At 52.1% G+C, this 42,840-nt stretch carries 42 protein-coding genes, 1 tRNA gene and 2 pseudogenes; 25 read left to right on the top strand and 20 right to left on the bottom strand.

Annotation, left to right across the window (positions count from 1 at the left end):
* Nucleotides 1-588 precede the first annotated feature (588 nt).
* Complete coding sequence (locus tag GEI7105_RS32930) at nt 589-1,305, top strand: DUF1997 domain-containing protein (RefSeq protein WP_051044250.1); 717 nt, start codon at nt 589-591, stop codon at nt 1,303-1,305.
* Between the two features lie 240 nt (nt 1,306-1,545).
* On the opposite strand, the gene GEI7105_RS0128120 is transcribed toward GEI7105_RS32930, so the two are convergent.
* Both GEI7105_RS0128120 and yidD read right to left on the bottom strand, forming a co-directional pair.
* On the bottom strand, nt 1,546-2,016 hold the full coding sequence (locus GEI7105_RS0128120) for a DUF4079 domain-containing protein (protein ID WP_017663687.1): 471 nt from the start codon (nt 2,014-2,016) through the stop codon (nt 1,546-1,548).
* 164 nt (nt 2,017-2,180) lie between these two features.
* Nucleotides 2,181-2,435, bottom strand: coding sequence for a membrane protein insertion efficiency factor YidD (yidD, locus tag GEI7105_RS0128115; RefSeq protein WP_017663686.1), 255 nt, complete (start codon nt 2,433-2,435; stop codon nt 2,181-2,183).
* 80 nt (nt 2,436-2,515) lie between these two features.
* Between yidD and GEI7105_RS0128110 the strand changes: the two genes are divergently transcribed.
* The 3 genes from GEI7105_RS0128110 (at nt 2,516) to GEI7105_RS32925 (ending at nt 4,659) form a co-directional block, all read left to right on the top strand.
* Complete coding sequence (locus GEI7105_RS0128110) at nt 2,516-3,214, top strand: diacylglycerol/polyprenol kinase family protein (RefSeq protein ID WP_017663685.1); 699 nt, start codon at nt 2,516-2,518, stop codon at nt 3,212-3,214.
* A gap of 128 nt (nt 3,215-3,342) precedes the next feature.
* Nucleotides 3,343-3,951 (top strand): esterase/lipase family protein, encoded by a 609-nt coding sequence (locus tag GEI7105_RS0128105; RefSeq protein WP_017663684.1) that lies wholly within the window; start codon nt 3,343-3,345, stop codon nt 3,949-3,951.
* A 93-nt stretch (nt 3,952-4,044) separates the two neighbouring features.
* The gene (locus GEI7105_RS32925; protein ID WP_017663683.1) at nt 4,045-4,659 is read left to right on the top strand and encodes a pyroglutamyl-peptidase I family protein; all 615 of its coding nucleotides are present in this window, start codon (nt 4,045-4,047) and stop codon (nt 4,657-4,659) included.
* Here GEI7105_RS32925 and GEI7105_RS0128095 read toward each other — a convergent pair.
* On the bottom strand, nt 4,597-5,478 hold the full coding sequence (locus tag GEI7105_RS0128095; RefSeq protein WP_026098029.1) for an ABC transporter permease: 882 nt from the start codon (nt 5,476-5,478) through the stop codon (nt 4,597-4,599). The two genes, GEI7105_RS32925 and GEI7105_RS0128095, sit on opposite strands and share 63 nt — an antisense overlap.
* Nucleotides 5,479-5,750: 272 nt before the next feature.
* The gene (locus tag GEI7105_RS32920) at nt 5,751-6,281 is read right to left on the bottom strand and encodes a Fur family transcriptional regulator (RefSeq protein ID WP_342662876.1); all 531 of its coding nucleotides are present in this window, start codon (nt 6,279-6,281) and stop codon (nt 5,751-5,753) included.
* A gap of 306 nt (nt 6,282-6,587) precedes the next feature.
* Here GEI7105_RS32920 and GEI7105_RS0128085 point away from each other — a divergent pair, with 306 nt between their 5' ends.
* Both GEI7105_RS0128085 and GEI7105_RS0128080 read left to right on the top strand, forming a co-directional pair.
* Nucleotides 6,588-7,070 carry a CRR6 family NdhI maturation factor gene (locus tag GEI7105_RS0128085; protein WP_017663680.1) on the top strand — a complete coding sequence of 161 codons (483 nt, stop codon included), beginning with the start codon at nt 6,588-6,590 and terminating at the stop codon, nt 7,068-7,070.
* Between the two features lie 159 nt (nt 7,071-7,229).
* Nucleotides 7,230-7,303: transfer RNA gene (locus GEI7105_RS0128080), tRNA-Arg, on the top strand.
* Nucleotides 7,304-7,360: 57 nt separating this feature from the next.
* On the opposite strand, the gene mnmE is transcribed toward GEI7105_RS0128080, so the two are convergent.
* Nucleotides 7,361-8,737, bottom strand: a complete 1,377-nt coding sequence (gene mnmE, locus GEI7105_RS0128075; RefSeq protein WP_017663679.1) for a tRNA uridine-5-carboxymethylaminomethyl(34) synthesis GTPase MnmE — start codon at nt 8,735-8,737, stop codon at nt 7,361-7,363.
* Between the two features lie 297 nt (nt 8,738-9,034).
* Between mnmE and GEI7105_RS0128070 the strand changes: the two genes are divergently transcribed.
* The 4 genes from GEI7105_RS0128070 to GEI7105_RS0128055 all read left to right on the top strand — a co-directional run bounded on the left by GEI7105_RS0128070 (nt 9,035) and on the right by GEI7105_RS0128055 (nt 16,046).
* Entirely contained in the window at nt 9,035-9,640 is a 606-nt protein-coding gene (locus GEI7105_RS0128070; protein WP_017663678.1) for a DUF2062 domain-containing protein, read from the top strand.
* A gap of 194 nt (nt 9,641-9,834) precedes the next feature.
* Entirely contained in the window at nt 9,835-12,054 is a 2,220-nt protein-coding gene (locus tag GEI7105_RS0128065) for a serine/threonine-protein kinase (protein ID WP_017663677.1), read from the top strand.
* A gap of 191 nt (nt 12,055-12,245) precedes the next feature.
* Nucleotides 12,246-14,873: a cyanophycin synthetase gene (gene cphA, locus GEI7105_RS0128060; protein ID WP_017663676.1), complete on the top strand. Its 2,628-nt coding sequence runs from the start codon at nt 12,246-12,248 to the stop codon at nt 14,871-14,873.
* Between the two features lie 417 nt (nt 14,874-15,290).
* Nucleotides 15,291-16,046: a class I SAM-dependent methyltransferase gene (locus GEI7105_RS0128055; RefSeq protein ID WP_017663675.1), complete on the top strand. Its 756-nt coding sequence runs from the start codon at nt 15,291-15,293 to the stop codon at nt 16,044-16,046.
* On the opposite strand, the pseudogene GEI7105_RS38050 reads toward GEI7105_RS0128055, so the two are convergent.
* A pseudogene (locus GEI7105_RS38050) lies at nt 16,033-16,179 on the bottom strand (IS701 family transposase); the annotation flags it as partial. The gene GEI7105_RS0128055 and the pseudogene GEI7105_RS38050 sit on opposite strands and share 14 nt — an antisense overlap.
* Nucleotides 16,180-16,713: 534 nt before the next feature.
* Here GEI7105_RS38050 and GEI7105_RS0128045 point away from each other — a divergent pair.
* Nucleotides 16,714-16,929 (top strand): DUF751 family protein, encoded by a 216-nt coding sequence (locus GEI7105_RS0128045; RefSeq protein ID WP_017663673.1) that lies wholly within the window; start codon nt 16,714-16,716, stop codon nt 16,927-16,929.
* Between the two features lie 52 nt (nt 16,930-16,981).
* Nucleotides 16,982-17,383: a 30S ribosome-binding factor RbfA gene (rbfA, locus tag GEI7105_RS0128040; protein WP_026098028.1), complete on the top strand. Its 402-nt coding sequence runs from the start codon at nt 16,982-16,984 to the stop codon at nt 17,381-17,383.
* A 79-nt stretch (nt 17,384-17,462) separates the two neighbouring features.
* On the opposite strand, the gene GEI7105_RS0128035 is transcribed toward rbfA, so the two are convergent.
* From GEI7105_RS0128035 to GEI7105_RS0128025, 3 genes are all read right to left on the bottom strand, one after another.
* Nucleotides 17,463-18,374 carry a glycine-rich domain-containing protein gene (locus tag GEI7105_RS0128035; protein ID WP_026098027.1) on the bottom strand — a complete coding sequence of 304 codons (912 nt, stop codon included), beginning with the start codon at nt 18,372-18,374 and terminating at the stop codon, nt 17,463-17,465.
* An 865-nt stretch (nt 18,375-19,239) separates the two neighbouring features.
* Nucleotides 19,240-19,854 carry a Crp/Fnr family transcriptional regulator gene (locus GEI7105_RS0128030; RefSeq protein WP_017663671.1) on the bottom strand — a complete coding sequence of 205 codons (615 nt, stop codon included), beginning with the start codon at nt 19,852-19,854 and terminating at the stop codon, nt 19,240-19,242.
* Between the two features lie 235 nt (nt 19,855-20,089).
* A complete protein-coding gene (locus GEI7105_RS0128025; RefSeq protein WP_017663670.1) occupies nt 20,090-20,365 on the bottom strand; it encodes a DUF6464 family protein in 276 nt (91 codons plus the stop codon).
* A gap of 133 nt (nt 20,366-20,498) precedes the next feature.
* Between GEI7105_RS0128025 and GEI7105_RS0128020 the strand changes: the two genes are divergently transcribed.
* The gene (locus GEI7105_RS0128020) at nt 20,499-22,298 is read left to right on the top strand and encodes a protein kinase domain-containing protein (RefSeq protein WP_017663669.1); all 1,800 of its coding nucleotides are present in this window, start codon (nt 20,499-20,501) and stop codon (nt 22,296-22,298) included.
* On the opposite strand, the gene GEI7105_RS0128015 is transcribed toward GEI7105_RS0128020, so the two are convergent.
* Both GEI7105_RS0128015 and GEI7105_RS32915 read right to left on the bottom strand, forming a co-directional pair.
* On the bottom strand, nt 22,295-25,447 hold the full coding sequence (locus tag GEI7105_RS0128015) for an efflux RND transporter permease subunit (protein ID WP_017663668.1): 3,153 nt from the start codon (nt 25,445-25,447) through the stop codon (nt 22,295-22,297). The genes GEI7105_RS0128020 and GEI7105_RS0128015 overlap by 4 nt on opposite strands.
* A gap of 83 nt (nt 25,448-25,530) precedes the next feature.
* On the bottom strand, nt 25,531-27,432 hold the full coding sequence (locus GEI7105_RS32915) for an efflux RND transporter periplasmic adaptor subunit (RefSeq protein WP_017663667.1): 1,902 nt from the start codon (nt 27,430-27,432) through the stop codon (nt 25,531-25,533).
* Between the two features lie 455 nt (nt 27,433-27,887).
* Between GEI7105_RS32915 and GEI7105_RS32910 the strand changes: the two genes are divergently transcribed.
* The 3 genes from GEI7105_RS32910 to rppB are packed head-to-tail and all read left to right on the top strand — an operon-like array spanning nt 27,888 to nt 30,445.
* Nucleotides 27,888-28,370: a hypothetical protein gene (locus GEI7105_RS32910; protein ID WP_017663666.1), complete on the top strand. Its 483-nt coding sequence runs from the start codon at nt 27,888-27,890 to the stop codon at nt 28,368-28,370.
* Between the two features lie 4 nt (nt 28,371-28,374).
* Nucleotides 28,375-29,061 (top strand): two-component system response regulator RppA, encoded by a 687-nt coding sequence (rppA, locus tag GEI7105_RS0128000; RefSeq protein WP_017663665.1) that lies wholly within the window; start codon nt 28,375-28,377, stop codon nt 29,059-29,061.
* Nucleotides 29,054-30,445 (top strand): two-component system sensor histidine kinase RppB, encoded by a 1,392-nt coding sequence (rppB, locus tag GEI7105_RS0127995; RefSeq protein WP_017663664.1) that lies wholly within the window; start codon nt 29,054-29,056, stop codon nt 30,443-30,445. Before rppA ends, rppB begins: the two co-directional genes overlap by 8 nt.
* On the opposite strand, the gene GEI7105_RS34115 is transcribed toward rppB, so the two are convergent.
* On the bottom strand, nt 30,434-31,189 hold the full coding sequence (locus tag GEI7105_RS34115) for a type IV pilin-like G/H family protein (protein WP_144054088.1): 756 nt from the start codon (nt 31,187-31,189) through the stop codon (nt 30,434-30,436). The two genes, rppB and GEI7105_RS34115, sit on opposite strands and share 12 nt — an antisense overlap.
* 11 nt (nt 31,190-31,200) lie before the next feature.
* Here GEI7105_RS34115 and GEI7105_RS0127985 point away from each other — a divergent pair, with 11 nt between their 5' ends.
* Complete coding sequence (locus GEI7105_RS0127985) at nt 31,201-32,205, top strand: Gfo/Idh/MocA family protein (RefSeq protein ID WP_017663662.1); 1,005 nt, start codon at nt 31,201-31,203, stop codon at nt 32,203-32,205.
* On the opposite strand, the gene GEI7105_RS0127980 is transcribed toward GEI7105_RS0127985, so the two are convergent.
* On the bottom strand, nt 32,191-32,721 hold the full coding sequence (locus GEI7105_RS0127980; RefSeq protein ID WP_017663661.1) for a hypothetical protein: 531 nt from the start codon (nt 32,719-32,721) through the stop codon (nt 32,191-32,193). The two genes, GEI7105_RS0127985 and GEI7105_RS0127980, sit on opposite strands and share 15 nt — an antisense overlap.
* 221 nt (nt 32,722-32,942) lie before the next feature.
* Between GEI7105_RS0127980 and GEI7105_RS0127970 the strand changes: the two genes are divergently transcribed.
* The 3 genes from GEI7105_RS0127970 (at nt 32,943) to GEI7105_RS0127960 (ending at nt 34,775) form a co-directional block, all read left to right on the top strand.
* A complete protein-coding gene (locus GEI7105_RS0127970) occupies nt 32,943-33,566 on the top strand; it encodes a TenA family protein (protein WP_017663659.1) in 624 nt (207 codons plus the stop codon).
* A gap of 139 nt (nt 33,567-33,705) precedes the next feature.
* Nucleotides 33,706-34,332: a MotA/TolQ/ExbB proton channel family protein gene (locus tag GEI7105_RS0127965; protein ID WP_017663658.1), complete on the top strand. Its 627-nt coding sequence runs from the start codon at nt 33,706-33,708 to the stop codon at nt 34,330-34,332.
* 29 nt (nt 34,333-34,361) lie between these two features.
* Nucleotides 34,362-34,775 carry an ExbD/TolR family protein gene (locus tag GEI7105_RS0127960; RefSeq protein ID WP_017663657.1) on the top strand — a complete coding sequence of 138 codons (414 nt, stop codon included), beginning with the start codon at nt 34,362-34,364 and terminating at the stop codon, nt 34,773-34,775.
* A 129-nt stretch (nt 34,776-34,904) separates the two neighbouring features.
* Here the strand turns inward: GEI7105_RS0127960 and GEI7105_RS0127955 are convergent, their stop codons facing one another.
* Both GEI7105_RS0127955 and GEI7105_RS0127950 read right to left on the bottom strand, forming a co-directional pair.
* Nucleotides 34,905-35,528, bottom strand: a complete 624-nt coding sequence (locus GEI7105_RS0127955) for a DedA family protein (RefSeq protein ID WP_017663656.1) — start codon at nt 35,526-35,528, stop codon at nt 34,905-34,907.
* 206 nt (nt 35,529-35,734) lie between these two features.
* Nucleotides 35,735-36,286 (bottom strand): Npun_F5560 family protein, encoded by a 552-nt coding sequence (locus GEI7105_RS0127950; RefSeq protein WP_017663655.1) that lies wholly within the window; start codon nt 36,284-36,286, stop codon nt 35,735-35,737.
* 130 nt (nt 36,287-36,416) lie between these two features.
* Between GEI7105_RS0127950 and tmk the strand changes: the two genes are divergently transcribed.
* Together tmk and GEI7105_RS40695 are read left to right on the top strand one after the other, a co-directional pair.
* Nucleotides 36,417-37,103, top strand: coding sequence for a dTMP kinase (tmk, locus tag GEI7105_RS0127945; protein ID WP_017663654.1), 687 nt, complete (start codon nt 36,417-36,419; stop codon nt 37,101-37,103).
* Nucleotides 37,096-37,710, top strand: coding sequence for a pentapeptide repeat-containing protein (locus GEI7105_RS40695; RefSeq protein ID WP_017663653.1), 615 nt, complete (start codon nt 37,096-37,098; stop codon nt 37,708-37,710). The genes tmk and GEI7105_RS40695 overlap by 8 nt, the downstream gene beginning before the upstream one ends.
* Nucleotides 37,711-38,075: 365 nt before the next feature.
* On the opposite strand, the gene GEI7105_RS0127935 is transcribed toward GEI7105_RS40695, so the two are convergent.
* From GEI7105_RS0127935 to purN, 5 genes are all read right to left on the bottom strand, one after another.
* On the bottom strand, nt 38,076-38,423 hold the full coding sequence (locus GEI7105_RS0127935) for a type II toxin-antitoxin system HicB family antitoxin (protein ID WP_017663652.1): 348 nt from the start codon (nt 38,421-38,423) through the stop codon (nt 38,076-38,078).
* A gap of 98 nt (nt 38,424-38,521) precedes the next feature.
* Entirely contained in the window at nt 38,522-38,803 is a 282-nt protein-coding gene (locus GEI7105_RS35685) for a type II toxin-antitoxin system HicA family toxin (RefSeq protein ID WP_071592158.1), read from the bottom strand.
* A 322-nt stretch (nt 38,804-39,125) separates the two neighbouring features.
* Nucleotides 39,126-39,254, bottom strand: coding sequence for a hypothetical protein (locus GEI7105_RS40690; RefSeq protein ID WP_281167048.1), 129 nt, complete (start codon nt 39,252-39,254; stop codon nt 39,126-39,128).
* Nucleotides 39,255-39,340: 86 nt separating this feature from the next.
* Complete coding sequence (gene pyrE, locus GEI7105_RS0127925; RefSeq protein WP_017663650.1) at nt 39,341-39,943, bottom strand: orotate phosphoribosyltransferase; 603 nt, start codon at nt 39,941-39,943, stop codon at nt 39,341-39,343.
* A 223-nt stretch (nt 39,944-40,166) separates the two neighbouring features.
* Nucleotides 40,167-40,805 (bottom strand): phosphoribosylglycinamide formyltransferase, encoded by a 639-nt coding sequence (gene purN / locus GEI7105_RS0127920; protein WP_017663649.1) that lies wholly within the window; start codon nt 40,803-40,805, stop codon nt 40,167-40,169.
* 57 nt (nt 40,806-40,862) lie between these two features.
* On the opposite strand from purN, the gene GEI7105_RS0127915 reads away from it, so the two are divergent.
* The 3 genes and pseudogenes from GEI7105_RS0127915 to GEI7105_RS40205 all read left to right on the top strand — a co-directional run.
* The gene (locus tag GEI7105_RS0127915) at nt 40,863-41,690 is read left to right on the top strand and encodes a PHP domain-containing protein (RefSeq protein ID WP_017663648.1); all 828 of its coding nucleotides are present in this window, start codon (nt 40,863-40,865) and stop codon (nt 41,688-41,690) included.
* Nucleotides 41,691-42,205: 515 nt separating this feature from the next.
* Nucleotides 42,206-42,655, top strand: coding sequence for a hypothetical protein (locus GEI7105_RS38935; RefSeq protein ID WP_158413284.1), 450 nt, complete (start codon nt 42,206-42,208; stop codon nt 42,653-42,655).
* A 69-nt stretch (nt 42,656-42,724) separates the two neighbouring features.
* A pseudogene (locus tag GEI7105_RS40205) lies at nt 42,725-42,840 on the top strand (IS630 family transposase); the annotation flags it as partial.

Raw genomic sequence — 42,840 nt, 5'->3', positions numbered from 1 at the left:
AGCCATGTCTTTTCGTTTTGTGGCATGGCTGAACGAGAATCGAGACCTGTTTGCCGCTCACAAAGCGCGTTTTGGCTTGGTTTGGGCTTGAAATTTGTTTAAGTACCGCTAAAAGGCTCTTCCGACCCTGGTATGTAGGGTAAATGCCTGTAGTCGACCTCTGGAAAGGGATTTCGCAATTTCAGCTCTCTTTTTATAAGTTTAAGCGAAAAGCTAGACTCTGTAAGGGGTTCAGCGATTTCTTGCATAGTAAGTTCGGAAGAGCCGGCTAAAATTGCAGAACCGGCGAGTTGAAGTTCTTCATCGAGTCTTTAAAAAACTCGAGATTGCTGTAGTTTTCTTTACAGAAATTCGCGCGATCTTGCGGTTGACAACTTGACGGTTTTATTGTGGATTTACGAGTTCGATAAACGGCTGTGAAACCAGTATCGCGAGTGCGGTGCAGGTACGGAGGCTCGGCAACTCCATTTGCTAAAATTTCCGAGAATACACTCATTGCATCGCTCGATCGAGCGAGTAACCTAGAAATAGGAGGGACTTATTCTAAAGTCTAGGTACGCCAACTCAGCACGCAAGGAAGCATCGACTATGCAGTCGTCTATTAACGAGCAGCAATTTGGCAGTCTTACTGCTACCGCCCTCGATGTCGGGGATGCAGCTACAGTTTCACTCGAGAGCGATCGCCTGTTCTGGTTCCGCAGCCAGTTTACTGGGGTCATGGAAATGTACGCCGACGCCGACACCGTCGCCAATTATTTAGACGCTCACCAGGGTTGGTTTCGTCGCTGTGCTGCACCGATGCAAGTCAACGCGCTCGGACGCAACGGTTACGCGCTCACCATCGGACGCTTTGGTGCATTAGGCTATCACGTCGAACCGAAGATCGGCTTGGAACTCGTTCCCCAACACGATCGCATTTACGACATCGAAACCATCCCCATTCCCGATTACACGGCGCCCGGTTACGAAGTCGAATTTAAAGCTCGTCAAATTCTCTCGAGCGTTCCCCGCGATCCCCAAAACCCCCACGATCGCGAGATTACCCGTGTTGAGTGGCAACTCGACCTCGCTGTAGGGGTTGGCTTTCCGAAATTTATCTTGGCGTTGTCTCCAGCTTTAATCCAAAAAACCGGCGATCGCTTAATCGCTGAAATCGTCAAACAAGTATCCCGTCGTCTGACCCATAAAGTTCAAGAGGACTTTCACGCTACACTCGGTCAAGACGCCCTCAAAACCTATCGAAAACTCCGCAAAGTTCGCACGAGCTTTTACTGTACGCCTGTTGTAGAAGCCGCCGCCAGTTAGCTCGATCGGAATTGAGTTTGATTTGGGTTGACCGTAAAAAGCCCGACTTTTCTAACAAAGTCGGGCTTTCTTGTTTCGTTCCAAATTGCGATCGTAACGGTTCGATCTGACGACTTACAATCGTTCTCAACTTATCCCAATTGTCAGTTCTAATCCTAATTTACAGTAAAGTATCGCTGGGGCTGTTTCGTCCCGATCGATCTCTTTACCCTTATTAGATGTTGCGTTCGACTTCGTGCGCTAAAAGTTGTCGAGAATACGTTTGACAATGTCCATTCCCGTTAAAGCTTGCCATGCAAACAAGCCAACCAGGAGAGTATTCGCGGCAATGTGCGTATATCGCGCCCAGTCTTTGCCTTTTTGCATGACGGGTGCGAGAGAAGCAGAAACAGCAATTAATCCAGTCATTCCTAACCCGACGATCAGGTGAGGGCCGACGAACAATTTGCCGTTGTTAATGTATGTCACTGACATACCACCGATGGTTCCGAGTACCATCCCAGCTAACAGAAACGAGCCGATTTGAAAGTGTTTGGTGCGAAATTGCCCTTGTACCAATTCTTTCTTTTCTTCACCCGTTGCCGACCGGGTTTTACGAACTTTCATCCCCGTGTAGCCCGCATAAAGTGCTAGACCGAGCAGTACCCACATCAATAGCGGATGCCCGAAATTTAACCAGGGCTTAATCGACTCGGGAATTAGCGAATCCATAGACGTTCTCCTCTGTGCGGTTCGTCATAAAACTTAGCACAGTTACAAGTTGTAACGGAACGTCTCACGTTGACAAACCTGACAAGGAAACGTTTTTTCCGAGATGGGTTCGGTTCTGGGAGAGAGAGAGGGAGAGAAGAGCGGAGGCTGAAACCCAGACTCGCTTAATGCTGACAGGATTCGTCGCCGTCGAGGGGGGGGACGGGATCGTAGCCGCCGGGGTGGAAGGGATGACAGCGTAACACGCGACGCACTGCCAGCCAACCACCACGCCACGCCCCAAACCGTTCGATCGCCTCGATCGCGTATTGAGAACAGGTGGGGCGAAACCGACACGACGGCATCGTCCACGGGGAGATTAACAGGCGATAGGCTCGAATTAGAGCCAGAAACAACGCTTTGAAGACTTGATTAATCATTGAGATCGAGTTGGGGGGCGACTCGCGATCGTCTACATTAACAATATTGACACGGCGCGATCGCAAAATTGATAGCAGTAATGGCAGCAGATATCGGCTTTTCCGAACTCAGCATTCCCCTTTGGCTCTCAGGAGGACTCGTTTTAGGCTGGTTGGGGCTAGTTCTCACCGTCGCCGAAAGCCTCTACCAGTTCAAACACACCACCTCGGAAGTCACCCGAAAAATCGTTCATATCGGGACGGGAAACGTGATTTTACTGGCCTGGATTTTCGGAATTCCCGCGTGGGTGGGGGTTGGAGCTGCCATCGTTGCCGGAGCGATCGCCCTACTCTCTTACTGGCTGCCGATTTTTCCGGGGATTAACAGCGTCGGACGCCACAGCTTGGGTACCTTTTTCTACGCCGTCAGTATCGGCGTTCTCATCGGCTGGTTTTGGGAAATCCAACAACCCTATTACGCGGCGTTGGGCATTCTCGTCATGGCGTGGGGAGACGGACTCGCTGCCCTCGTCGGTCAAAATTTCGGCAAGCATCCCTATCGCATCTTCGGGATGAAGAAAAGCATCGAAGGAACGCTAACGATGTTCGGCGTAAGCTATCTCGTCAGTACGCTCGTGTTGTCCGCCTCCGATGGTGCGATCGGACATATTTTATGGATATCGGTGATTGTGGCTGCGATCGCCACAGGATTAGAATCCTTCTCAAACTGGGGTTTCGATAACTTCAGTGTCCCCGTCGGCACCGCCGCCGCCGCATTTTTTCTACTGCAAGCCGTCTGATACTTCATCCTTTTCCGATAAGCTGGGTTTTAAAAAGTCTTCACCACATCCCCCCTTAGCCCCCTATCCCCCCTTCTCCCCCTCTCCCCCTCTCCCCCTCTCCCCTGCTCTTTCTCGCCAAAACATCAATGAAACGAGTGGTTTTAGTTCACGGTATTTTTAGACAGTCGCGGGTTTTCCGCAAACTGGCGTCTCGGTTGAAAAACCTGGGATATCACGTTACAGCTCCCGATTTGTACCATCAGTTTGGGGCGTTGAGTTTAACGGAAGTCGCCGAACAACTTCAAACCCACATCGAAACCCACTTTGACGACGGCGAACCCTTCGATTTGGTGGGGTTGAGTATGGGAGGGATCGTCAGTCGGTACTACTTGCAACGATTGGGAGGACTCGATCGCCTGCGGCGGTTCGTCACGATCGCCTCGCCTCATTTCGGCACTTGGACGGCTTACGGCTTTCCGAGAACCACAGCCTTAGATATGCGTCCGGGGAGTCCGTTGTTAGAAGATTTGAATCGAGATGTGGAATTGCTCGATCGCGCCACAACCGTCTCGATATGGACGCCTTGGGATTTCATCATCGTTCCGGCGAGAAGTTGCTGTTTGCCGGTGGGGAAAACGGTACGCGTCAACGTCTTCCCTCATGGGATGATGGCGTGGCACGATCGCAGTGTAGAGGCGATCGTCGGGGTGCTGTCAGAAGGCGAAGTCGAACCGGCAAAATTCACCGAATCCTAACATTTTTGCAGCCTCGATCGCGGAAGTAAATTGAAAAATCGGTGAAAATACTAAGGATCGACGATCGTTTTGCCAGTGGTGCGAACGTTGGCTATGGATTATGATTTTGCCTTCACCTCCTTCGATACTTGGTTGCCTCAGCAGACCACCAACTCCAGCGACGAACTGTTGGCGGCGTTACATCAGCTCGATCGCCTGCCGCCATCGTCCTTGTTAGTACGGCGTTTGCGCGTCGATACCCAAATTGCCTCGGCGATCGTCCTCGATCGCTTGCATCGGTTTCGCCCTCGTTGGATAGTCTGTTGTGGCATGGCGGAATCGCGATCGACCCTGACGGTAGAAGTGCAAGCCAAACAGGAGTCGTCGATTTGTCAAACTGCGGTAGACGTACCGTCGTTGGTGTCGGGACTCTCGATAACGGAAGTGAGTTACGATGCCGGAGATTTCGTCTGTAACGACCTCTACTATCGCCTTTTATCGGAAATTCGATCGCACCACCTCCCGACGGTGGGACTGTTCGTCCACGTTCCCCCCTTAACTGCGGAAAATCACCATCTCATCGAAACGGAGTTTCTCGAAATTTGCCACCGACTCAAACAACTCAAACCCAGTTTCGCTAAGATTGCGAACCCCGACACCGCTCGACTAACGGTTTTGTCGAAGCTTGGGGTTGACGAATTCGTTGAGACCTTCCCCCAACATCGATAAACCCACCACCATCAGCGTCATCGTCATACCGGGGAAAAACGCCGTCCACCAAATCCCCGTCGGTAAAGCTTCGAGAGCTTGTCGCAAATCGTTTCCCCATTCAGGCGTAGTTTCGGGAAGTCCCAACCCCAAAAATCCCAAACTTCCCAAAATTAAAATAGCGTCGGCGGCGTTGAGGGTAAACAACACGGGAACGCTTTGGATGGCGTTGGCGAAGAGATAGCGAGATAAAACGTGCCAAGTCGAGGCTCCCATCGCTTGAGCGGCTTCAACGTAGAGTTCGGTTTTGATGCTGACGGTGTGGTTGCGGACGATGCGGTAATACTGGGGAATGTAGGCGATACTGAGAGCGATCGCCGCGTTGACGAGACCGCGTCCGACGACAAACGCCAGGGTAATCGACAGCAGCAGCCCCGGAAGCGTATAAATGGCGTCCATTAAAAATAACAGCAGGCGATCGAGGGTTCCGCCTAAATAGCCGCTTGCTAACCCCAGGGGAACGCCGATGAGGAGACTCATCAACGTGGCGAGAACCACCACTTTCAACGCCGCCTGACTGCCGAACAGGGTACGGGAAAAGACATCGTAGCCTTGTCGCGTCGTTCCGAACCAATGTTCGGCGGAAGGGGGATGATGGATGGGATTGCTTAACAGTTCAGTCGGACTTTGAATCCATCCCCACGCCTGAAACAGTGGAGCCAAACCAGCGATGAGGATAAAAACGGCGGTAATGCCGACCCCCACCCACATCAGACGGATCGAGAGATTGGCAGGGGAGTGGTTGAGCAATTTCGGCGATCGCAGTTTGTTTGAAGCCATGGCGAAGGAATTGATAATTGATAATGGTAGGGTGCTGTGACGCGGGCAGAAAATGGTGTCGAAGTCAGGTCAATGGGATGTTACCGCGTCACGCACCGCCCCCAACCGGGATAGGGGTAGCAAGGGAGTGGGGGAGAAGGTAAGAAATTATCAATTATCAATTCTTCTATTGCGTCACGCACCGCCCACACACATCCACCTACAAAAATTCCCGGTTTTGGGGAAAACCGGGGTGTATTTTATCCGAATTTTGTGGGAAATTGACGTTTGCCTTAAGACGCGATCGCCTCTTCGGATAAGTCTTCAGAGAGAGAAACGCGATCGCTCTGGCTGCGATCGGATGTCGTTTCAGGTTGAGTTTCGGTTTTCTCGGTTTCCGATACCCGATCCTGAGATTTATATCCGTAAAAATCGATACGGTAGTCGGTAATTTGGATTCCCGTTTCCGATTCGATTTTGGCAAGCAATTCTGGCGGAAGTTCGACGAATACGTCCACAATTTGTTGCGTATCGAGACAGTTGACGTGGCTGTGAGAGTCGCTGATATTGCCGTACAAGCGACCGTCAGACCGTTCGATACATTCAATAATGCCTTGACTCGATAGCGCCTCTAAATTTTGGTAAACGGAGGTGTAACCGATTTCTTTCCCAGAGCGACTCAGTCGGTCGTAGATGTCCCGCGCGCAGAGGTGATCGGGAACCTCCCACAGTAGTTCTAAGATCGATCGACGCTGGCGGCTCAGTCTCATGCCTAATGCCTGGCATCGTTCGAGCGCGTCTTGTAAGGATCGAATGGGTTTCACAGCGACCGCCTCATGTTTCATCAGTCTGAATGGTTGGCTCTCAACAGTAAAGTTCGTGTGCTTTTATCGTAAGCTGTCAGTCTTCCTTTTCGGTTCGACTTAATTTTAAAGAAGTTTTGACCGAGTTGGAAAATTGTTTTATACAGGGAACGTTCGCATCGCTCTGTTTTCTTTTATTCTATCGTAGAGGTTTGGCAGGCGTCTGCGATCGCGCTGACTGGGTAGCGAAACAGAACTGCGATCGAGTAGGGTATTTAAAAACCCTATCAAAGACCGTTTTCGGAAATTTTCGACCTTCGTGCTGCTATGACCACTGAAATTCACCTCGACGCGACGGCGATCGCAAAATTGGACTTATCTGCGGCGATCGCCGCCATCGAACCGATTGCCAACCGAGAGGCGATCGAACAAGCCGAGCAGTCGTTACGCTTTGCGATCGACTTTCCTCGCGATCCCAGCGATCCCCGCGAACTGTCAGAAATTCCTGAAATTCGCCTGTGGTTCGTACGGCTCGACGCTCGCTATCCCTGGTTGCCAATTTTCCTCGACTGGAAACACGGCGAACTGGCTCGCTACGCCGCGATGCTCGTCCCTCACGAGTTCCACCGCACGGAGGGCATTCAGTATAACCCGGAAGCTCTAGAAATCTTTTTAATGAACAAAATCTTTACGATCGCCAATTGGCTCTCGCAGCAAGGTCTTCCCAATCGCGCTCGGGTGCAGTCGATGGCGCAAATGCTCGGTTACGAACTCGACGATGGCTTGTTCGATTTGTTGTTGGGATCTTGAGGGGAAGACGAGGAGGCTTCAGCAAGACACGGGGGAAACAGTTGAGGGTTCCTCCTGTCCGTCTCACTCTCGGGCAGTTTCACGTTTTCCTCTTGCTCGGAGAACAGAAAGCATGGTATCATAAATCTGGATTGTGTGAATTTTTAACCCCATTTGGTTGGGTGCGTAACTCAGGTGGATAGAGTAGCTGCCTTCTAAGCAGCGAGTCGTAGGTTCGAGTCCTACCGCACCCGTTGTTTCTCGACCGTCGGTCTTCCGACAGCCCCAACGGAAGCGGTCAACCCTTCAGCTTACTTACCAATACAGAAACGGCTGAAAATGCGATCGAGAACCGATTCAGTAATTTCTTCTCCGGTAATTTCTCCCAACGCTCGAATCGCCCCTCGTAAGTCGATCGTCCAGAAGTCTAGCGGCAGTGACTCGTCGATGGTTTGTCGCACTTGCTGCAACGCCACTTTCGCTCGCGTTAGCGCCGCCGCCTGACGTTGGTTAATACTGAAATCGAGATTCGCCGCCTGTAAGCGGTTCGCGTTGACTCGCTCTAAAATGGCGGCTTCTAGAGCTTCGATCCCCTGGTTTTGCGACGCTGCTGTTGCGATCGCCGGTTCGGAAATCGGCAGTTGGGGCAGAGTTTCGACCAAATCCATTTTGTTGGCGATCGCCACCACCGGACGGTGACAGACTTGTTGGTAAATGCGATCGTCGTCTGGAGTCCACCCCGTTGTCGCATCGACGACGAACAACACCAAATCCGCCTGTTGCGCCGCCGTCCGAGATCGCTCGACTCCAATCCGTTCGACGCGATCGACCGTCTCGCGAATTCCCGCCGTATCCAACACCTGTACGGGAATTCCGCCGACTACCAGTTGCGATTCCACCACGTCTCGCGTCGTCCCCGGTAAATCCGTTACGATGGCGCGATCGCTGCGACTCCAAGCATTGAGCAAACTCGATTTTCCCACGTTGGGACGGCCGACGATCGCCACCTTCAACCCCGTTCTCAACAGTTCCCCCTGACTCGCCGTCGCCTCGATGCGATCGATCTCGACCAAAACGCGATCGATCTCTGTCGCGATCGCCCCTTCATCCAACGGCGGTAAATCCTCCTCGAAATCCACCCTCGCTTCAATTTCCGCCAAACTATCCAAACACCGATCTCGCAACTGGCGAATCGGCGCCGCCAACCGTCCTTGCAACCCCGCCAACGCCGACTGCGCCGCCGCCTCAGACTTCGCCCCCACCAAATCCGCCACGCTTTCAGCTTGCGTCAGATCGATACGTCCGTTGAGAAACGCTCGCAACGTAAACTCTCCCGGTTGCGCCAATCTCGCCCCGTTTTCCAAACACAACTGCAACACCCGTTGCACCGCCATAATCCCACCGTGACAGTGAAATTCCACCACGTCCTCGCGCGTAAACGACCGAGGCGCTAACATAAGGAGCAACAGGGCCTCATCTACCAGCGTCTGAGTCTGGGGATGGCGTACCGTTCCGTACAAAATGCGGTGACTTTCCCAAACTTGTCGCCCCGGAGCGCGAAACAGTTGCTTGGCTAACGATAGCGCCTCCGTCCCAGACACGCGCACGATGCCGACGCTCCCCTGTTGGGGAACCACAGCCGTCGCGATGGCGGCGATCGTGTCGCCTCGTGCAAATAGTTCGGACATCAACGTCGATAATTAAAAATTGATAACACCAACCTTTTACAGTGAGCAGTGAACAGTGAACAGTGAACAGTGTTTCAGTCACCAGTCACCAGTCACCAGTCACCAGTGAAGATAGGGAACAGGCAACAGGGAACAGGCAACAGGGAATAGGCAACAGGGAATAGGCAACAGGCAACAGTTAATCGTTTCTCCCCCTCTCCCCTTCTCCCCTTCTCCCCTTCTCCCCCTCTCCCCTTCTCCCCCTCTCCCCCTCTCCCCGGCTCCCTTGCCCTGATAACGAACCTTTAACTTCGCCCAATGATACGACCGAACGCACTCCTATCTCAACTCTTCAAGTGGTTCGCTCGCCTCGGACAGCGCAGTTGGCGAATGCTGCGTTATTATTACTGGCGCTTAGTTCGCTTGCAAGATCCGCCGGAATATCTCGCTCGCGGTGTGGCAGCGGGGGTCTTCGCCGGATGTTTTCCCCTGTTTGGCGTACAAACCCTCGTTGGCGTTCTGTTGGCGGTGTTGGTTCGCGGACACAAACTCTGTGCGGCGGCCGGAACTTGGATTAGCAATCCCCTGACATACCTGCCGATTTATTGGATTAACTTTCAGATCGGACGGTTTCTGTTGGGATCGAGTCGTGACGCCACTCTGACACAGTGGGATTCGCTCGACGGACTGCTTTCAGAAACCGGAGAAGTCGTGGCAGATTTGTTTGTCGGCAGTATTGTGGTGGGAGCGGTCGCCAGTGTCGCCAGTTATACCTTGACGCTGCGGGTGGTTCGCCTGTGGCGAAAGCGGCGACGAGAGCGACAATTGCGGAAAGCTGCTGCGTACGACCTATCTAACGGGTCGAAAATCGTGCAATATAATCGGGAAAGAAACGGGGGGTTGGAGTCGCGATCGACGAGTTGACGATCGCCGATCGCAGGCGAGTTCGCACAGTCGCTCGAGGGATCTCGAACGATTAGATCGATCGTCAGAAAAAGGTCGGACGCCACCAAAGTACTCCGAATTCAAAGGAGGTGCGATCGCGCTGCGTGTTGGCGTGCCGCACGCTCGCCACTTCAGGGATTGCATTTTGTGGTTATATCGTCCCAAGGGAAGTCATGCGCTCGATCGGTCAACTTCTAGACAGACGCTATCGCATTATTAAAGTTTTGGGGTCGGGAGCCTTCGGACAGACGTTTTTGTCCGCCGATATCCGCCGGCCGGGATTGCCGAAATGCGTGGTCAAACAACTGTCCCCTATTAAAGGTGGCGTCGAATCGGTACAAACGGCGAAGCGACTGTTCGAGCAGGAAGCCGAAACTCTCGAAAGTTTGGGCAGTCACGATCGCATCCCCCGACTCTTGGCCTATTTCGAGGAAGACGATCGCCTGTACTTGGTCAAAGAATACATCGACGGCCATCCGCTGACTGAAGAGATTTTACCGGGTCAGCCCGTCTCGGAAGAGGCCGTCGTGAAAATTCTGCGCGATGTGTTGTTAATTCTTCAGTTCGTTCACCAAAGCGAAGTCATTCACCGCGATATCAAACCCGACAATTTGATCCGTCGCAGCCGCGATAACGAGCTAATTTTAATCGATTTCGGTTCGGTGAAAGCTCTCAGCCAACAACTGGCTCAAGACGATAACCTCCGAACGATCGCGGCGGGAACTCCGGTGTATATGCCAATCGAGCAGTTTCAGGGCAACCCGCAGTACAACAGCGACATTTATGCTTTGGGAACGATCGCCATTCAAGCGTTGACGGGAATTTCGGCGAACAACTTGCCCAAGTTACAAGACGATTCGGGACAGATGAACTGGCGCAAGCGAACTCAGGTATCGGAGGATCTGGCCGCCGTCATCGACAAAATGGTGGAGTATTCCTCAGCCAAACGCTATCAGTCCGTCGATGAAGTGTTAGAAGACTTAGAGCCGATCGTAGACCGTTTCGAGCGCGAAGAGGGGGAAACGGAGAAAGCCGACGCGTCCGACGAACGCGACTCGAAAAGCAGTCAGAGAACCCAAGGTGAGGGGGGTGCGATCGCTTGGTTGAGGCGACCCTGGGGATGGCGAGGTAAGCTGGTAGCTCTCTATTTGGTGGTGATGGCGATCGCGGGGGGAGCCATGTGGCTGTGGCTGCGGCCGAGTCAGAGTCTCTCTCGGGAGTTTTACCGTCGCGGCCTCGCCAAAATTGAAAGCGGCGATCGCGTGGGAGCGTTAGCCGAATTCGATCGCGCGATTGCTAAAAATCCTGCCAATGCCGATGCGTACTACAAGCGGGGCAACCTCCGTTACGATCTCGGCGAGTACGATGCCGCGATCGCCGACTACACACAAGCGATCCAGCACGATGCCGACAACGTAGACGCGTACTACAATCGCGGTTTGGCATATATGGACTCGGGACAGCTCGACGCCGCGATCGAAGACTTTTCGAGCGTGTTACAACAGTCGCCCAACGATGCCGATGCGTACTACAATCGCGGTTTGGTTTCCTACAAATTGGGGGATTATCAATCGGCAATTCAGGACTACACTCAGGCAATTTTAAACAATCCTAACTCCCCTTATCCCTATCTCAATCGAGGCTTAGCCTATTCTGCGGCGGGGAACAAACAGGCAGCTATGGCAGACTTTACCCAAGCGATTCGCGTCGATCCCGAAAACGCCGAGGCGTACTACAGCCGAGGACGGGCGCGATTTGCCTTGGGGGATTACGAAGGGGCGATGCAAGATTACAATCAGGTTCTCGCCCTCGAACCCGATAACGTTGAAGCTTTAATCAATCGCTGTAGCGTTCAGTTGAATTTATTTCAGTACGAAGCGGCGGTGGCTGACTGTACCCGAGCGATCGAGTTCGATCCCGACGATTGGGCGGCGTACAACAACCGCTGCGTGGCGAATTTCAACCTGAAACAGTATCAAAACGCCATCGATGACTGTACGCGCACCCTCGAACTCAATGCCAACAACGCCAAAGCCTACAGTAATCGGGGGTTATCGAAAGCCGCGATCGGCGATCGCGCGGGGGCGGTCGAAGATTACACGCAGGCGATCGCCCTGAGTCCCGACAACCCAGTCGCCTACAGCAATCGCGGTTCGGTGTACGCGCAAATGGAAGAATACGGCAAGGCGATCGAAGACCACACCCAAGCCATTCGCCTCAATGCCAATTTTGCCAGCGCCTACTTCAACCGCGCCAGCGTTCGCGAGCAACTCAACGACGTAAAAGGAGCAGTAGCCGACTATCAACGGGCAGCACAATCCTGCCTCGATCGCGGCTTAGTCGATTGCTATAATGCCGCCCAGAACGAAATTCAGCGTTTGTCGGGAGAATAGAGCAGGGGAGAAACGGTCGACTATCAACTGTCGATCGTTCGTTCTCTACCTGATAAAGTCCCATCTCCACATCAATTCTCTCGAAAGACTGTTCGCCACGAACAGTTTGCAGGCGATCGAGAGATCGAAACTAAACTATATTATTCACGTATAGCTTCCGTCGGCTCCGGCTAGATTCTCTGGTTATCCCTATGAAGATCCTGAAAATCCTCACCTTACGCGGCCCGAATTACTGGAGTATTCGCCGTAATAAGTTAATTGTCGTGCGACTCGACCTCGAGGATTTGGCAGAGCGAACGACCGATACGATTTCTGGATTTTACGAGGCGCTCGTCGAAACGCTACCGAGCATCGAAGAACATTTCTGTTCTCCCGGCCATCACGGAGGCTTTCTCAAACGAGTCAAAGACGGAACGCTCCTCAGCCACGTAGTCGAACACGTCGCCTTAGAACTGCAAACTTTAGCCGGAATGGAAGTCGGCTTCGGTCGGGCGCGATCGACGGCGACGCCAGGAGTGTACAACGTGGTGTTCGCCTACAAAGACGAACGGGCCGGACGCTACGCAGCTCGGGCAGCCGTGCGCCTCTGTAGCAGTATCGCCGATACAGGACGCTATCCTCAAGCGGAACTGGAGCAAGATTTAAGCGATTTACGAGAAATTTGCGAAGATGCCGCCCTCGGTCCGAGTACGGAAGCCCTCGTCAAAGAAGCCGAAACTCGCCGCATTCCTTGGACGCAGTTGAGCGCCCGCGCAATGATTCGCTTTGGAACGGGCATCCATCAACAACGGGTTCAAGCGACGCTCACCGATGGAAGCGGCATTTTGGGGGTAGAACTGGCCTGCGATAAGGAGGGGACGAAAACCATTCTCGCCGATGCGGGCATTCCCGTCCCCCGAGGAACGGTGATTCACTATCTCGACGAACTTGGGGACGCCATCGAAGATGTCGGCGGCTATCCGGTGGTCATCAAACCGCTCGACGGCAACCACGGCCGGGGAATTACGATTAACGTGCGATCGTGGACTGAAGCCGAAGACGCCTACGACGCCGCCAGTGCCGAATCGAAAACGCGATCGGTCATCGTCGAACGGTATTACGAAGGACGCGACCATCGAGTGTTAGTCGTCGACGGAAAAGTCGTCGCCGTAGCCGAACGAGTTCCAGCCCACGTCGTCGGCGACGGAAAATCCACCATCGCCGAGTTAGTGGAGGAAACCAACCGCGACCCGAGACGGGGAGACGGTCACGATAACGTGTTGACCCGGTTGAAGCTCGATCGCATTAGCTTGCAGTGGTTGGACAAACAAGGATACGACGCCGATAGCATTCCCGAGAAAGGAGAAACCTGCTATTTGCGGGCGACGGCGAACTTGAGTACGGGAGGAATCGCCATCGATCGCACCGACGAAATTCACCCAGAAAACCGCTGGTTAGCCCAGCGCGTCTCTAAAATCGTCGGCTTGGACATCATCGGCTTGGATATCGTCACCCGCGATATCTCGAAACCCTTACGAGACACAGACGGCGTCATCGTAGAAGTCAATGCCGCACCGGGATTCCGAATGCACGTCAGTCCCAGTGAAGGGAAGCCCCGCAACGTGGCCGCCCCCGTGTTGGAAATGTTATTTCCCCCCGGAACGCCCCACAGCGTCCCCATTATTGCGGTGACGGGAACCAACGGGAAAACCACCACGACGCGCCTCATCGCCCATATTTGCAAGCAAACTGGAAAAAACATCGGGTATACCACCACCGACGGCACTTATATCGGCAACTATTTAGCTGAAGCTGGGGACAACACGGGGCCGCAAAGTGCCAATTTGATTCTCGGCGACCCGACGGTAGAAATGGCGGTGCTGGAAACAGCCCGAGGTGGGATTCTACGAGCGGGTTTGGCGTTTGAAGAGTCCGACGTGGGGGTGGTGTTGAACGTGGCCGCCGACCACTTGGGAATTGGCGATATCGACACCATCGAACAGATGGCCAGTTTGAAAGCGGTAGTGGCCGAGGCGGTAAAACCCGACGGTTACGCAGTTCTCAACGCCGACGATTTCCGGGTGGCGGAGATGGCGAAAAACATCAAATCCAACATCATGTATTTTTCGATGAACCCGGACAGCGAAATCGTCGCCGAACACACGCAAAAGGGCGGAAAAGCGGCAGTCTATCAAGACGGGTTTTTGACGGTGTGGGACGGAAGCGAAAAAATTCGCGTGGCCAAAGCCGAAGAGGTTCCGCTGACGCTGAAGGGAATGGCACCGTTTGCGATCGCCAACGCCTTGGCGGCCTGTGCGGCGACTTACGCCCAAGGAGTGGAGTTAGAGGCGATTCGCGCCGGACTGGCCACGTTTAAGCCTTCGGTGGGTCAAACGCCGGGACGGATGAATTTGTTCGACATGGGCGACTATCACGCCTTAGTCGATTACGCCCACAACGCGGCGAGTTACGAAGCCTTGGGCGGTTTCGTCCGCAACTGGCCGGGGAAACGCATCGGCGTCGTCGGCGGACCGGGAGACCGTCGGGACGAGGATTTTCGAGAGTTGGGTCGGCTGTCGGCGAAAATTTTCGATTCGATTATCGTCAAGGAAGACGACGATACGCGGGGACGGCCTCGAGGGGAAGCGGCGGATTTAATTTGTCGCGGAATCGAGGAAATCGACCCGGATTGTCGGTACGAGTCGATTCTCAGCGAGGAGAAAGCGATTAACGTGGCGTTGGACGAAGCCCCCCGAGACAGTTTGGTGGTGATTTTACCCGAAAGCGTGAAACGGGCGATTCGGGCGATCGAAGCGCGAAATCCCGTCAAAGACAGTTAGGTGAAGGAATGAGGCTCAGTGGTGCAGAAAACTTTTCGAGATCGGGAATTGACAAAAAACATAAAACCGGCAGCCATTTACCGATCTGGGATTTTGCGGCCAACCCTTTAATACGGCGATATCTTTTCTAACAAGGGTTTCAGGACTTTTCTGCACCATTAGGGGGATGAGGAAAAACTGTGACTGGTTCTCACTCTTCTCTCTTCACGGCCAAAGCTCCCCTGCTTCTCTCGCGAGAGCATATAGCAGTCCCAAATGAGTCGTCAAAAATTAAAACACCCGAAAAAATCCGATTCCCAGATCCGCTGTTCCCGATTCCTTTTTTGTCCCGATTGTGTTACACAACCGATTTAGGGTTTCTATACATACTTCAACACTCGTACAGAAAAATGTCCAAATGTTTGGAGCATAAGAGTTATGAGCAAGAATTCTTGGCAGTCATCTCTTAAAGATTACGAAAAATTTGTTGTCGATCGAAAGTACGACTCTGAATATTTAAGAAGAGTTGGATTACACAGTAATTTATTAGATATTATCAACCGATATCCAAAAGGTCGTCTTCTAGATGTTGGGTGCGGTGATGGATGGATGTTTAGGCATATTAAAGGTTTTGAATATCACTCGTGCGATGTAACAGAACCCGCCGATCGCAAATTTATAGAAGAAGGAAGATTCAGCCTTCAAGATATCAGAAAATTAAGTTATGAATCCGACAGTTTTGATATTGTCGTTGCTAGTTTAGTTCTGATATGGTTTTCTGAAATCGAACTTGCAGTTGAAGAGTTATGTAGAGTGACCGATCGCTCGAACGGTTCGATAATTGTGGCTTTAGTAAATCCATACTTTTACAGAACTGGTGATGTAGATACAGACGGTAATTTCAAGATTACGGCAGACTTATCAAAGGACTTCATCATTAAAGACCATAAAATTTCCGGTCTTGTAGGGCCGTTTAGCTACTATTACAGACCTCCATACAAATACATAAATTTATTTCTGAAAAATGGCGTACATCTTAAAAATATCTTTGATTGGTTTATAGATATCGATGACTATAATTCAGAAGTGTCAAATCGAGAAAATTCAAAAATCCGAAGGACTGGCAAGGTTCCCTTATTCACATTTATGGAATTTAGTTATAGCGGGACTCAAACAAATTTTAAGCCCAAATAAAGCCCAAACGTGCTTTGTGAGCGGCAAAGAGGTCTCGATTAAAGCTCAGCCACTCCACAAAACGAAAAGACATCGCGGTACGAAAAGCCTCTAAGGCATCTGCAAAAGTCTCCAAAGGTCGGTTCGCCCACTTCAACCTTTGTGACTGGGGTGCATCTTACTTTTGTAAAAATATGAGTCTGGGGTAGGTTGGACTTCGGCAACGCTGCCGTCCAGGGGTGGAGCGATAGCGAAACCCAATAACAGCTCAATTCACCGCAGAGACTCCAATTTGATAAATTTACAGTTTTGAGATGCACCCCAACCTTTGTTGTTATCGAAAATTTTGGGTCTAAAACCCGCTGCCATGCCAGCGCTAACGCTAACTTCGTCATATCCGCATTCGTCCCCTGCACCGGACGATCGAGCGATTCGTTTAACCTCGGCTTCTGCTCCTTCCCCCACGATCGCCGCTTTCTTCCCAGAGTGCGACTGTCCCGCCTGCCCCCACACTCCACTCCCGACACACGCGCTCCTGATACGCCTTAATCCCCCCATAAGACTTGAAAAACCGCTTGCGAGATGATGTGAGGAGGGGATGAGGAGACAATTCATCGCTCCTCGAAAGCGCGATCGCCAATTCTCAATTAAAATGCAAGATCGGTGAGCTAATTTACTTCCGCCAACCATGACCCGCAGTAACGATAACTTCTGGGAAAACGTTTCCCGCTATCCCCGCTATCTGATTACCTTTATCCTGGGAACGTTTTACGCGATCTATACGTGGCTGAAACCCCTGGCGAAAAAACCCGTGATGCTCGTCGCGATCGCTGGGTTCCTCCTCTCGGGGCTGTTGTTTACCATTTTGACCCTCAGAGCCATGTTGGGATTGTCTGCGGTTTAGACTGGTAGTGGCGAGACAGCTCGCCCGTAGCATCTTTCATAGGGCGATTATCATGGCTACTAACCGTCGTGTGTCCCGCGTCGCTTCGCTAATCAAACGCGAAGTCAGTCAAATGCTAATGCACGGAATTAAAGACGATCGTGTTGGCGCGGGAATGGTCAGTATCACAGACGTAGATGTCTCTGGCGACCTGCAACACGCTAAAATTTTCGTCAGCATTTACGGTACGGAGGACGCCCGCGCCGAAACGATGGCTGGTTTGGAATCAGCTACGAATTACGTGCGCCGAGAATTGGGATCTCGCGTGCGTCTGCGTCGGACTCCCGAAGTTCAATTTCTCGAGGATCGCTCTCTCGAACGCGGCGATCGCACCATCGATCTCATTAACCGCTTGAGTCGCGAACGAGAAGATCCCGAGTTGGATTTCGATTCGACTTCCGAGGAAACCGTTTGATTCGCGGTTGATTGATTTTTGAGTTAAACCCTCTGAACCCCGCTATCTTCGAGATATCGGGGTTCTCGCGTTAAGGGAACTATCCACCGCAACCGCCGCCACAACCGCCGCCACAACCGCCGCCACAACCGCCACCACAACCGCCGCCACAGCCTCCACCGCCGCAACCGCCACCATCACTTCCCGAAGAATCCCCTCCTCCACTATTCCATCCACCACCGCAACCGCCACAACCGACTCCTCCGCCTCCATAACCCGGACCAAAACGGGGAGCGTTGGGATGTTGGAGATAGTCGATGAGTCCGATGATGACGCTGCTGATTCCCACTGAGGCTAAGACGAGAACCAGGGCGAGTGGAATTCCTTCGCTGAGAGTTAGATTTTCGATCGCACCCTGTCCGTAATACTTTCCGACAATGGTGAGACAAATAGCAAAAATTAGAAATATTGAGAGTTTAAAAATGAAAGCTTTGGACAAAATCCAGTTTTGTTGAAGGTTCACCCACTGACACTGAGTATCTCGTCCGAAGCGAATCTCGGCGGACGGCCAAATGTCTTTTGGAGGACTTTCTGCGAAAAACTGTTTGTAGCTGTCTAAGGTTTTTTGATACCCGTCGCCGAACTTCTCGCTTTCGGTTTTTCCGCCACGGGTAGGTTCGTGGTGTAGCGGCATTTCCAAGACGCGATCGCAGAAGTCTTCCCAATACGATCGCGTATACGTTAGATGCAAGTGCCAGGCGCGATCGACTTGTTCTGATGGCGTTACGGTATGACCGGCGACTACGGCTAAAAAGGCAAACTTTTTGTATTCTTCAATCACGCGCTGGGTGTATTTTGACGACCAACCGTTTTCTTTTGCCAATCGATGGCTAAATTGTAATGTGTCGTTAGGGTTGTCTAACGAAAATTCTCGCACGCGATCGTAAAGCTGACTTTGCCGAGCATCCATCGAGCGATCGCTTTGACTCGTTGCAAATTCAGAGTGTGTCACAGCTATGATTGAGTGATAGGAGGAATATTCTGAGTGTAGCTTGTATTTTATAAATTGACTGCAAAAAAAATTATCGGCTCTTCCGAACTTACTATGCAAGAAATCGCTGAAACCCTTACAGTATAAGAGTTTTTGCTAAACTGTATAAAAAGGCAGCTCAAATCGAGAAATCCCTTGCCAGATACAGGCTACAAGCATTTACCCTACACACCAAGGTCGGAAGAGCCAAATTATCTTGCTAAAAAACCATTTTTTTAAATAACAAAAAAATCAGTTTTTATAGATTCTATGTTATTGATTTAAAAGGTTTTTAAAAAGAATTTTTATTAATTCAAAAAACATAGCACTCCTAAATGATTCGCGGCACAATCCCATTTCAGTAAAGGGTGGCATAAGATCCCCGGCATTTGGAGATGCCGGGGATCTCGATAGATCGTCTAATACGGAATCCGAATCTCAACGCTGAGCGGAGTCGAAGCGTTGAGTCCGAGCGGAGTCGAGGACTCAAACACTGGTTTTACTCAGTCAGACAAGCCCCTCTATTCCCCCAACCATCCCCCCAACCCCCCTTTGAAGGGGGGGCGAAGGGGGGATAGAGGGCTAAGGGGGGATGTGGTGAAGACTTCTTGAAATCTAGCTTATCTGAAAAGGATGGAGTATAACCCATGAAACAGAGTTTCAATAAGTTATTTGTTATAAATTATTCAAGATTGCTTTTTTAAAAAAAGCAATAACAAAACATTTAAAAACATTCAATTAAATACGTATTTTTTGTTTCGATAATTTCAATAAAAAACCGATCTAGTTAAGCGATCGGATTTTATTATTGAAATTGTGAGATCGACACGTTATCTGCCACCTGCAATTACGCTCGCATATAAGATAGAGCGCTATTTTGCTCGAAAGACTCTGGTTTTTTGACAATCCAGTGTTTGTGTCCGTCGAGGACGACGATACCTTGACGTTTGAGTTCTCCTAACATTCGCGTGACCGTAACACGGTTAGTACCGATCGCGCTGGCAATTTCTTGATGGGTCAGTCGCGCTTCCAAACGTACCCCTTCAGCAGTCAATTGTCCCATTTCAAAGATTAACAAGCGAAACAGATTAGAAAGGCGATCGAGGGCGCGTCGCTGAGAGGCGATCGCGAGTAATTCTTCCAACTGACAGAGTCGTCGTGCCTTTTGTTGAAGTAGCTTCAAACCGAGTTCGGGAGTATGTTCGATTTCCGGTTGAGCGTACCAAACGACCATGACATCAGAGAGAGCGCGAGCTTGATGGTGAGCGCGAGTCGTCAAGCCAGAACCGAACCACATCGAAGGGCCGACCCAACCGAGAACCCGTTCTTCGCCCATGGCGACCCACGTACTCAGTTGTACCCAGCCTTGGCACACTTGCCACACCCCTGCTCCAGAGAGGGGAATTGCACCACCGCGTTCGACAAAACGACAGGGGCGGTGAAGGGCGATCGTAGATTGCATGGTTGTCGTTAGAGTGTGAGGTTCGCGAGTTCGAGCCGTTCCGCCATGCAAGACATATCATGACGGGACAGCTTGCACCTCAACCGTAACGACTCAACGTTAAGCCACGGTTAGGAGGTCAAGACAGTCACCAGTCACCAGTCACCAGTCACCAGTGAAAACAGTTAACAGTTAACAGTTTCTCCACTGCTCCCCCATTCCCTCTTCCCCGTTCCCCGTTCCCCATTCCCTCTTCTCACTGTTTCTCGTAATGACGGCATCCTTGACAGGGCCCTTCGGGATTGACGGCGCAACGGATATAGGGCGATCGCGCGTTGTAGCGACAGGATCGATCGCCGAGAATTTCGAGACGAACGGGTTCGACGGGAGAAACGACTCGACGGGAACGAACAGTTTCTCGAACGGACGTCGAGCGATCGTGAAACTCGCGCTGGGCTTTGCGAGCGTACCACAGTGACAAAACCGGCGGCGTTAAGCCCAAACCGAGAACTACGAGAACTTCTAGCCACATCGTCAGGAAGTGCCGAACGACTCGACTTCATTGTAGCGAGATCGCAAAAAAGCGACTGTCCTGTGGCGATCGCGCCGAGGGTCGGCAGTTTCGTACAATTGAAGCCGGACGGTCGTTTTCCTCCCCTAATACCATGACCCTCGTAAACCAGCGATACCGCATTCTCCACTCGATCGGACGGGGTGGTTTTGGCGAAACGTTTCTCGTTGAAGACACCCATATGCCTTCAAGTCGTCGTTGCGTTCTCAAGCAACTCAAACCCAGGACGACGGACGCCAAAACCACCCAACTGGTACGAGAACGGTTTGCGCGGGAAGCCGCCACGTTGGAATCTCTCGGAGAAGCGCACCCACAAATCCCCACGCTGTACGCTTACTTTACCGAAGGCGACCAATTTTATTTGGTTCAGGAGTGGATCGAAGGGCAAACGCTCACCGAACGGGTGCGATCGCGCGGTAAACTCTCCGATACGGAAGTGCGTCGATTGTTGAGCGACTTGTTACCCGTTCTCGACTTCGTTCACAGTCGAGGCATCGTCCACCGCGATATCAAACCCGATAACATTATCGTGCGAGATCGCGACGGACTCCCGGTTCCTATCGATTTCGGGGCGGTGCGGGAAACCATGGGAACGGTGGTGAGTTCCTCGGGACACCCCACCAGCAGCATTGTTATCGGAACGCCAGGATTTATGTCCGGGGAGCAGGCGGTGGGACGACCGATGTATTCGAGCGACCTCTACAGTCTGGGATTGACGGCGATTTTCGCCCTCACGGGAAAATACCCGCAAGAAATTCCCAGCGATCCGCGCACGGGGAAACTGCTGTGGTTCGAGGACGTAAGGGTCGAGGACGGGTTGAAACGGGTTCTCGACAAGGCCATCGAACCCCACCCGCGCGATCGCTTTGCGACAGTACGAGAAATGTCGGCCGCGTTGCAATCTCCCGAAACAGTCTTACAAACGCCTCCGCCGCCGTCTACAGAAGCCACGGTCGCGGTAGTCCCCAGAGGGGAGCGATCGACCTCTCGGTCAACGGTTGCGGCGACGACCGCCGTTCCCGATCCTCCGGCGAAATCCTCCAACGCGACGAAATTACTCTTCGGTGCGATCGTCGGGGGAATTGTCGGCGGATCGGTTATCGCAACGTTGGCGGTACGACAGTCGCAGCGATCGGACGTTACGGTCGTTCCCACACCGACGCCGACGGTCGAGGCGACACCGACACCAACCGTCGTGGCGACGCCGATTCCCGAGGAACGCGGGTTTTATTTTCTGGCCGATTCGGCCTACGCCGATCGCGATAATGCAGACAAACGCCTGAGTGCTTTACGCGACACAGGCTACAACGCCGCCGGGTCGTTTTGGCTTCCCGATTATCCCAATTTATCCAACAAACCTTACCAACAGGTTTACGTCGATCGCTTCGAGACTCGCGACGCCTGTGTCGAACAGTTGCAAGCGTACGGACGCGACTACCCAGATTCCTATTGCGCCTTCGCCAGTACGAATCCGAACACTGCTGACGAACGCATCGCCGCTAGTGAGGTGGTGGTAGTCGAAACGCCCCAAGAAACGCCTCAAGTTCCGAGCGATCGCCCGTCTCCCATCGATGCGGCGAGGGATTATTACGCTGCAATTAACGACAACGATTCGATCGTGGCGTGGAACACCTTATCGCGAGAGTTGCAACAGAACGAGGAGTTACATCCCAAAGGATTTCGCGACTATCAACGTTGGTGGGATACGGTGAACGCCGTGCGCGTCGAAGAGTTGCGATTGGTCGAAGTGGGGGAAGAAACGGCGCGAGTTGACGTGCGGTTGAAATATTTTATGAAGTCTGGCGAGACGAGTACGGACGCCTTGCGAATTACTTGGATTTGGGATCGCTATAACGATCGCTGGGTTTACGACGACGCGATTTACCTCAACTAAGACACGCGAGACTCCACCGATGGACGAGACGTTAAGTTCCCCGTTCCGTTGGCTCCCGATTTGGCGTCGAACTGCGGAACCAGCCAACGACCAAATCGAATATAAAGGGCAGGTAAAACTAATAGCGTCAATGCAGTTGAGGTAAACAATCCCCCAAATACGACCACTGCGAGAGGTTGTAAAATTTCTTGTCCCGAACCGGAACTGAGAACGAGCGGTAACATTCCCAAGGCTGAAGTTAACGCCGTCATTAAAATAGCGGTAGAGCGCTCGATCGACCCTTCAAAAATTGCGCGATCGAGCGGAAATCCTTCGCGAATTTTTTGATGGTAATTTTCGACCAAAAGTAACCCGTTTCGAGTTGCCACCCCAAACAACGTAATAAATCCTACCATCGACGCTACGGAGAGAACGCCACCACCGATCGCCACTGAAAAAATTCCTCCCGTCAACGCCAACGGTAAATTGAGGGCGATCGCGATCGTTGCGGGAATCGATTTCACCGCGAAATACATCAACACGATAATGACAGCTAAAGACACACTTCCAAAAACTAGCAAGTTTTGCGACGCTCGCTGTTCGGATTCAAACTGTCCGCCGTATTCGATAAAGTACCCGTCGGGTAACTCGACCTCTTGAGAAATCGCCGATTTAAGTTCTCGGACGACACTTCCCAAATCGCGATCGCTGACGTTCGCCGAAACAATTAAACGGCGAGAGACGCTTTCTCGGTTAATCGCATTGGGCCCTTCGCCAAATTTGACCTCTGCAACCTGCGATAACGGAATTTTGCGATCGTCGGGGGTATCGATAAGCAGATTTTGAATGGTTGTCATATTGCTGCGATCGCGTTCGGGAAGCCATACTAGCAAATCGAACAATTGCTGTCCTTCCAAAACTTGAGAAACCACTTGTCCGTTAAACGCCACTTCGACGGTGTTCGCCAGTTCGTCGATGGTAAGTCCGTAGCGAGAGATCGCATCGCGATCGAATTCAATTTGAATTTGTTTGACCGACACTTGCGGTTCGATTTGTAAATCGACAATTCCCGAAACCTCGCTCGTGACATCTCGGACTTGCGTTCCAATGTCTCGAAGTACGTCGAGATCCGAACCGAAGATTTTAATCGCGATCGCGCTGCGAACTCCCGATAAAATTTCATCGATGCGGTGAGAAATAAATCCACCAATTCCCGCCACGACGCCGGGTAACTTAGAAAACTCGTCTCGCAAGCGAGCGATCGCTTTTTCTCGATGTTTCATTCCCAAATCGGACAGTTTCACGTCAACGTGGCCCCCGCTCACGCCAATGGCTTCTAAATCTCCCGAAGCTCGTCCCGATCGCAGTTGTATCGATTCAAAATACGGATCGTCTTTTAACATATCTTGAATCGCCGAACCCGCGCGATTCGTCGTTTCTAAAGACACGGTAGGATAGAGCGTTATTGTATTGACCAAATAGCGCTCTTGAAACTCCGGCAAAAACACGCGACCCAACATAAAAAATATTAAAATTGAAGCAAAAAATGCTGAAATAGTTCCTAGCAGAACGTGATTCGGACGCCATAGCGAAACTTGCAAAATTTGACGATATTTATTACGAGATTGACGTGCGATCCAAGTATCATCTTTCGGGAGTTTGTGACGAGATAATAGAATCGCCGACAATGCTGGCGAGAGGGTCAATGCCACGAAGGTCGAAGCAAAAATCGATAGTAAATACGCCATTCCCATCGGAGCAAAAATCCGCCCTTCTACACCCGTCAGTGAAAAAATAGGTGCGAAGATCGTCGCAATAATAAACGTCGAAAAAAGGACGCTCACGCGCACTTCTTTAGACGCTTTATACACTACTTTTAGCGGTGAAACTGGCGTTCCCGCCAATTGATTTTCACGCAAGCGTCGATAAGAATTTTCCATATCCACGATCGCATCGTCTACCACCGATCCGATCGCAACCGCCAATCCGCCTAACGTCATAGTATTAATTCCTTGACCGAACGCCTGCAAAATGGTCAAGCCAATCAGTAACGACAGTGGAATCGCACTGAGCGCCATAATCGCCGTGCGCCAGTTCATCAAAAAGAGAAGTAAAACAATCGAGACGATAATAATTCCATCGCGCAACGCACCGGTTACACTTTCAATCGATTCTTCAATAAAATCCGCTTGGCGAAATGTGACGCGAACCTCTACATCTTCAGGAAGTCCCGCTCGAACGTCCGCCATCGCCGCTTCGACGGCTTCGGTGACAGTTGGCGTATCGGCGAGGGGTTGCTTGTTAATTAAAACGACGATCGCCTCGTCGCCATCAACACTCGCATCGCCCCGTTTGAGTTCTGCGCCGATAGTAATTTCAGCGACATCTTTTAACAGAACTGGAACGCCATCCCGTGCGGTAACGACCGTTTTTTCTAAGTCCTCCAGGGTTTCGATCCGTCCGATCCCTCGAATTAAATATTCGCGATCGGGTTGAATTAAAAAACCACCGCCAGCGTTGACGTTCGATTCTCGAGCCGCGCGAACCACCTCTGACAGTGTAATGTCAAAGGCTTTGAGTTTCGCCGGACTGACTAAGACTTGATACTGACGGCGATCGCCCCCGAAAGACACAATTTTTGTGACGCCGGGAACGGCGAGCAAGCGGTTTTGGATGTCGAGATCGACCCAAGCTCGAACGTCCATTAAAGTGGTCGTTCCGCCCTCTTTAATCGTAAACGCATAGGATAAAATCGTGCCGATGGGAGAAGAAAGCGGTGCCATTTGTGGCGTTTGGACGCCTTCGGGAAGTTCGTTCGCCACCTGTTGCAATCGCTCGGAAATCGATTGACGCGCGTTGTAGACATCGGTTCCCCATTTAAAGAGAACGCTAATCGAAGAAATTCCCACGCCGGACTTCGATCTCACCACATCGACGCCGGGGGTTCCGTTAATCGCACTTTCGATGGGAAAGCTGACGAGAGATTCGACTTCTTCGGGGGCGAGTCCGGGGGCTTCGGTTTGAATATCGACTTGAGGCGGGGCGAAGTTGGGAAAGACATCGAGGGGCATTCTCGAGACGGTGAAGAAGCCCCAAATCGTAACGAGAATGGCAGCGATGACGACGATCCAACGTTGAGCGATCGACCATTTTAAAATGCTATCTATCATGGTAATTTATCGAGGTAGCTTGAGTTGAGAAACGAAACTCAATCTAAGTTTTTTCAGTCGAGACGATCGAAGAGGGCGATTCGTCAATCTGAATCGATCGAAGAACGCTTCGCCGAACTGTCTCGTTCTGGGGTGGATTCTTCAACCGTGGTTGAGAATGAAGTCACCCGCGATCGCACGGATTTTAAAAGTTCGGGAAACGGGAGGTTTCTCCGTCGCCGCAAAAACCAAAATCCCCCCCCAGCCACACCGCCAAGAACCGGAACGATCGCCCAACTCAATGCAGTTCTCGATCGTGCGTTAGAGTGTTCGTCTTCACTGTGTTCGTGTTCTTCCTCGCCGTGTTCGTCTTCGCCGTGTTCGTCACCGCCACCCCGCAAAGACTCTGCATACAGCAACACCCCGCCTTGAGTGACGATGCGATCGCCCTCAGCTAAGCCGCGTTCGACTTCCACCATTTCCCCGAACGCACGTCCTAACTCCACCTCAACCGGTTTGAAGCCGCGATCCTCTCGGACGTAAACGATCGAACGCTCGTCGACCTCGACGATCGCCGTGGTGGGAATCGCAAGAACCGGTTGCGCCGTGCGATCGGTGACGATTTCGACCTCTGCAAACATTCCCGGTTTCAGCACGTCCCCAGTCCTGTCGATCTCCGCACGTACCGGAACGCGCTGTTCTCCTTCCACCACGGGATCGATTTGCGCCACGCGACCTCGAAACAGTCGATCTCCGACATCGCGAACCCGGACTAAAACGGTGCGATCGCGTTGAATTTGAGGTAAATCTCGCACGTAGACATCAGCTCGCACCCAAACGCGATCGCTGTTGACGATTTGCATTAAAGGCGCTCCCGCCGCATCGACAGACTGTCCCAACGTGGCCGTCCGCACACTGACAGTTCCCGCAATCGGAGCGGCGATCGTCACCGTTCCGTCGGGATTGGCCGTCGCACCGAGTTGTCGCAACCGCGCCGCATAAGTATCGTCGCTCAAGTCCAAACGAGCGCGAGCGACCTCTAAAGCTGCTTCAGCGCGATCGATTTCCGCTTGTGCTTCTCCGAGTTCCCGACGCTGTTCGGCTTGGGTTAACCGCGATCGCGCCTGCGCCAGCAAGTCTTCAGACTCCCGCAAATCCCGCACCGGTAAATCGACTTCGGCTTGTCGGACGTTCGACTGAGCGGTGAGAACCTCTCGACGGCTCACCGCAGCGGACAGATCGGCTTCGGCGGCGGCCAGACGCGCGCGAGACTCGAGCATTTGTCGTCGGGGAATCGCACCGGCTTCGACGAGTTCCACATCTTTCTCATACTGTTCCCGCGCCACGGCGACTTCGGTTTCGGCGCGTGCGATCTCGGCTTCGGCGATGTCTTGCTGGCGTTTGTAATTTTCCTGCGCCACGCTCAGAACGCCGCCACTTTCGACGAGTTGGCGATCGCGATCGTAGCGAGACTGTGCGGTTTCGAGTTGCGATCGCGCGCTGGCGATGTCGGCTTCTGTAATTTGCAACTGACGTTGGTAGTTATCTCGCGCCAGTTGTAAGTTGGCTTGCGCTTCGAGGACGTTCGCCTCGGCTTCGGCTTGCTGGCGTTGTGCGTCGACGGCGAGTCCGGCCAGTTCGGGACTCGACAACACCGCTAGGGGTTCCCCTCGCACCACCGTTTCCCCTGGCTCGACCAAAAGCTGAACCAGCGTCCCCGCCACGGGAGAAGTCACTTCGACCCGTGCGTCTGGGGTGGCTTCGATTTCCCCGGTGACGGTGATTCCCACGTCCATCAGTCGTGAGGTGAGGGTTTCGACGCGAATTCCCAAGCGATCGATCGCGTCGGGTTCGACTTCGACCTCTCGTAACTCGTTCGATTCGCTCGAGCCAAATTCGTTTCCGTGGCCGTGTCCCGGGCCAGCTTTCGCTGGAACCTCCAGCCACAGCACCAACGCGATCGCGATTTTCAGCCAAAGGATGGGTTTGAGTGCGTTTCCTACCATGGTCAGGTCGCCCCTGTGGAGTACCGATCTCAGGCTCCCACGCAAAAATCAAAAAAAAGTGAAAATTTTCGCAGACAAAGTCCCGTAGGGTGCGTGACTTGAAAAATCGGGTGTCGATCGTGAGACCGATCGCTCTGTCACGCACCGCCCATGTACACCGCCCACAAACAAGGGTGAGTCCCGTAGGGTGTGTGACTTGAAAAATCGGGTGTCGATCGTGAGACCGATCGCTCTGTCACGCACCGCCCATGTACACCGCCCACAAACAAGGGTGAGTCCCGTAGGGTGCGTGACTTGAAAAATCGGGTGTCGATCGTGAGACCGATCGCTCTGTCACGCACCTTTTACTGCGGCAAATTGCGCCGAGAACCCCCGAGTTTTACAAATTTCATCAAAATTTTAATTTTGGCTGTCATCCTTGAAATATTGACGATTTCAAGCGGGAAGCAACCGATATGAAAAACGCTTTATTCCCTGTAAAGTCCCTCGCGATCGCCGCGACACTATTCTTCTTACAGAGTCCTACGATCGCTCGAGCTGACGGATACACGTCCCATTTATATAACGCCACGGCGCTTCGCAACACCAGTCAGTTAATGAACGCCGGTTTGACGACGAATATTTTGACCCTTCACGTTCACGGTTCTAGCATTTCGCAAGTGGCGATCGAGCTTCCCCGACGCGTTTCGATCGAGCGAGGCGTTTCTGTCGTCGATGAAAATGGCAATTCTGTTGACGCCAGCGTAACAATGTCCGATCGCCGCGTGACCGTCGCCTTTTCCGAACCCGTTACCCCCAACGCCGCCCTCGATATTCATCTTCGCGGTGTTAAAACGCGATTGCGACAAGGACGGGTTTGGCTTTATCCTGTGTCTGTTCGCACCGCAGACTCCAATCGGGATATTTCCATCGGAAACGCTCGAATTCATACCTACTAAAGCCATGCGAATTTTACTGGTTGAGGACGAGCCAGACCTTGGATTATCGATAAAACAAGCGCTCTCACAAGAAGCGTATATCGTCGATTGGGTCGAAGACGGAACGACGGCGTGGGACTATTTAGACGATCGCATCACGCAGTACATCTTGGCAATTTTAGATTGGAATTTGCCGGGACTCTCGGGACTCGAACTCTGTCGAAAACTCCGCCAGTCTGGTCGTTCTCTACCCGTAATCATGTTGACGGTTAAAGACACGGATGCTGATAAAGTCGCGGGATTAGATGCGGGAGCAGACGATTATTTAGTGAAGCCATTTAGTTTGTCGGAACTGTTGGCACGATTGCGTGCGTTGCAACGGCGATCGCCTCAGTTTTCCCCTCGACCTCTGCAAGTAGACAGTTGGGTTTTGGATTACCGAAATTACACGATCGCCAATACAAAACAGCCCGAAATTTTCAGTGTTGCGCTAACGAGAAAAGAATTTCAGCTTCTCGAATATTTTATGCGCCACCCCAATCTTTTGATATCTCGAGAACAGTTGATGGAACAGGTTTGGGAGCGAGAAGCCGAGCCGGGAAGTAACGTCGTCGCCGCACAAATGCGGTTGTTAAGACGCAAACTCGAAGGACATCGACTCGAACTTCCTATCGAGACGATTTACGGGTTGGGGTATCGCTTTAATGTTTAAACGGCGATCGAATCGAGTTTTCGACAAGACGAGGTTTCGCTTGACGCTGCTGTCAATTCTCATTGTCGAAACGATTCTTCTCGCTTGTGGAATTGCCGTTTACGAGTATATTGTTTATTCTCGAAATCGCGGGTTCGATCGCGAAATTAATTCAGTTTTAACCAGTTTACACGATAGCTTTGAAGTCATTCTCAAACAACCCAGTACCTTAGAGCCAGAACTGGCCGAACTGGTTCCCAATCTTTGCTCGATCGGACAGTCTTGTTACTTTCAAATCGATCGCGCTCAGTTTCATGCACTCGGGCCTGTTTGGCAAGATAATTATTCAATTTTCTTGCTCGACTTATCGGGAAACCCCATTGCTACCGCCGGTTTTCTGACTTCGTCCGATCTCAAAGCGCGATCGCTCGATCTCAAAAACTTTATTGACTCTCGTAAAACCTTATACAACGAAAGCGGAATTCGTTACGAGTACCGCTCGGTTTTACTCCACACTCAAACTTCCGAAGATTGGGGATATTTAATCGTTGGAAAAAGTTGGCGAGAGACCGATCTCGAATTACGAACGATTCGATGGAGTTTAATCGTTTTTTTCGTCACCGCCTCTGTTGCATTAGGTGCGGCGAGTTGGTGGTTAGCGTCTTTCGCGTTACAGCCTGTCTATCGCTCCTATCAAAAAATGCAGCAGTTTACCGAAGATGCCGCCCACGAATTGAGAACGCCGCTGGCCGTGGTTCACACGCAAGTCGAAACGTTGTTGCGACAACAAAACACTGAAAAATCGGAGTTTAAAACCTCGCTCCGCACAATTTTAAGACAGAACGATCGCTTAGCTAAACTGGTCACCGATTTACTCTACCTGGCACGTCTCGATCGCAAACAGGATACGACCAAACTTCAGCGTTTTTACTTAAACGATATATTAGAAGACCTCGCACAAGAATTAGTTCCCTTAGCCTCAAAAGCAAACGTCAATTTAGAGATAAAATCGACCGCCGTACCCAAACTCGAGGTGGCCGGTCGCGAAGCACAACTTTATCGAGCGATTTATAATATTGCCAGTAACGCCGTGCGCTATACCCCGTCGGGCGGCTGCGTCACCGTCGACCTCGACTCGACTTCGAGCGAGGCGATCGTGCAGATTCGAGACACGGGAATTGGCATTTCTGCCGAAGACCAACAGCATATTTTCGATCGCTTCTACCGCGTCGATCGCCATCAATCTCGAAAAACAAGCGGCTCGGGGTTGGGATTGTCCATCGCCCGAGCCATCGTCGAAACCCACGGTGGTAAAATCGACCTACACAGCCAACGCGATCGCGGTAGTACGTTTGCCGTTCGCCTACCCAAACATCGCGATCGCCGAACATCCTTACTGGGGTGACGAACCCGAAGCACAAGTCGCTCCCGAATCGCTCATTTCCGGTCGTTCTGGAGCCGTTTTCGACGCGTCGTCCGTACCGCACAGCAACATTTGCGTGCCACCGTCCTCGACGTACACCAACGACGAAAAACTCTTCAAATCGTCCTGTTTCGCCGTCGCCGTCATGTACGCCGCGTCGTTTTCTACCGAAGCGATCGCGTACTGATAATTTTCCGTTTCCGACTGCAATCCGAGTTGCAACTCTTCGAGCGACTCGGCAAAGCGTTCGTTTTCTAAATAATACGCCTGTTGCGCCCTCGCCAACGCCCCGACATAAGTTTGACCTTCACTTTCGCGGGCAGCTTCCATCGACTGAGCCATCGCTTCCTCGAGCGTCACCACGCGGGCGTTTTCGGGAAGTGCCGACTCGTCCGACACGCGAGCGATCGGCAGTTCGAGATATTCCGGCGTATCTGTAGAAGCTAACGGAGAGTTGACGTAAGCTTTGCCGTCTTCCGTCAAAACGATGGTCACGCTATCCTGAGTTTGGGGATCTTGAATTTCCCAAGTTCCCGCCCAGTCCGAGCCTCCTTGCGTTCCCGAGCATCCCGCAGCGAAGAGGAGAGTTGCCGTCGAAGCCAGCCAAAATTTCGGTTTCGCCAAGTTTGGAGACATGGTGCTGTTGTTTGAATGATGTTGAAATCGCGATCGCCGAGGACGCTCGACGAGACGACATCCAGTATACGCAATTTCTTTGGCTTTCACGTTTCAATTCCATGTCAACTCACGACCCGACTTCCCCTCTCGCCATCGGACTCATCGGAACGGGTTTCGTCGCCACCTTACGGGCTGAAGCCCTGCAACGCGATCGCCGAGCGCAACTGAAAGCTGTCGTCGGGTACGATCCCCAACAAAGCCGCGAGTTCGCCCGTCGCTACGATGCCGACTGTCTCGACACCTGGCACGCGTTAATCGATCGCGACGATATCGACGTCGTATTTCTCAGCAGCATCAACCGCGATCGCGGAACCCTCGCTCGGGCGGCCCTCGATCGCGGAAAGCACGTCGTCGCCGAATATCCCCTCTCTCTCGATCCCACCGAAGCCGAAACCCTACTCGAACGCTCCCGTCAAACCGGAAAACTCCTCCACGTCGAACATATCGAACTCTTGGGAGGGCTTCACCAAGCGTTTGTCGAACACCTTCCCCGAGTCGAACCCGTCTCCTACGTCCGTTATGCCACCATCAAGGCCAAACGCCCGGCTTCGCCACACTGGACGTACCATCACGAGCTGTTTGGATTTCCGCTCGTCGGTGCGTTATCTCGCTTGCACCGTTTGACCTCTTGTTTCGGCCGAGTCTACTCTGTTAGCGGCCGGGCGCGGTTTTGGGATGGCGACGAACCAGGTTATTACACGGCTTGTCTGTGCAACGCTCGACTCGAATTTACCAGCGGTGTCTTCGCCGATGTCCTGTACGCCAAAGGCGATCGCTTTTCCCACACGACCCGCGTATGGGAAGCGTGCGGCGAGGGCGGTACGCTGGTGTTGGAAAACGGACGCGGTCAACTGACGTGCGGGGACGAGATCGCGCCCATCGAAATCGCGTCGCAACGGGGCGCTTTCGCCCGAGACACGCAAATGGTACTCGATCGCCTCATCGACAACAAACCCCTGTACGTCGCCCCCGAAGACAGCGTCTATACCTTAAAAATCGCCGATGCAGTGCGGCGAGCCGCCGAAACGGGAGGGGCGATCGCCCTCGACTCAAACGGTCGATAGCGCCCGTTCCAATTCCGTTGGAAGCTGACATTTCCAGGGTTCGTCTGGGGAAATGGGAGATGGTTTGTCTTGCCAGACTTGTCCTTGTTCGTAAGCTCGAACCAGATATTTTCGCAACTCGAGGGGAGGTTGAGAGGAGAGAACGGGGTAACGCGATCGCAGTTCGTCCGTGTAGAAGCTGCTGTCGCGGCCGATACTGGCGATAAAGTTAAAGATTTCGGGGATGCTCTCGATGCCGAACTCCTCGAGAAAGGCTTTACAGGTATCGATCGCCGCGTTTCCGTAGGCGTAGCCGAGAGGGGCTGGGATTTTTTGGCTGCACGTCACCAAACAGCGATCGCTACGATAGTCGAGTTCGGGCAACTCTTCCCCCCAAATCTGCACGGCCCACGGAAAGTCTTGTGAAATTTTACGGCGATCGGTTACCGCCATCAGAATGTCGTTCACCGTGACGATGAAACGGGGTTCGTCTGCCTCGACCAATTTCCGAACGTCGATCGCTTTACAAGTAATCACGCTATTGACCTCAATGTCGTCGCTCGATTCGATCGCTACCCTGCACTCGAATTGTCGTTTTTCTGGGAAAGCCCTGTCAACGGGTTTGGCGAAGTTCCACCGACAACACCATTGAGAAAGGGTTTTAAAGGAATGCTACATTAAGTATTCTGCCGAACCTCACGCCATCAGGAACCGATTGGGGTTCGCCTCGTTTGTGACGCTGCGATCGCCTCTCAACCATGACCTTATCCGATCTGCTTTGGAATGCCAATCTCGACCTCGCCCGAGCCTGTCTCGATTCTCCTTTCGTTCGCGGTTTAGCCACCGGAACGCTCCCCCCAGACAAGTTCGCCACCTACACCGGACAAGATGCCTTTTTCCTCAAAGCCTTCGCCCGCGCCTACAGCGTCGCCGCTGCGAGATCTCCCGATTGGGAAGGGTTTCAAACGTTTCACCATCTCGTGGAGGGCGTGTTAGACGAGATGGCGTTGCATCGAGAGTACGCGAAAGAGTGGGGCGTCGATTTAGAGGCGATCGAACCGAGTCTCGCGACGCGCCGTTATATCGATTTCCTCAGCGCGACGGCTTGGAGTGCTGACGTCGGCACTACCGCCGCAGCCATGTCTCCCTGTATGCGACTGTACTTCTTTTTGGGGCGGGAACTGGCACGAGACGGCATACCCGACCATCGATATTCTGAATGGATTCGCACCTACAGCAGCGACGAGTTCGAGCCGTTGGCGAAGCAGTTAGAAGCCTTAGTCGAGCGCTACGCCACCGATACCCCAGCCCTGCACCAAACCTATCGCTACGCCATGCAGTGCGAGTTAGAATTTTTCGAGTCGGCGTGGCGATCTCAGTGAAGAGGGGAGAGGGAAGAGTGAAGAGTGTGTAAGATCCCCAGAATCTGTAAGATGCCGGGGATCTGGAGGGGGAGAAGAGGAGAAAGGGAGAGAGGAGGGAAAAAAGAACGAAATTTTTGAAGATGGGAAATCTACCAGTATGGGAAATTTAATTGCTTCGGCGGGAATTGTAGCGATTCCCCTCTTGTTATTTTCAGTGTTGTCGCTGACGCTGATCGGCGAACGCAGTTATTTTTGGTTTCGGGTGTGGCGACGACAAGATGCCGTCATTCAAAAAGCACTGCGGTTGTTGCAAACTAACGAAGATGCGGCGATAAAACTGTTACAGAAACAGACTGATTTACCCGTTCCCCGTATTTTTCTCGAAGCCTTGGAACTCCAAGAACCGACCCCGGAAGAGTTTCGTCTGGCTTTAGAAAGTGCGGCTCAATCCGAACTTCCGACCTTACGCCGCTTTTCGACTGCGTTAGATTCGATCGTGGCCGTGTCGCCGTTGTTAGGATTGTTGGGAACTGTTTTGGGATTGATGGCGTCGTTTTCTTCCCTGACGCTCGGCGATATCGGACAAAGCGATGCGATCGGCGTCACGGGGGGAATTAGCGAGGCGCTATCTTCGACGGTGTTGGGCTTGGTCGTGGCGATCGTGACGTTGCTGTTTTCCAATACCTTTCGCGGGTTCTACCGCCGTCAAACTGCCTTGATTCGCGAGTACGGCGGACGCCTCGAGTTAATTTATCGCCGCAAACATCGACTGTATCACCAATAGTTTTCTACTGATTTTTTGGACGAATCTCTATGAATTTTCCCGATGACGATCCCGAGATTCCACCTCAAATTAATATCGTTTCTGCGATCGATGTAATTTTAGCGATTTTGACGTTTTTCGTCATTTCGAGTTTGTACCTCACGCAAACCGAAGGGCTTTCAGTCAATTTACCGTCCGCTGAAACGGCAGAATCGCAGCAAAAAACTCGTTTGGTCGTCACGATTACCGAGGACAGCACGGTTTTTCTCGGAGAAGAGGCGATCGCCCTATCGCAATTACAGACTCGAGTTCGCCAGCGCATGGAAAACGAGAATATTTCCATCGTAGCTGTGAATGCAGATACAGCCGTTTCCCACGGACGTTTTATCGAAGTCCTCGACGAACTGCGCCAAATCCAGGGAATTCAACTCGCCGTTCTAACCGACGATCGCGATCGCCCGTAACCTTCAAAAAACCCCAGCATCTTGAAGATACCGGGGTTCTCGCTCGAGTTCAATAGCCTGTTTGGAGTGTTGGGGAACCTAGCGTCAACCGAACCAACAAAACTTTTTCTAACCGATCGAGCGAAACCTTCAATCTTCCGCCTTCAACGGATTCGCCGATTCCAACACCCGAGGAACGACGATCGCCACCATCGTTAACAGTAACGCCGCCACGCCGAACTGCGCCACACTCGACACCAGCGTTTCGAGCGGAACGATTCGCCCGATAAAGTAAGATAAACTCACCATCGCTGACGCCCAAACCGTCGCCCCGGCCGCATTGCAGAGAAAAAACTTACCATAGGGCATTTCAGCAATTCCCGCCAGCGGACCGGCGAAAATACGCAGCAGCGCGATAAACCGCCCGAGAAAGACGGCTTTAGCAGCGTTTTGACTGAATTCTTCTCGAACACTCTTCAATCGCGCCTCAGAGATGCGGAACAACCGTCCGACTCGCAACAGCAGCGGCCATCCACCCCATTTTCCAATCCAATAGCCGAAATTATCGCCCAGGATCGCACCTCCAATAGCACACAAGAGGACGAACCAATAATCTAACTCACCCTCTCCGGCGAGAAAACCGCCGACGAGGGTAATCGTTTCGCCAGGAAGGGGAACTCCTGCGTTTTCTAACGAAATCCCTAAAAAAACCGCCCAATATCCATACTGACGGGCGATTTCTTCAATATTCTCTAGAGAAATTACCTCAGACATTCAAGCCTCGATCTGTCTTCGATCTGCCTATCATCTTTACATTCTGACAGATCTGCGCCCCGGAGGGAGAGGGGGAGAGGGGGAGAGGGGGAGACAAGGGGACAAGGGGACAAGGGGAGAAACTATTAACTGTTCCCTATTCCCTATTCCCTGTTCCCTGTTCCCTGTCTTCACTGGTGACGGTGACTGTTCTCTCATCTCCTCATCTAGCTGGTGAACGAGGGAAGTGAGGCTCGATCGTCAGAAGGCTCGAAACTGGGAAGATCGAGGTTTCCAGACTCGCGGCGAGTACGTTTGGCGAGGCGATAGCTGACGCTTTGGAGTTCGGCGTGGAGTTGGCGGTTTTCGCGCTGGAGGGCTTCGACGCGCTCTTGAATGGGTTTGAGACGTTCGGCGAACTTCTGTTTGTAGACTTCGGGAAGTTCCTGAACCACTTGTTCGAGCATCCGGGCGCGATCGGTGAGTTCTTGCGCCGTTTGACGCTGTTGAAACAGCTCGCGATCGCGATCGGCGATTTGCGATTGGTAAAACTCGACTTGTTGTTCGACTTCCGCCAGTTGTTGGCGCAGCAGTTGCATTTGTTCTTGATACTGCGAGGAGGGTGCGGCGCTGGAGGTTTGGTTGGCGTTACCTTTGACCAAACGAAACAGCTCTTGAGAAAGCTGTTGAACCAGTCGATCGCGCATTTTCACCTCTTCTTGCAGTCGTGCGACTTCGGCTCGCAACTCGTGCGGATTGAGGGATTCAGTCGGGTTCACCAAAGCTACCTCCTAGGCAAAATGACAGAAGAGTTCGTTTTCGTTTCTACTGAATGTTAATCTAGCATCTGCCTCGATCGCCCGATCGCTCGGTCAACGTTTCGTAGCAAATCTCAGCCAAGATTCACCTATGACAGGTTCGTTCGTCGTTTTTGAAGGAATTGAAGGGTGTGGGAAAACCACTCAGTTACAGCGAACTTGCGACTGGCTGCGATCGCGCGTCCGGGGTTCGGTGGTGGTGACGCGGGAACCGGGGGGAACGGAACTCGGACGACAGTTGCGAACGGTACTGTTAGAAGTGCGCGAGGGGGAACCCATCGGCGATCGCGCAGAACTGTTGCTGTACGCCGCCGATCGCGCCCAGCACGTAGAACGGTCTATTAAACCGCAACTGGCCAGCGGGGCGATCGTCCTGTGTGATCGCTATACAGACTCGACGGTCGCCTATCAGGGATACGGGCGACAATTGAATCGAGAACTCATCGATCGCCTCAACCACATCGCTACGGGAGGCTTGGAACCGGATTTGACCCTGTGGCTGGATGTCGAACCGGAAATCGGACTCGATCGCGCTCGCAAACGGGGAGAAGCCAACCGCCTCGAACGAGAAGCCCTAGATTTTCATCGTCGGGTTCGTCAAGGTTACGCCGCACTCGCCCAACAATACCCCCACCGTATCGTCCGCATCGACGGAAGGCGATCGCCCGACGAGGTCGAAAAGAAAGTTCAACAAATCTTGACCGAACGTTTATCCTTAAAATTATCGGGACTCGAACTCCCGCCAACTTGGATGCGAGACACTGGGGACAATGGCTAACGCAATACATCTGGCGATGGTGGAAAACGGTGCAGCCAGATGGACGAATTCAAAAAACGGACGGGGAGGAGCGATCGCACTCGATTTGAGCGACGCTCACCTCATCGCCGCCGATCTCAGCAATTTCGACTTAGCGGGTTCCAATCTCAGCCACGCCAACCTCATCGGGGCAGATTTGCGGGGGGCGAACCTCGCCGACGCTAACCTAGAAGGTGCGAACCTCCGAGGCGCGAACTTGCGAGAAGCCAACTTGCGAGGGGCGAATTTGTCCCACGCCCAACTTCGACGCGCCAGCCTCAGCGAAGCCATCTTACACCGCGCCCACCTCAACGAAGCGGATTTACAAGAAGCGACGCTGTACCGTGCTGAATTGGTGCAAGCCCATCTCTATTCTGCCAATTTTCAAGGAGCGAATTTACGAGAAGCCGATCTCAATGCGGCCTATTTATTCGCTGTCAATTTTCGCGACGCCAACCTCAGCGGGGTCGATTTGCGCTGGACGCATTTGAAAAACGCCAATTTGTCGGGTGCGAATTTAGATGGCGCAAATTTACGATATTTGAAAGGCAAACCGGAGTTGTTTGAAGCTGAAGAAGACGACACCTAAATTGCGATTTTCTTAATTTTAGTCGTGATATTTTTTGCCGTTTTTGTCGGGTGCATCTCAAAAATGTAAATTCATCGGATACGAGCTTTCATAATCGCTCGAGCGGCGGTTGGGTAGAGCGATAGCGAAACCCAACCTACCCAAGACTCATGTTTTTGCAGGCTCTTCGGAGTTTAGGGTGACAGAAAAACTAACTTCACGAGATTTCAAGGGTTTTGGCTCTCGAATCTTCAATTTTTTGTATCGTGCTATACATTTATAACCACAAACTCCGAAGACCCTTTTTGCAAAAGTGAGATGCACCCGAAGTGGCATTCGATGAAAATTCAAGCAAGTGACTCGTTCGATTCTGTTAAACTCCCAAGTCAGTTCGCCGTTCGTCTATTGTTTTGTTCTATGGCTTTCAGCAAAACCTCTTCCATCCAGGCATTCATACTTTTACCTGCTTTTTTAGATGCGAGAAAGATCTGGTGATGGAGTTCGGGGGTTGTCCGAAATGGGAAATTACCTGAAAAAGGCTTATCCGGCTCTTCTCCGAGTTCCTCACACAGCTCGAGGTAATCATCTACAGAGTCTTGAAACGCCTTTTCGAGTTCTTCAACTGTAGAACCCTCAAACGTCACAACATCTTTGATGTCGAGGATACGTCCGTGAAGAAATTTGCTTTCGATATCAATTTCTACGTTGCCAGTATAGCCTTTGTACTTAAACATATTGCTCCTGTAAGACTACTGGTTTATTCGCCCAATTTGAACTTGTTTTTCTGGAGTTAAAACTCCAATTATTTGAGAAGATTTGCAGTAAGAACGTTTTAACAATTAAGGTTGTCTGGCTCGAATCCTGCGTTGGTTAAAAACCTTTTTAAGTCTTTGAGTGTGGGTTTATTAACGACAGGTTTAGGATGAGGCTTATGAAAAACTGCTCTTACTTCGCCCAGTACGCACCTTACGCGCGAGCCACGCCCTTCGCGAATATCTGCTCCCAATGCTCTTAGAAGATTTTCCACATCGTTCCATGAAATATCGGAACGAACGGGAGAAACAAAAATATTTTCTAGGGTTCTGTGCTGCTTACTGTTAAGCTTATCGCACATTCACAACCTTCTGTCAAACGTTCTTTATTATGATATCGTATTTTGATATCGATCGACCTTAAACAGTTTGTCGAAAAATTCTATAAAATTCCATATCAGATCCCCAGCCTTTTCAAGATGCCGAAGATCTGGATAGAAACTCCGATTCAGAGAGTTTCAACGGGGCAACCCCACGCGAATCGTTGAATGTTGCTAAGTATTGCTGCAATTTTAAATATTAAAAGTCGATCGCCCGATAGAAAAGCTTCGATTTTTTAGATATAGTCTTTCGGATTTAGTAAAGGTTTTTGAATCGAAAAATATCGAGGCGATCGCACGTCGATTAGTGGAAGACAAAGCCTGCCAAAATCACGGGAACGACGAAAGCCCCGACAACGATAAAGAAAAACGTCACGGGATCGATGTCGAAAACGGTGGTTTTTGGCTCTGTGGGAGGTTTACGATCGCTCATAACGGCCTCACTGGTGAGTCTATTCGATCGATCCTACTCCAGCAGAGTCCCTTTCACCAAAATCGCGATCCCCAAAATCCCCGATCTCAGACCGAAACCGTCTTAAGATATTCTTGAATTTCCGCGATCGTAAACACCGCCTCGAACTCTAACCCCTGTTCCCGGTAAAACTCCGCCCCACCTTGTTGGCGATCGACCAACGAAATGACGCGATCGACCTGATATCCCGCATCGCGCAGTCGCGTCACCGCCTTCATCGCCGACTGTCCCGTCGTCACCACGTCTTCGAGGACGACCACCTTCGCCCCCGCATCCAACGGCGGCCCTTCAATATAGGCGCGAGTTCCGTGGCCTTTCGCTTCCTTCCGCACGATAAACGCTGGGATCGATCGCCCCTCGATCGCCGAAACCACGCTCACCGCCGACACGACCGGATCGGCACCGAGGGTCAATCCCGCCACGGCTTGCGTATCTTCAGCCAGCATCGACAGTAACAAGCGTCCCACACAAAGCGCCCCTTCCGGGTGCAGCGTCACCAACTTCCCGTTGATGTAATAGGAACTTTTCTGTCCCGAAGACAGAACGAAATCTCCTTCGCGATACGCCAACGTCGCCAGCAAATGCAACAAATGCTGTTTGACTGCATCTAAATCTGCCGTTGCGAGGGTCGAGGGTTGAGAAATAGCCATCTAGAAATATCGATCTTGAATTGCCAAAGATATACTTTACCGTTACGGGGAACAGGGAATGGGGAACAGAGTTTCAGTCACCAGTCACCAGTCACCAGTCGCCAGTGAAGACAGTTAACAGAGAACAGTTTCTCCCTTGCTCCCCCTCTCCCCCTCTCCCTCTCTCCCTCTCTCCCCCTCTCCCCCTCTCCCTCTCTCCCCCTCTCCCTTGCTCCCCCTCTTCTCATCTCGCTTGCATCGCCGCAATTTGAATTCCTCGAGGGAAAATCTCGTGTTCTTGAACTTGGATTCTCGCGTGTAGGGTTTCGGGGGTATCGTTGGGGAGAATCGGAACCGCCGCTTGAATGAGAATCGGACCGCTATCGACAGTCAAACGGGCGATGTGAACCGTGCATCCGGTGATTTTGACGCCGGATTTCAGGGCTTGTTCGACGGCGTGTAACCCCGGAAAACTGGGAAGCAAACTCGGATGAATGTTAATGATGCGATCGGGATAGCGATCGAGTAATACCTCAGTAATGCGGCGCATCCATCCCGCCATGACGACCCATTCGACCCCGTACTGACTCAGGGTTTGAGCGATGTCGAAATCGAAGGCTTCGCGACTTTGATATTTGCGATGATCGATTAACATCGCGGGAATTCCCCACCGTTGGGCGCGAGCCGCCACCGCCGCACCGGGTTTGTTATAGATGAGAATGGGAATTTCCGCCCGCAGTTTTCCATCTGCGATCGCTTGCACTAACGCCTCGAAGTTCGTACCGCTACCCGACGCGAGAACGCCCAGTTTCAACGTCGAAACTTGTTTTTGGGCATCTGCGGGAATATCGGGGGAAATGATACTCGGCGTTGTTTGCTCCACGGCTGGCTCCCTTAAAGTAGAAGTGGACGATGCGATCGAACGGTTTAAAGGCGCACGATGCTCGAACTTCACTGTCACACGACTTATTCTGACGGAACCCTGACCCCCGCGCAACTGGTAGAGGCGGCGGTGTTGGCTGGGGTAAAAGCCTTGGCGATTACCGATCACGATACCCTCTCGGGGTGGGACGAAGCCCGAGAGGCAGCGCGATCGCACGACTTACAAATCGTTCCCGGCGTGGAATTGAGTACGGTTCATTGCGATCGCTCCTTGCACGTTCTGGGATTTTATCCCGATCGCGAGCTTCTGAAAGGTCCGTTGCGCGATCGCCTTCAGGGTCGTTGGTGGCGAGCGCGGAAAATCGCCGAGAATTTAGAAAAAATGGGCTATCCCGTGACGTTACCCCAGTTGGGGGAAGGGGTCGCCCCGAGTCGCCCCCACATCGCCAGAGCTATGGTCGAGGCGGGATACGTGCGATCGTCCGACGAAGCCTTCGATCGCTTTCTCGGAGACGACAAACCCGCTTACGTGGGCTATCCGAAATTTACCGCCGCCGAGGGTATCGAACTGTTGCGTCGTTGCGGCGGCGTCCCCGTGTGGGCGCATCCGTACCTATTTCGCGGCGGCGACGTGGACACCGTGTTACCCGAACTCGTCGAGGCGGGATTGATGGGAATCGAAGTCTACCATCCCCATCACCGGGCGTCTCAACGTCAGCGTTTGCTGGAACTGTGCGATCGCTACGATCTACTCGCCACTGGAGGGAGCGACTATCACGGTCCGAAAGTATCGGGTCAAAACGACTATCCTCTCAACAGCTTAAACGTTTCTCTCTCGCTTCTCTCTCCCCTCCAAACAGCGGCTCGAGACTTAAAAATAAATTAATTTCAGGTTAATCTCAGATTAATTTTATAACGTTTTTATCGAGGTAACTCCTCAATTTTCGGACAATTGAGTACGATCGGATAGCATAGAAACGGGTGACATCAACGTTTTTACCTGGAGAATACTGACAAAAAATACACCAGACAAGCCGTTCGGTATATTTTTGTTGTTGCCGATCGCAGATCGATCGGCTATTCTCAAGCGTGCTGAAAACAAAAAAATTAAATCGATCGACTGCTGCTTACGAAATTTAGTAGTCTTAAACCTCCTAATTGAAGACCGAAGGTTCGATAAATCGAACAGAGAACTTCCGATCGCGAACCTTTGACGAACGCCCATCAAATTCACTGAAGAAATTCATTGAAGCGAGTTTCTGTCGCGAGACGACCCTTTTCTAGCTCGAAATCGGAGTTGTCATCGCGCAACTGTCAAAGCTCCCAGAGATTCTCGACCCGATGCCTTTCGCAGCCGGCCTCAAAAACCCCCACCGAAAATTGCTCAGCACGACGCTCGCCATGACCCAGATGAGCTTGAAATGGTACAAACGCCTTGATTTTAAACTCTGCCTCAGTGCGGTGCTGTTGGCGGGGGGAATTATGGCGAGTTTCGCCGTTGTCCTCAACTCCATCGGTCGGCGCATGGTATTGACGGAATCCGCACAGCTGATCCAACAAACCGGAGAAAACGCCACCGCCACCCTCGAAGGACGATCGAGAGAAGTTGCCGCCCTCACGCGATCGCTGGCCGTCGTTGCCGCACAATTGCCCCTCTCCGAAGCTGAATTTCGAGAAACCATCCCCCAACTCATCGACTTCAACGGAGACGAGGCGATCGCAGGAGGGGGCATCTGGCCCGAACCCTACGTCTTCGGCGAAACCCGAGAACGTCGGGCCTTCTTTTGGGGACGCAACGAAAACGGCAAACTCGAATACTACGACGATTACAACGCCCACGAAAGCGGCTAAGCAGGTCATACAAAAAAAAGGAGGTATATTACAGATTATAAAGTGTTTCCCCAGAAAGGAGTCAGAGGTATGGGAGCCAGACTGAGAGTGTTTCTCAACCGTGAAGAAGAAAGAACGCTCTGGGAGATGAGGAAGGCAACGACAGTGAGTCAGCGAGTCAAAGACCGAGCCGAAGCCGTTCGTCT

The sequence above is a fragment of the Baaleninema simplex PCC 7105 genome (assembly GCF_000332355.1).
GTDB classification, from domain to species: domain Bacteria; phylum Cyanobacteriota; class Cyanobacteriia; order Cyanobacteriales; family Geitlerinemataceae; genus Baaleninema; species Baaleninema simplex.
Note: the sequence above shows the minus strand (reverse complement) of the source record. Positions and strands in the feature narration are given on the sequence as shown.

What these genes read in the sequence shown, in the direction of transcription:
- GEI7105_RS32930 (WP_051044250.1), top strand. Translation starts at nt 589, where the DNA reads ATGCAGTCGTCTATTAACGAGCAGCAATTTGGCAGTCTTACTGCTACC.
- GEI7105_RS0128120 (WP_017663687.1), bottom strand. Translation starts at nt 2,016, where the DNA reads ATGGATTCGCTAATTCCCGAGTCGATTAAGCCCTGGTTAAATTTCGGG.
- yidD (WP_017663686.1), bottom strand. Translation starts at nt 2,435, where the DNA reads ATGATTAATCAAGTCTTCAAAGCGTTGTTTCTGGCTCTAATTCGAGCC.
- GEI7105_RS0128110 (WP_017663685.1), top strand. Translation starts at nt 2,516, where the DNA reads ATGGCAGCAGATATCGGCTTTTCCGAACTCAGCATTCCCCTTTGGCTC.
- GEI7105_RS0128105 (WP_017663684.1), top strand. Translation starts at nt 3,343, where the DNA reads ATGAAACGAGTGGTTTTAGTTCACGGTATTTTTAGACAGTCGCGGGTT.
- GEI7105_RS32925 (WP_017663683.1), top strand. Translation starts at nt 4,045, where the DNA reads ATGGATTATGATTTTGCCTTCACCTCCTTCGATACTTGGTTGCCTCAG.
- GEI7105_RS0128095 (WP_026098029.1), bottom strand. Translation starts at nt 5,478, where the DNA reads ATGGCTTCAAACAAACTGCGATCGCCGAAATTGCTCAACCACTCCCCT.
- GEI7105_RS0128085 (WP_017663680.1), top strand. Translation starts at nt 6,588, where the DNA reads ATGACCACTGAAATTCACCTCGACGCGACGGCGATCGCAAAATTGGAC.
- mnmE (WP_017663679.1), bottom strand. Translation starts at nt 8,737, where the DNA reads ATGTCCGAACTATTTGCACGAGGCGACACGATCGCCGCCATCGCGACG.
- GEI7105_RS0128070 (WP_017663678.1), top strand. Translation starts at nt 9,035, where the DNA reads ATGATACGACCGAACGCACTCCTATCTCAACTCTTCAAGTGGTTCGCT.
- GEI7105_RS0128065 (WP_017663677.1), top strand. Translation starts at nt 9,835, where the DNA reads ATGCGCTCGATCGGTCAACTTCTAGACAGACGCTATCGCATTATTAAA.
- cphA (WP_017663676.1), top strand. Translation starts at nt 12,246, where the DNA reads ATGAAGATCCTGAAAATCCTCACCTTACGCGGCCCGAATTACTGGAGT.
- GEI7105_RS0128055 (WP_017663675.1), top strand. Translation starts at nt 15,291, where the DNA reads ATGAGCAAGAATTCTTGGCAGTCATCTCTTAAAGATTACGAAAAATTT.
- GEI7105_RS0128045 (WP_017663673.1), top strand. Translation starts at nt 16,714, where the DNA reads ATGACCCGCAGTAACGATAACTTCTGGGAAAACGTTTCCCGCTATCCC.
- rbfA (WP_026098028.1), top strand. Translation starts at nt 16,982, where the DNA reads ATGGCTACTAACCGTCGTGTGTCCCGCGTCGCTTCGCTAATCAAACGC.
- GEI7105_RS0128030 (WP_017663671.1), bottom strand. Translation starts at nt 19,854, where the DNA reads ATGCAATCTACGATCGCCCTTCACCGCCCCTGTCGTTTTGTCGAACGC.
- GEI7105_RS0128025 (WP_017663670.1), bottom strand. Translation starts at nt 20,365, where the DNA reads ATGTGGCTAGAAGTTCTCGTAGTTCTCGGTTTGGGCTTAACGCCGCCG.
- GEI7105_RS0128020 (WP_017663669.1), top strand. Translation starts at nt 20,499, where the DNA reads ATGACCCTCGTAAACCAGCGATACCGCATTCTCCACTCGATCGGACGG.
- GEI7105_RS0128015 (WP_017663668.1), bottom strand. Translation starts at nt 25,447, where the DNA reads ATGATAGATAGCATTTTAAAATGGTCGATCGCTCAACGTTGGATCGTC.
- GEI7105_RS32915 (WP_017663667.1), bottom strand. Translation starts at nt 27,432, where the DNA reads ATGGTAGGAAACGCACTCAAACCCATCCTTTGGCTGAAAATCGCGATC.
- GEI7105_RS32910 (WP_017663666.1), top strand. Translation starts at nt 27,888, where the DNA reads ATGAAAAACGCTTTATTCCCTGTAAAGTCCCTCGCGATCGCCGCGACA.
- rppA (WP_017663665.1), top strand. Translation starts at nt 28,375, where the DNA reads ATGCGAATTTTACTGGTTGAGGACGAGCCAGACCTTGGATTATCGATA.
- rppB (WP_017663664.1), top strand. Translation starts at nt 29,054, where the DNA reads ATGTTTAAACGGCGATCGAATCGAGTTTTCGACAAGACGAGGTTTCGC.
- GEI7105_RS0127985 (WP_017663662.1), top strand. Translation starts at nt 31,201, where the DNA reads ATGTCAACTCACGACCCGACTTCCCCTCTCGCCATCGGACTCATCGGA.
- GEI7105_RS0127970 (WP_017663659.1), top strand. Translation starts at nt 32,943, where the DNA reads ATGACCTTATCCGATCTGCTTTGGAATGCCAATCTCGACCTCGCCCGA.
- GEI7105_RS0127965 (WP_017663658.1), top strand. Translation starts at nt 33,706, where the DNA reads ATGGGAAATTTAATTGCTTCGGCGGGAATTGTAGCGATTCCCCTCTTG.
- GEI7105_RS0127960 (WP_017663657.1), top strand. Translation starts at nt 34,362, where the DNA reads ATGAATTTTCCCGATGACGATCCCGAGATTCCACCTCAAATTAATATC.
- GEI7105_RS0127955 (WP_017663656.1), bottom strand. Translation starts at nt 35,528, where the DNA reads ATGTCTGAGGTAATTTCTCTAGAGAATATTGAAGAAATCGCCCGTCAG.
- tmk (WP_017663654.1), top strand. Translation starts at nt 36,417, where the DNA reads ATGACAGGTTCGTTCGTCGTTTTTGAAGGAATTGAAGGGTGTGGGAAA.
- GEI7105_RS40695 (WP_017663653.1), top strand. Translation starts at nt 37,096, where the DNA reads ATGGCTAACGCAATACATCTGGCGATGGTGGAAAACGGTGCAGCCAGA.
- GEI7105_RS0127935 (WP_017663652.1), bottom strand. Translation starts at nt 38,423, where the DNA reads ATGTTTAAGTACAAAGGCTATACTGGCAACGTAGAAATTGATATCGAA.
- GEI7105_RS35685 (WP_071592158.1), bottom strand. Translation starts at nt 38,803, where the DNA reads ATGTGCGATAAGCTTAACAGTAAGCAGCACAGAACCCTAGAAAATATT.
- GEI7105_RS40690 (WP_281167048.1), bottom strand. Translation starts at nt 39,254, where the DNA reads ATGAGCGATCGTAAACCTCCCACAGAGCCAAAAACCACCGTTTTCGAC.
- pyrE (WP_017663650.1), bottom strand. Translation starts at nt 39,943, where the DNA reads ATGGCTATTTCTCAACCCTCGACCCTCGCAACGGCAGATTTAGATGCA.
- GEI7105_RS0127915 (WP_017663648.1), top strand. Translation starts at nt 40,863, where the DNA reads ATGCTCGAACTTCACTGTCACACGACTTATTCTGACGGAACCCTGACC.
- GEI7105_RS38935 (WP_158413284.1), top strand. Translation starts at nt 42,206, where the DNA reads ATGACCCAGATGAGCTTGAAATGGTACAAACGCCTTGATTTTAAACTC.